Raw genomic sequence first — 50,237 nt, 5'->3', positions numbered from 1 at the left:
TCAAATCCATATATATCTTCAATTGTATCAGCTATATCTCTTTGGCTCATTCCTTTTGCATACATTGATAAAACCTTATCTTGTATACCAGATACATCTTTTGACCTTTTAGGTATCAATTTAGGTTCAAATGTAGCTTCTCTATCCCTTGGAACATTAATAGGAATAGAACCATTCGAAGTTTTAAGTACTTTTTTAGTATATCCATTTCTACGATTTGTTGTTTTCTTTTCTCTGTGATCATTATTTTCATAACCTAAGTGGTTATTCATTTCTCCTTTAAGCATAGCTTCAAACATAGGCCCAAAGATGTCCTTTAAAGCATTTTGCATATCTTCAACAGTAGTTGGATTATATTGTTCTAATATTTCATTTACAATCTTGTTTTGGGGTGTATCATTATTTTTTCTTGCCATAGTTTCTATTCTCATCCTTTTCATTCCTTTGTTTTTTTATTTTAACACACCCTGTATAATGAACAAAGTGCGTAAGCTTTTTTTTGTAACTTACACACTTTATTTTACACTCTCAGATACAACTAAAATATCTGGAACTTTTGTGATTTACTTCTATTTGTGCTCAACTGGAATTCTTAAAACTGTTTTTATTTTTTGCTTATATGTTTTTCTTGGATCCGATAAGTAAATTTCATGATGCCTTCTTATGCTTCCATTCTTACTAACTGTTGAAATCGCATTTCTTAAACTATTATTTTCAATATAATCTTCAATCTCATTAACCGTTTCAGGCTCATTATCAAAAGGTCCAATATGCATCATCTGCACGCATACACCTTCCTTTAACACTTGAAATCGTGATTTTGAAACATCTAACTGAGGTTTTTTCTTCAAAACTTCAGAGCATGCCCATTTAAAAACCTCATCTGTCACAAACTCTGGCTGTCTAATCATTGATGTCCAATGAAATTTGCTTTTATCATAAAAATCTATCTTACCCTCATCACACCACCATAAACCCTCAAGTGGTGGTACTACATATTCAAAATACCCTTCTATTTTATTTTGTCCTTTTTTACTCATTTTAATTGTATAGGATAATGCGTATAATAATTCTACAGCTTTACTATACTCTCCATTTTCCTCATTAGGATCGCCTTTTCCATCGATCATAATAAATTTCATTGCTGGCACATCAATTAAACTAGGTTTTGTCTTTGGCATATATAAATCTTTAAACTCTTTTTTATAATCTAATTTACTCTCCATGTTTTTGCCCTCCTACACTCCTACACTATAGGTACAATAATATGAGTTATATAATTATCTGGATTTCCTTTAAATATTTTTCCATGGCCCTTTTCATATATTTCTCTTGAAGGAGTACTGCATTTAAGCCCATGCTCTTTTGCATAATCAAATACAGCTTTATATGCCATATTTAAATTCTCATAAGTCCCCTTATGTGTAACACAAACTGCTCTTATCTTTGGAAGCTTTTTCACTTCAACTTCATTACTTTTAATCATCTTCGAAATAGGCACGCAAAGTTCTATATCAGCCTCTTCCTTGTACTCATCATCATAATAACAATTAAAAGGGCTTCCACTTGCATTTCCTTTAACTACACCATAAAGCCTTCCAATATACTTTGAAACATCACTGTACTTACCTTTAAATCTAACTGATGCCACCAGCACCTCTTCAATATTTTTAATTTCAACTTTATAATTCATACAATTAGCCTCTTTCCTTTCTGGGTTTATATAGAGGTTTATTTTTTTTATAAGTTCCTTTTCTTTTCTCATTTTTTCTTGTACAATTTTTTTCTTTTCCTCTAAAAAGTACGATAAATCATCCGGGCTTTCAAAATTTGATATTACATCTTTAATTTCAGCTATAGAAAATTCAAGTTCTCTAAGCACAATAATAAGCTGAGCTTTTTTAAAATCTTCCTCATCATAATATCTATAACCATTTTCTTCATTCCTATAGGATGGTTCTATTATATTTTCTTCATCATAATATCTTAAAGTTTTTACTGTTAAGCCCGTAATCTTAGAAAATTCACCTATCTTATACACCTAATCACCTCTACAAAAAATAGTATAAACTATACCCCGCACTGGAAAGTCAAGAGCCTATATAATAAAAGTACATATAAGTTTTAAATTACTAAAAGCTTTTAATCACACTTAATTATTGAATAGAGTACAGAGGACAGTGAAGGTAAATTTACCTTTCGTTCCACTTAGGTAAATCTTAGAACTTATATATTGTCAGCTTCGCTGAGCACCACACATGGTATAATTGCGCAAGCATTAAGTTTTAGATTTTTTGTAGCGATAGCGGAGAAAAATCATCCCACACTGTCCTCTGTACTCTGTCAATTGTACTCTAATTTAACAGAATAAATTTGGCATTAACAATTTCAACCATTAATGTTATCTATCTATATTAACGCTTTTATCTATAAAGTCCATTCCCTCAATTAAGTGTGAAACTACAATAAGTATTCCCTTAAATTCTCTTGTTCTTAAAATACTTAGCACTATTTCCCTGGTCTCTGCATCCACATTAGAAATAGGTTCATCTAAAATTATTACATCTTTATCACCCAGCATTGCCCTTATGAATGCTATAATCTGTGCCTGTCCTCCTGAAACTCCAGCAGTACTCTGACTTATTTCTGTATCTAAACCTTTTGGCATTTTATTTACATATTCATTTAAATTTAATTCTTGTATTACTTTCTCAGCATCATTTCGATTTTTCTCATTTTGTCCATATAATATATTTTCAAGTACAGTTCCTCTAAACAAAAATATATTTTGCGATACTATTCCAACCCTTTTTCTGAGACTTTCAGTATTAATTTCATTAATATCAAAATCGTTATAAAATATGCTTCCAGAACTTGCACTATAAAGACCCAAGAGAAGTTTAATAAGTGTTGATTTTCCAGAACCATTTTCACCTTTTATAAGAACTTTTTCGCCCTTCTTCATTTCAAAGTTTAGTGAATTGAAAACAGTTTTATTGTCATCATATTTAAAGCTTACATTTTTAAGTTCTATAGATTTTATTTCTTCATTTAAAATTTTATCTTTACCAAAGTTCTCGTCTTTCATGTCTAAAAGTTCATAAATTCTTTCTATGCTAAGGCACGCTGGCTTTATGGTTGTACCTATTGTAGCTATGCCCTGTGCACTAGCAAAAACTTTACCTATATATAATGAAAAAGAAGTATACAAACCTATTGTAAATTGTCCCTTTAAAATTAAAATTCCTGCAATGAGCAAAATAAGAAGAGATCCAAAATTACTTATGAGCTCTGTATTTTCCATAAAAAGAACCATTGATTTGCTCTGCTTTATGCTTACCTTTATAAGTTTATTTAACTTTTCCTTGAACTTAATAAGTTTACTTTTCTTACCATTAAGTACTTTAATAGTTTCAATTCCATTTATTATCTCATAAGATTCGCCATTTAAAAAAGCACTGGATTCCATCATAGCCATTGTATTTTTCATAAAATTTTCAGCTGATAACTTTGCCGAAAAGAAAAATACAGGTGCCAATAAAACTGCAGCAATAGCCAATTTATAATTTATTACAAACATAGTTACTACAGCAAGTCCCGCATCTACGATACTCAAAAATACACCAATAATTGATGGTGAAAAAATACTTCCAACAGAGCTGCACTCATTTATTCTGCTTTGAACATATCCTTTTTCCGTTTTTGCAAGATAACTCATAGGTAAATCCATAACCTTTTCCATAACAGAACATCTCATTTCATTTACCACTAAATTATTTATTTTTACAAAAATATATTTTGAAACAAAAGAAATGACATATCGAAAAACATATAAAAGTGCTATTATCCCTATATAAAAATAAAGTTCCTTAAAACTCTTTTTACCTAATAATACTTTGTCCATTAAATGTCCTATTATGTATGGAACTGGAGTTGATGCAACAGAGCTTAAAATCATTCCTATAATTCCAGCACTAAAAATCACCCAATACTTTTTGAAAAACGGCTTTAACTTAAAAATACTGCTAAGCTTACCCAAGTGAAACACCTCTTTTTTTAAGTTTCTTCAATTCATCCGTTATATTTTTAAACGCTTTTTCTTCTCTGATCAAATCAAATTCTGGTTTTTCTAAACGCTTTAATATAACTTCATATTGTAGAACTTATATTTAGTATATATTACTTCAACGTTTATTCCAACGGATATATAGTTAAATAAAAGTAATGAATTTAACTGCTGGTTAAAATTTATACTGTAAAGAGAATGTAATAAAAGTGTGAAAAACTATTCTTCACACTTTATAATAAGCTGCTATAACTTTAATTTTCTTATAAGCTCCTCACATTCATCAATATTCATTATTTTAGGCACAGGATAAGCTGGATTTCCTTCTTTAGTTGCCCTTTTAGCAATTACAGATATATCTTCCTCCTTTATTTCCTTGATGCCTAAAGGAATTTCCATATTTTTATTCATGTTCCTTATCTTCGATATAAATTTTAATGCTAAATTCTTTTCACCTTCATTTTTATTTCCTAGGTTTAAATAAATGGCTAATTCAGCTAATTTGCCATATGCTGTTTCTCCATAATACTCCAGCACCTTCGGAAGTATTATCGCATTAGCGAGACCATGAGCAACTCCATATAAACCACCAACAGCATGAGCTATTGCATGCACATATCCAACACTAGCTCTAGTAAAAGCCTGTCCTGCATAATTTGATGCAATAAGCATAGCATTACGCCCTTCAATGTTAGCGCCATCTATATATACATTTTCTAAATTATCTATGATCATCTTTGTTGCCTTTAAAGCCTTATCATTTGTAAACTCTGTCCCATCTTTACCAACGTAAGCTTCTACTGCATGAGTTAATGCATCCATTCCTGTTGCAGCTGTAAGATGAGGTGGAACACCAACAGTTAATTCTGGATCTAGTATAGAATAATCTGGCATAAGCTTCAAATCCGCAATCGCATACTTTTCATGTGTATTTGAATCCGTTACAACCGCCGCAACAGTGGCTTCTGAACCACTTCCTGCTGTAGTTGGAACTGCAAAAAGAGGTGGTATAGCCTTTTTTACCTTTAAAAATCCTCTTAAATCCTTAATCTGTAGATTATTATTAGCCGCCCTTGCTGCTACCACCTTAGCACAATCAATAGGAGAACCTCCTCCAATAGCTGCTATAGCCATGCAATTGTTGTCTTTATAAACTTTAAGACATTCCTCAATATTTTCTATGCTTGGATTAGGTTTTACATTATCATAAACTTCATAATATATATTATTTTTCTTCAATTTTTCAAAAAAGCTACTAAGCAACCCCGATTTCATTATAGTTTTACTCGCTATAATAAGAGCTCTACTTATACTCTGTTCTTTCATTATATCCGCTAATTTATTTACACTACCTGCACCAGATATTAATTTAGGTTCTTTAAATTTTATAAATTTCATTCCCACTCTAAACGCTGCTTGAAATGTCCTATAACCCGCTTTTTTTAATGTCCAAATCATATTTTCCCCTCCATTGCTTAAAATTAAATTTTTACAGAGTACAAAATATACCAATCTTTTCTATATCTTATATCTTATTTAAAATAACTGTCAAGCTTTATATAACATATCCTTTAATAAAAATAAGCTTACATCTTAAAATCAAGACATAAGCTATTTGGTTAAGATTATTATTAAGTTTCGTAAATCTATTTTATTCCTGTATTTGATAAAACTGTTCCAATTAATTTATCTATTGAAATTTCCTTATTGCCAAACATAGTTTTAACAGCATTTATTAATACACGAATATCATACTGTCCTTCATACACTGGAGTAACTTCTTTATCAAGTTTAAGCAACCCATAAACCGCCATCATTGCAGAACGAACAGAATATTCTACTGTAAATACACAGTCATTTGGCACCTCCGTAAATTGTCCAAGAAATGCCAAATTAGTAGAGCCTTTTGGAATAACATCAGGGCGATCACCTTTGCTTCTAGGCATAAATTGACTTGTAATGTATGGCATCATGCAAGAAATAACCTTTGAAGAAGCTAAAATTTTAGGTATTTCTCTTTCCAGTCCTATATGATACAGCAGTTCAGAAAATAATTCTTCTCCTGTACAATCGCACATTTTTTTCTTAACAAAATCCCCCACATTATCAGGGAACAATCCATATGCCCAAAGTACTTGAACATTATTAGGCTGATTCTTAAAATGAGGCTGTTTAAATGTAGTGAAAGACATTAACCAACTTGAATCCTTAATAGTTACAACACCTCCCATTCCTGGAGCATCACCTGTTAACTTTAATATATGATCAAATACTGTGGTATTATCTGTGATTGTCATTGTGAAAGACATCCACTTAGATTTATCAATATTACCTGCGAAAACTTCTGGATGTCCAAAATCCGGACTCTTTTTTGCAAGCTTCTCCCAAAGAGACCAGCACCCTCTTTCTTTTCCATTTCGGTTAAGAATAGCTGGTTTATGAGTACTTCCAAATGTTGAATTTTCAGTCATAGAGCCATTTGTTACAAATACAAGATCATTTGCTGTAGTTTCAATGATTTCTTCTTTTTCATTTCTTTTCACATAAATACGCTCTACAGTTTTTTCAGAATCAGTAACTTTAATATCCAAATCTGTTACCTGGGTTTCATATTCCATAATAACTCCTTGATTTTCTAACCATGTAACTAGTGGTAAGATCATAGAATCATATTGATTGTATTCTGTGTGAAGAATACCTGTAAGCTGGTTCATTCCTCCAATCAAATGCATAAATCTAACCATATACCTTTTGACCTCTAGAACACTATGCCAAGTTTCAAAAGCAAACATTGTACGCCAAAAATACCAAAAATTTGTTTCAAAAAATTCAGGTTTAAACCACTGCTCACAAGTAACCCCATTAAGTTTACCATCGTTTACAAGTAAAAGTTTATTTAGTGACATTATATCCTCAAAACTTAAACCTAAAGTTGAAAAATCAGCTTTATGTCCACATTTTTCGATTAAACGGCAATGAGATTTTATAGGCTCTTCAATATTTAACTGTCTAAATTCATCAAGAACAGTCCTAATTGGATTTTTTAAGGAAGGTATGAAACCATATAAATAATACAAACATTCCATACGTGATTCTAATTCTCTACCACCACGAACAATATATCCATCTTCTGCATTGCCTGCACCATCCATGCTTCCACCAATCACCTGTTTTTCTTCCAAAATGTGTATATTTCTGCCTGGAATATGTCCATCTCTAATTAAAAATGCTGCAGCTGCAAGAGAACCAATTCCTCCACCTACTAGATAAGCTTTTTTCTTTTCAATACCTTTTTGTGGAACAGTATTAATTCTTTCATAGTTTTTCATACAAATACTTCCTTTCTAAACTATATTAATATTTTGTTTTGCTAATATTAATATAGTTTAGAATGTATATACCTTTCAATTTACATAAAACACCTTTTGTAAAAAAACTTTACAAAAGGTGTTAATTGTACAAATTATAATTTTCTCTCTCCATATTTTTCTAAGGCTTTTTTTACATTGCCGTCCATTAAATCTGCTGTATTTTCAACAATATCAATAGGATTTTCCTTCATCCCCTCTTCCATCCATTTAATTACAATGGCAATAAACGCAGGTGTATAAAAATCTACAATAAATTTTTTATTCATTTCGCTAACCCGCATATCTACAGCTATTTCATCAACTATATTTTTCAAATAGATTGCCGTATTTGAAAAAAGAAATCTCTCAAGATGATCTCGTCCAATTGAATGCAGTGTGTTCATACAAAATTCCTTGTTTTTTTCTATATATCTAAATACCTCAAGATATGCTCTTTTCCAAGTATTATAGTTTATTTCTTTTTTTCCGTATTCAACCGCTTCATTGCTGTATATCCACCCCAATAATTCATACGCATCCTTAAAATGATAGTAAAATGCTTGCCTCGTTAATCCACATCCATCCACAATATTTTGTATTGAAATTTTGTTAAACGGTACTTTTTTCATTTGCTTTTTTAAAGATTCAGCTATTAATTGCTTGGTTATATCTGAATATATCATAGCATCTCTCCTTTATCCTTAATTGTGACATATAGATATATACAATTAATATTAATTAATTTATTTTTTATAGACATTTATTATATTCTACAAACACTCACACATTCCTTTGAGCACAGTTGCTATATATTAAAATATGCAATTATTATTTTACATTTATATACATTAAATAAAAATAATGCTATAATACACTTATTTAAGGAGATGATAAAATGAAAAAAAGTATTAAAAAATTTTTAATTGCATTACTCTTTATTACAAGCATATTTTTATATATACCAAACAATTGTTTAGCAAAAGCAGTTGATAGTAATTCTGGCAGTAACTATCCTATAGTAATGGTTCATGGCCTCTTTGGTTGGGGAAACGATGAACTTTTTGGAGAAAATTATTGGGGTGGTTTTGAAAGCTTGAAAAGCATCTTACAAAGCAAGGGATATACTGTGTATACTCCAACTATAGGTTCTGTATCTAGCAATTGGGATAGAGCCTGTGAACTGTATGCCTATTTAAAAGGTGGCACAGTAGATTATGGAGAAGCTCATTCGAACAAATACGGTCATGCGAGATACGGAAGAACTTTTCCAGGTGTATATCCTAACTGGGGCACACTTTCTAAGTCAAATCAAATTGAAAAAGTGCATTTAATCGGTCACAGTATGGGTGGACAAACTATAAGGGTATTAACTCAATTACTAGAGAATGGTGATAAGGATGAAATAGCTATAACTCCTAAAGAAAGTATAAGTCCGCTTTTTACAGGAGGAAAACACTGGGTAAGCAGTATCACAACAATTGCAACTCCACATGACGGCAGTCAAGAAGCATATAAAAATTATACTCTAGAGCCTGCATTTCATGATTTTTTTGCAGCTATGGCAGCACAAGGTGGCATAACTAATTCGGACAACCCTTGCTTGGATTTAAAACTAGATCAATGGGGACTTAAAAAGCAAGCTAATGAATCTTATGAGGCTTATTATAGTAGAGTATTTTCAAGCAATATATGGAAAAACACCAAAGATTTAAGCATATGGGATTTGAAACCCGAAGGTGCTAAAGAATTAAATACGTGGGTAAAAGCTCAAAGCGATGTTTATTACTTTTCAATAAGCTGCCAGGATACTCATAAAAATTTATTAACAGGGTATCAAATCCCAAATATAAATATGAATCCTCTTCTTTTACAAAGTTCTTACTTTATGGGATCATTTACAAATAATAAAACTGGAGAGGTTGCAATTGATTCTTCATGGTGGGCCAATGATGGAATAGTAAGCGTAACATCCGCAATAAGTCCTAAAGTTGGTTCAACAGATAAAGTAATTGATTACAATGGTACCCCTCAAAGAGGAGTTTGGAATTACCTTGGGAAAATAAATAACATAGATCACATTTCAGTAGTTGCCTTTAGAAATAATTTAGATAAAGCTTACTTAGAAAATAAATATATTAATTTAGCTAAAATGCTGTACAATCTTCCTCAATAATAAAAAAGGCGAAGTAACAATGCTTCGTCGCATTAAAAAAATTCTATAAATCTAAAGTGGTGATTCTAAGCGAGTGCTTGCTTGAGGTATAGAAGGATAATTGGCAAAGCCCAAACCTCGTGCATGTTTACTCGCTGAAAAAATGCTCAAACAGATTGAAATATCTAAGTATTTTATGATTTTTAAGTTAAGATTTATTAGGATTTTTTTAAACTGTTCCTTCAGCATTGTTACTTCGCTCCCACGGTAATACAATGGAAAAATTCCTCCGTACCTACGGAATTTTAGGTGCAAATCTATGTAATCAATTAAATTTCTATAATACGCTATCCAAACATTGTAATTTACTATATTAATTCATGTGTTTTTAAATATTCTACTGACTTTTTAAGCGCATCTATAGTTTTTGTTTCAATAACGCATCTACACCCATTATCTTTAGCAACTTTAAGTCTCTCTGGTAAATTTATTTCCCCAGTACCCAAAACTAAATGATTTTTTTCTCCTTTTGCATCATGAATATGCATATGTATTAATCTATTGCTGTTCTTAAGTATAAATTTCATATCTTTATACTTAGATGCATGTTCATGCCCAATATCCCATGTTAATGCAAACACATCACTTTCAAGTATCAATTCTATTCCATCAACCATAAAGCCTTTATATCCATCTGTATTTTCAATGCAAATTTTAATGTTACTATATCCAACTTCCTTAGTACAAATATCTCTAAATTTCTTTAAAGCAGCCAAATATCTTTCTTTATATTCATCAAACAAATATACTTTTTTATCTGGCAGTGTAAAATGAACTCCTTCTGCCATATGCATATTTAAAACTGGTATTTCTAATTCTTTTGCAAGCTTTATTGACTCAACTACCGTATTAACATAAGCCTTAGCAACTTTGCTGTTAAAATCACAAATATTAATATTCTCATCTAAATGTAGAGTAAAAAATATTTGTTCCTCTTCCTTTAATTCCTTTAGTAAATCTTTGTTTATAAAATCGATTTGATATTGTGGAAGATTCATATTGATCTCCACGAAAGACAAATTTAACTTTTTGCATAGCTTAACTGTATCCACAATATCCTTACATTCAATTAATGTTGGCATACCAAAAACTATATTATTTTTCACTATAAAAGTCTCCTTAAAACTTTAACATTAAAAGTTAATTGCTTTTATTATCAATAATATTTTTCATTAATGTTACAAATAAATATATGCACCCTAAATTTGCTATTAAAAAAATACCTATTTGTATTAAGCTTACCGCAACCCCAGAAAGCATCATATTGATCATCATAACTGTAATTGTTGTAAGCATTGAAAATCCTTTAACAATCATTATAGATGATATTAAATAACCATAATTGTTTTTCTTAATAAGAAGAATACCAGATAAAATAGCAAATGGAACAACAAATCCTAAATCCATTCCCTGAATAACTAACGTAGTATAATGGTCTAGACCTGATGGTGCTGCCCCCATCTTCAACGCTTGGGCTATCTTGCCAAGCCACATCATTCCTATTGCTGCACCTATAAATATTTCAAAACCTCCTATTAGTTTTGTTGGCAACTTATCATTAAAATTATTCTTAATATTCCCTATATCAATCTCCATAATTGACATTATAAAAGCAAACAAGCTACAAGACATTATTATGACATAAACTAAAAAAAGATAATTAAAGTTCCAAAGGAAAGTATATGACATATACGTATAAAGAAAATATCCTAAGGTTCCTGTAAGCAGTAGTTTTCCCCTTAAACCTTTTCTTCTAAGAACAAACATAGAAATTACAAGCATTGGAATTCCCACTAGGACGGTTACTAAATCCTGTGCTTTTCCTTGGGCTACAGCTGAAATAGAATCATTTTTATATATACCTCTTCCATAGATTGTGACCTTTTCTCCATAAATAGAAATTATACTATGCTGCCCAATCCCTCCCTGAGAAAATATGCCTATAAATGATGAAATAGCTGATAAAATAATTATTATTGCTAGTAAAACCTTTAAGTATTTTTTCAATTTCACAAATGCCATCTCCTATACTTAGCTTTTATCTCATTAAACAACGTTTAATATATTTACACTGTTAATTTTATCATCATAACTAAATACAGGCAACAATTTTAATACAAAACAATGCAGAGAATCTTAAATCCTCTGCTACCGTACTCTCAACATCATTTAAATTCCTAATAGGTTTATTTATTCTCCAAATGCTGCCCTCACCGTATCATCTTTCATTATATCATTTTCTCCACGTTTTTTTATGATTGATATCGCTTCTCCCATTTCTTCAATCATCCAAAGTAAAGAGCTTTAACCATTTTTTACAGAAAGAGCAGTCCACTTTCCTTTGTATTTTTCTTACAATTCCTCTTGCATAGACATAATTTCTGATAATTTTAAATCTGACATATTTACACCTTACTTTAATAAATTTTACCTCTATACTCAGCTGTTCTCAATTCCCTTACATATGCTTGTAAATCTGGCATATTACTTTGAGCTGCTATATTAACTGCTTTTTCAATATCATATGGAACTCTCACTAAAGTTATAGAAAGTGCTGAATTTTCTTTATTCCCATACTTACCTTCAATAATCGCATAGGAGGATTGAGTTATTTCTAATGGATTGCCTACGCTCCCTGTATTAAACAGTGTTTTTCCATTAAAGTTATCTATGTATGCCCCATGAATATCGCCATAACCAACCACATTAGCTTCCATGTTTCCTCCTCTAGGATCTTTAAAAAGTGTTTCTTTTTCATCATAGTTTGCTGAAGATTGAACACGGTGAAACACATCATCTGGCGCTGCATGACATAATCTAACAAGCCTGCCGCTCATAAAAAATTCTACATACATTGGAAGATCTTTTAAATAATCCAATCTTTCTTGTCCTAATTTTTTTCGATGCCACAGTATAGCCTTGTTATCATCGCATTCTGTCATAAAATAATCCCAGTTTCCCTTAACAACAATTTCACAGTTTTCCTTTATCATATCTACTGCTATATCTGAATCTGGTCCTTTTCCTGCTATATCACCTAAACATATTATTCTTGTTATACCTCTATCTTTAATGTCTGATAAAACAGCTTTTAAAGCTGGTATGTTTCCGTGGATATCGGATATTACTGCTAACTTATCCATTATTGATACCTCTTTTCTTAAATCATTATGTTCTACATTATATAATTTATAACATTTATTATACTACTGTATTAGTATAAATATCTTATTTTTACCAATAATAAAAAAGTACAGAATAAAATTCTATACTGTCTTTTTAAAAATATATGTTACAAAAAATCCCCTCTCATCTTCATTTTCAATGTATCTTACTAGTTCAAATGAACTATGCAAACTTTCAAAATCCTCTGGCTTTATTAAATCTTCCTCTTTAATTTTAGAATCAACCTTGTGCTTATGTCCAAAACCACATACAAATAAAATTCCACCTTCAGATATATGATTTTCTAGCTCTTTAATGTTATCCAAGCTTAATCTGTAATGATTGATTACAATATTGTCAAATACTTGTAAAGCTTTAAAAGCATCCTCGGCAGTCAAATCAACTTGTTTTGTATAAATCTTTAAGTTCCTTCTTGCTGCAAAATGTTCAAGCTTTTCAAGTGCTTTAATGCTAAAATCAATTCCTGTTACTTCAAAACCCTTTTCAAGAAGAAATATTGAATTTCTTCCATCACCACAAGCCACATCAAGAACTGATCCATTTTTTAAATATTTAATATTTTCTACTAATGATCCTTCAGGACTCAAAATTTTATCACCTCGACTTAAAAATTTATCATCCCAGTACTGCTTATCTCCAATATAATTCATCTTACAAAATTCCTCTCCTAACAACTAAAAAAGCTCTGAACCTTAACGGTTATCAGAGCTGCATATGTCATATTATAGTAAACTTACATATTTATCTACAAATTCATCTGCTTCTTTATAATTTTTTTCTCCTGGGACAAATTTAAATCTTAATCCCTCATCAGTTGTTTTGAACTTTAATGATTTAAGTCTATCCATCATCATAGGAACACCTTCACCACTCCAGCCATATGAGCCAAATGCTGCTGCTGCTTTACCCCTATTTGTTATAGGGCAAATAAGTGAAAGAACATCCCAAACAGGTTTTACTGCATCTTGATTTATTGTAGGAGAACCTATTAAAACACCATCAGCATTTGAAATTGCATTTACAACTTCATCCAGTTTCATCTTTGTTATTTCATGTGCCTCAGCCTTTACGCCCTTTTTATTTATCTCTTCAGCTAAGTAATTTGCCATTTTACCTGTGTTACCATAAGCTGTTATATAAAGCACTTGAACATTCTTTTCTTTAGAGGCTTCTGGTTGTGCCCATTCTCTATAGAGCTGTACACTTTTTTCTACATCGTCTACATGTATAGGACCATGACTAGGAGCTGCAACATCTATATCAAGATTTTTGATTTTATCTAGTCCCATAATGACGAACTTCTTAAAAGGTCCCATTATTACATCAAAATAATATTTCATTTCTGGAAGATAGCCTTCCCTATCCTTATCCATTACAGAACCTTTAGGACAATAATGGCATCCCATTACATCGCATGTAAAAAGTATCTTTTTATTTTCCAAGTAAGTAAACATAGTATCTGGCCAATGCAAGTTAGGTGCAGAAATAAATTTAAGCGTATTCCTACCTAAATTAAGTTCTTTAAGTCCTACTGCATCAATGCTCTCAAAATCTCCATTAACTATTTCTTTTAAATATGTTATTGCTGCCTTTGAAGCCACAATTTTAGCTTCTGGATAATCTTTGATAAGTCTAAAAATAGAACCGCTGTGGTCAAGTTCTGTATGTTGAACTATAATATAATCAACTTTCCTATCTCCAATTACGCTTTTTATATTCCTTGAAAATTCATCATAAAATCCATCTTTTACACTATCAATTACTGCAACTTTTTCATCATCAATAAGGTAAGAATTATATGTTGAGCCTTTTTTCGTTTCCATTATTATATCAAAAACCCTTAGCTTTTCATCTTTTACACCAACAAAGTAAACATCATCTTTAATTTTTTCTACTCCCATATTATTACCTCCAAACCAATTTCTATCTTATGTTAATATTATAACATACTAAAGCAAAAAATCAATAGTTATAGATAATCATTATCCATTAATAATTATTATTTTATCAATTTAGACTTTTTTCCATTGTAAAATACATACTCAAAATGAAGTGCCCTAGTGAGAACCACATATAATATTTTTTTATCTAGTTCACTATCAGTATAATCACTATCACTACAATTATAAACTATAATACAGTCAAATTCCAACCCTTTCGTCATATATGATGGTATTACTACTCTAGTCAAATCATAATTTTTTTCATTGTCACGAATAAGTTTCCAATCATATTTTCCGTATCTTCTTAAATAGTCCTTTATTTTTTTACACTCTGCATGATTTTTTCCAACAACTGCTATTGTCTTTTTACCAGCCTTTTCAATGTAATCTACTATATCGTCAACTTTTTCACAAAATTCCTTATTACATTTAAATTCAACAACTTCGGGAGCTTTTCCGTGTCTTAAAACTGGCTTTGCAGGTTTTAACCCATTACTCTGTTTCTTTAAAACTTCATTTGCAAAATTTATGATTTCAACGGTAGAACGATAGCTTTGGGTTAGCGCTGTATATTTAAAGTTTTCCTTAAATATGTGACTATTTAAATCCTTCCAGTTATCTATTCCCTTATAAAAATATATTCCCTGTCCTAAATCACCTACTATTGTAAATGAATCATTTAAGCTTAATTTTCTAAGTGCTGAAAATTGAAAAATACTGTAGTCCTGAGCTTCATCAATAACTATGTGCTTATATATATTTTTATCATTTATCTGCTCTATACTAAATTTTATATAAAGCATAATGGCGAGATCATCTGCATCAATTATGCCATTTTCAGTATTTGAATTAAATTCATCAATCATATATTGTAAAAGCTTTGAAGGTATTTTATCTCCTACACCTTCCTTTATTACTTCTTGACTATTAAAAAACTCTCCGAAAAGTTTTTCCGTATCTGTGTGCTTCCAGTTTTCAAAGTACTGATCCATGCTTTTTCTCGAAAGATGAGTTATGTTTTTCTTTCTAAGGTCTCTTTCATCATAAAGCTGTATTAGCTTTTTTCTTCTCTCGATTCCATCCTCCATAGTTTTTTTAATTCTAGCAATATTATACTCATAATTAAAAGATATTTTTTCACATATATTAATTATCTTATCGTTTATCTTAAGCTCAAAGTACCTTTTTATTTCATCCTTTCTCTTGTCTATAGGAAGGTGTGCCATATCACCTACAAAGAGCCTTTTAATTTCTTTTTTATTAAATAGTACATAATTTTCAACCTTTATATCTTCTATTTCAGAATCTTTCTTCTCAATATACTTCAAATATTCATCTATTATTTCCTTAAACAATACAGAACCCTTTAAATTACTTGAAGTTATTATATATTTTCTTCTCTTATCATCACTTTCTTCAAGAACATCTGCGAGCTTTTTATCTTTTGTATACACTTTTCCTTTTAAGTTAAGAAGCTTTAATGCCATGTCTTCAAAGGTAACCTGTTTTACCTTATTAGCCCCAAGTCCCGGAAGCACATCTGAAATATAATCAAGAAAAAGTCTGTTTGGCGCAACTACAAGAACATCTTTTCCAGAAATACTCTTGCTGTACTTATAAAGAAGATATGCAAGCCTATGAAGTGCTATTGTAGTCTTTCCTGATCCCGCAGATCCTTGAACCACAAGAGCAATATTTCTATCACTTCTTATAATATCATTTTGTTCTTTTTGAATAGTAGCAACTATATCCTTTAGCTTTCCACTTATATTTTCCTCAAGATTTATTCTTAAGAACTCATCGGTTAAAGCATTTTCTTCATTTTCTGCTGACTTTAAAATTATCTCATTTATACCTTCATCAAAAGCATCTTTAAGTTTTGAATCTTTTATAATAAACTTTCTTTTAAGATACAATTCGCCGTCAACATATCCATTTGGAATTTTATAAGTAACTTCTCCCTGAGTTCCACTGTAATAAATATCAGCTATAGGTGCTCTCCAATCTATAACCTTTTCCTCACCATTTGTGTTATCACCAAGTCCAAATTTTCCTATATAATAACTTTCTATATTAACGCTTCTTTTTTCTCTAAAATCTATTCTTGCAAAATACGGAATTGGCTTTGCGTCTAAATATTTTCCTAAATTTTTATGAGTTATATCATAAAGTTTTTCAGATATTTCAAGTTCTTCATTGTATCTACCTTTTGATTGTTTTTTTAAATCCGCAATTTTATCCTCAAGCTCTTTATCATTTTCTTTTGCTATTTCAATTTGGTTATCAATCCAATTTTCAGCTTCATCCAATTTTTTGCTTTCTGATTCAAATTCACTTTTTTCTATTGCCACACAATACACTCCTTTTAATAGGGCATCGTATCTAAGCTTAACTTATACATGTTTAAGTCATTATGAGACATATATAAGTTAATAGTTGAGCCGATAACCCTAATCCAAACTGAATAAGTTGATACACTATTCTTAAATATAAATATTATAAGTTAATAAGTCAACACCTATATAAATAAAAATACTTTTTACTATTTACACTTAGTTATTACTAATGTATACTAGTGTATATACATTAGTAAATGGAGGGGTAATAAATGAAAACTAATATTAAAAAATTGACTTTTTCAGCTCTTTTAACAGCACTTGCAATAGTAATTCCTGTAGTATTTGGTGGATTCTTAAGGATTACAATTCCACCATTTTCAGCAACTTTAGCTTCACATGTTCCTATGTTTATAGCGATGTTAATTTCTCCAGAGGTTGCCATAATAGTTGGAATAGGCTCTGCTTTCGGATTTTTAATTACGGCAACACCAGTTATAGCAGCGAGAGCTTTAACACATGCAGCCGTAGGCTTTGTTGGAGCAATTCTCATAAGACGCGGTGTTTCCTTTAGAAAAACAATTGCATTAACTGCTCCTGTACATGCTATATTAGAAGCACTTATAGTAATTCCATTCGGCTTTACAGCTTATAATGCCATAATTGTTGTTGGTATTGGCACTATTCTACATCACTTTGCAGATGGTGTAATATCCTCAATATTCGCAAGTTCAATAGAAAAGGCTTTAAAAATGGATTTCAAAAAAATAGCAGCTTAAAACTATATATTTTAGAAAGTAGATGTATCTATGATTGAAAATTTGGAAGATAAAATACTTGAACTTAAGTCTAAAAGAAATGCTATAATATTATCTCACTACTATCAAAGTCAAGAGATTCAGGAAATGGCTGATTTTATAGGAGATTCATATGAATTAAGCAAAATTGCCAAAAAAAATTCAGCAGATGTAATAGTTCTTTGCGGAGTAAAATTTATGGCAGAAAGTGCAAAAATTCTTTCACCAGATAAAAAAGTAATTCTCCCAGCTATAAATGCTGGGTGTCCTATGGCCGATATGGCAAATGCTAATGGCTTAAAAAAATTAAAAAGCGAACATAAAAATGCAAAGGTCGTCTGTTATATAAATTCATCGGTAGAGGTAAAAGCATTGTCTGATGCTTGCTGTACCTCTTCTAATGCTGTAAAAATTGTAAAAAACATTGATTCAAAGGATATCATATTCCTTCCAGATAAAAATCTTGGCTCTTATGTCAAAGAACAAGTGCCTGATAAAAATATCATACTCTGGAATGGATTTTGTAGAGTTCACGATATGGTTAAACCAGAGGATATAATTGAAGTACAAAAACTAAAGAAAAATTTAAAAGTTCTGGTTCATCCAGAATGCTCCTATGACGTAAGATGTCTTGCAGATTTTATTGGAAGTACTGCTGCTATGATAAAATACGTAAACAAGGACAAAGATACCTTTGAGTATTTAATTGTAACAGAAACAGGAATAATGTATAAAATGAGAGAAACAAATCCAGACAAAAAATTTTACACGTTAAATAAAATGATTTGTGTAAATATGAAGGCCACGAAACTAGAAGATATATATTTTAGTTTAAAGAATATGACCAATGAAATAAATATTGAAGAAAACGTAAGAAAAAAAGCTTTTGACGCTTTAAACAATATGCTTATACTTGGGAGATGATTTTTGTGGACATGTATTCTGATGTCCTCATTATTGGGACAGGCATTGCTGGACTTTACTCCGCTCTTAATATTTCAAGTAATCTTAATATAATAATTTTATCAAAATCAGAAGCCTACGAATGTGATACCTATTTAGCTCAGGGTGGAATTTCCACGGCATTAAATGAAGAAGATAAAAAATCATTTGTACTTGATACCTTAAAAGCAGGTCACTTTAAAAACAATAAAAAATCTGTTCAAATACTTGCAGATGAATCCATAGAAAGCATATCAAACTTATCAAAATTAGGAGTTGAATTTGATATTAAAAACAACGATTTTGATTATACAAGAGAGGGTGCACACAGTGTAAATAGAATAGTTCACAGCACTGACAAAACTGGTAAAGCTGTTTTTGATACACTTTACTCTAATGTAATAAAGAAAAAAAATATAAATTTGATTGAAAACACCTGTATATTCAATTTAATAACCGAAAACAATCAATGTTTCGGTGCTATAGGAATACACAATAATAAAATATACAATTTTCATTCAAAAATTACTATTTTGGCTAGCGGAGGCATCGGAGGAATATTTAAAAATTCTACTAATCAAAAAACACTTACGGCAGATGGGATTTCAATTGCTGTAAGAAATCATATAGAGCTTAAAGATATAAATTACATTCAATTTCACCCAACTGCATTGTATGAAAAAAAGCCACTAAACAGAAACTTTTTAATATCAGAATCGGTTAGAGGAGAAGGGGCAAAGCTTTTAAATATAAATAATAAAAGGTTTGTAAACGAACTTCTTCCAAGAGATGTTGTAGCTAATGCAATATATAATGAGGAACTTAAAAGCAAAAGCAATTATGTTTACCTTGATTTGTCTTCAATGGATGGTAATTTCATAAGAAAAAGATTTCCTCTAATATATAAAGGCTGCATGGAAAGAGGACTAGATATAACAAAAGAAAAAATACCTGTAACACCAGTTCAGCATTACTTTATGGGTGGAATTAAAGTTAACCTTAATGGAAGAACCTCAATGAAGAATCTTTATGCTGCAGGAGAAATTAGCAATACAGGAGTTCATGGTGCAAATAGACTTGCAAGCAATTCTCTTCTTGAAGGGCTTGTATTTTCAAAGAGAGCTGCTATAAATATAAATAATACAATTTTAAATATAACACTAAAATGTATTAAAACAAACCTCACCTTTGAAACTGCTTTAAACGAAATACAAAAAAATAAACAAATTGCAATAGAAACTTTTCAAACTGCTTTAGGAGGTAAAAAAGATGAATTGGTCACTATATGATAATTTTATAAAAAATGCACTAGACGAAGATGGAGCCTATAATGATATTACAGTAAATTCAATTATTCCTCCTAACTCTAAAAGCGTAGTAGATATAATTTCAAAAGATAATGGAATTATAGCAGGTATAGAGTTATTTAAAAGGGTATTTTTTATACTAGGAAATGCTGAAGCCACTTTTAGGATAAAAGATGGAGACAGAGTAAAAAATGGCGAAATTATAGGATACATTAAAGGCAGCACTTGTACAATACTTTCAGGCGAAAGAACAGCACTTAATCTTCTTCAAAAACTTAGTGGTATAGCAACAACTACCAACGAGCTTTGCACTGTTATAAAGGACACTGGAGTCAAAATTGTTGATACTAGAAAAACCACTCCTGGAATGAGGCTCATGGAAAAATATGCAGTTAAAGTTGGAGGAGGATTTAATCATAGGTTTGGACTATCTGATGGTATATTAATAAAAGATAATCATATATCTGCTGCTGGAAGCATAACAAAAGCTATAGAACTAACAAGAAAAAATGCTCCCTTTGTAAGAAAAATAGAAGTTGAAACGGAATCAATTTCTCAGGTTAAAGAAGCTTTAAAAGCTGGTGCTGATATAATAATGCTGGATAACATGAATACAGAGGAGATAAAAAAATCAGTTGAAATTATAAATAAGAAAGCAATAATTGAAGTGTCCGGCAACATAAACTTTGAAACCATAAAGACTAAAGCACTAAAAGGAGTGAATTACATATCTTCCGGTATGATAACTCACTCCTCTAAAAATCTAGATTTAAGTATGAAAAATTTAAGAAATTTAAATTAAAATAATATATAATTACTTCCAAAAATTTTTAAATCTTCACTTATGTATTTTGTCATATCAACACAAAACTTTTCAAAATGCATATTTTTATCGTATTCATTTTTCTCTTTAAGTATATCTTTTATTTGGCTTTCTTCATCTTTTTTATTGTATCTATTTAAAAAAGGAGGAAGCCAACTTTTTTTATTAAATTTCAAATAATCATATTTAATTATTTCTTTAAGAATATTATTGTCTTCTCTTAAAACTTCATCGCTAAACTCAATAAAAGCTTTATAATATCCGCTTGAAGAAACATTTCTATTCAAATATCCTTTTCTATAAAAGAATTCTCCAAGTTCGTGATAAAATTCAAATGGCGTTTCAAACTTAGGCACCATATAATTCAATATATTGGAAAACTTTGCACTATTGTAATATTTGTCAACTACAGCTTCTACCCTCTTTAAAAGCATTATTTCATCAAATGAAACATCTTTTGTTCTTAGAATTTCATATGGAGGGTAAGGGGAATATGCCATTCCCCAACTTTCTGCCTCAGCCCTCATAGGTGAACCCTTTAAAAGTTTTAAAAATCCAAGTTGAAGTTCTTCTGGTTTAACTGAATAAACATCGTTAAAAGATTTTTTAAAAGATACTAAATTCTCACCAGGAAGACCAGCAATTAAATCTAAATGCTGCTTTATATTTTTAGACCCTTGAATACAAAGTACTTTTTTCTTTATGTCTTCAAATTCAACATACCTGTTTACATTCTTTAAAACCTCATCATTTGTACTTTGAACTCCAACCTCTAACTGAAATCTGCCTTTTGGTGCTTTATTAAGCACTTCCAAGCATTCATCCGTTAATATATCTGCTGAAATTTCAAAATGAAACAAGGTGTCAGTATCCATGCTGGCTAAATATTTCCACAACTCTACTGTAAGCTTTGGATTAGCATTAAAAGTTCTGTCCACAAACTTGACAAGTTTTACTTTTTTATCAGATAAGAATTTAAGCTCTTTTTTTGCTCTTTCTAATTCTAAAAACCTTACCCCCCTGATAGTTGAGGATAGACAGTACTTACAATTAAATGGGCAACCTCGCGAAAATTCATAATATACTATTTTATTTGAAAGGTCATCATCTGCACTATATGGAAATACTACTGAATCCATATCCATAAGCTCTCTTGCCCCTCCATATAGTATTTGACCATCTATATCTTTACTATAAAGCCCTTTTATAGTGCAATCCTTTCTTTTGAAGCCATTTTTTAGTTTCCATAGAAAAAATTCATGAAGAGTTTCTTCTCCTTCTCCTTCTATAACAAAATCGCCTGCACTCTCCAAAAGAAAATTGTGACTATCATAAGAAACCTCAGGACCACCATATAATATCTGTATGTTTGTATTTACACTTTTAATCAAATTACTGAGCTTCTCTACATATTCTATGTTCCATATATAACATGAAAATGCAACCAAATCAGGCTTTTCATCCATAATAGAAACAAAAACTCTTTCAAGTCTGTCATTAATTGAAAATTCCTTTATACTTATATCAAGGTCAATGTCTTTTGTATATGCCTTTAAATATCTTACTGCCAAATTACTGTGTATATATTGTGAGTTAACCGCAGTAAGCAGCACTTTCTCCATTCATATTACTTCCCTTCTTTTGTGCTTTAATATAATATATATTATTAGAGCGTTTTAATTCTTGTATTTCAAAGTATGGTTTCATCATACCACATATTTTATCACATGAATTATCTGAAAGTATATTAAAATCATTTATCTCTATTTCCTTAACTTTTACATCAGGAAGTGCAACTTTAAATTTACCTCGAAATGTTCTAAAAACAGTCTTATCAATATCCCATAAGTACATAATACCATCATCTTTCATAAAATCATACATGTCTTTAAAAAATTTCTTTTTTGCACTGTCTAAAGTTATGTCCTTAAGTGCAAAAAATGCTACACAGCTGTCATATGCATTTTTCCCAATGTATTTTTTCTCATCTTTTCCTTCTACATAATCAATATCAATTGCTTCATCATTTTTTTTGCATAAATCATATATTATGCCATAGTTTTTCAGTCCAACATCTAGGACATTCCCCTTAAAAATTTCCCTCTCAAAATTAATAAATACCTTTTCCATAATACACCTTCCCCTAAATGTATTTTATACATAGTTGTAGTTCAACTATAATTGAACTACAGCTTTGTTATAAACAAGTTAATATTAAAATTTTTATATAAAGTCACAAAGTTTTTATACAAATCTACAAATTGTATATTATAGTTATTCTATATTTTTACTTTAATTCCTCCTATTATATTATTGAATTTTTTTAATTTTCTTTAAATTCCGTTATTTCTAAAAATTTTTTATAATAGTTTAGCATGAGCCCAGCTGTAGTCATTTCTGCCCTTGGTATTATACTATTAGCTATTCCTGTATATTTCATTTCCCTATTTAAAACAGCATTATATTTATTATACACCCTACTGGAAAATTTTGCATTATTTTTGACATATTTTTCTATACTGCTTTCTTCTATTACTTCAGATGCTTTTTCAAATTTATACCCTGAAAGTAATTTTCCAATAATCCATAGTTCAAATTTCCTATGCTTATCTAAGAGCCTATTATGAACATGCTGCGGTACCGTAGAATCTTGAAGCACGTGACATGCTACTCCAAAGTAAAATAGAGATTTATTTTTGTCTCCACATCTTAGAAATTTTATAGACATGCTATAATATTTCTTGCATTCCTCGAGGGCATTAGAAAATCCAAAAAGCCCCTTATTCTTCTCATAATGAAAAAAGTGATTTGATGATCTAAAATCTTGGTCTGCCCAAACTGTACCCTCATTTATAACACATAAATTCTTACTAAAAAATTTATATTCTTCTTGAAAGCAATTTTTCTTTAATATCTCCACAGCAACTGAATTTATGTGTTTGTGAACTATACATGTAGTTTTAATAAATATTTTTTTAACTGGATTAGCCAAAAAATATATTCCTCTTACAGTCTTTCCAAACGCTTTTTCTGTTGTAATCATAATTTTTACCTCCTAATTTTTTTTCATTCCATATATAAGTATCACTAATGCTGAGATTCCAATAGCTGCAACTATGCAATATAAAATTTTTTTATCTACAATAAGAAGTGCATTTTCATGATACTTATAAAATTGTAAAAGACATCCTTCTTTAGAATCAAGCACATAAATTCCATCTTTATAAATTCTAAAATTTTCCACATAAGATTTATTAGTGAACATAATATATTTATTCATCTTATTTCCATTTATGCATATAATGTTACTATCCTTTTTATCATATGCATATATCAAATCTTTTAATCCTAAGACTCCACTTGAATCCACATTAACAGCACCCAAACTCCCAAGTTTGTCATATTCATATAAAGGTGCTGGAGGATTTATATTTGGTACTTTATCTAATATTCGCTTTGTTCTATTTTTAAATTTAGGTGAATCTACAGGATCACCTCCACTATAATCTGGCCATCCATACCATTTTCCTTTTTCTATTGAATAGATATAGTCTACATCTCCCTTAATTGGTCTTAATCCTCTATTCTCCATTCCTCCAACTGATGCTATTATTTTGCCCCCGCTTGTAAAATCCATTCCACATATATTTCTTATTCCCCATGCATAAGTTTCTGCGGCTTTTGTATTTATATTTATAATAATCACAGAACTATTTCCCGGAAAATGATTAGGTATTATTTGTCCTCTTATATTCGAAGTTTTATATGGAACAAAGGCACCAGTTTTATCCTTTCCAAAATTAATTCCTCTTAATGTTATGCTATTTGGTGTTATATCAAAACCATATGGGTTTATGCTAGTCCATTTATTATCATTTCCCACAATTCCACTATTTGTTGCTGAACCAATGGAAGCATATATATAATCCTTATAAACTTTTATTATAACTTTTTTATAGTCTCCAAAGTTCGGTATATTTGTCACTAGTTCTTTAAGAGTTTTACTTTGAAAATCATAACAGTATATTCCATGTCCTTTTGCCACATATAGCTTACCCTTATAGCATAGAATTGACATTATTCCTTTGGTATCATCTCTTATAATATCAACACTTTTTCCGCTGCTATAAATGGCTTGTATTTTATTATCATATGCAATATAAAAAGTACCATCTTCTCCTCTATCAAAATCAACCGCTTTATTAAGCCCTTTATATTTAATAGAATAATTCATATTTTTATCAGTACACTTAACATTGTATGTAGCATATAGCTTATTTACAATAAAGTAAGATAGTAAAATTAGTATGCAAACAACACCTAAAGTTTTAATTACCTTTTTCACTTTCTCCTCCTAAAAAAAATCCTCTCACCTTTAATTATATTATGAAGGTAAGAGGATATTCATTATATTTCATCTAAAGTCAATTGTATATGAATTTTTTCAACATCTCGCAGTATTTTAAATACTTTTGAAAGCACTTCATTATTAATTTCCTTAGAATACTTGTTGTAATACTTAACTGCATGCTCTTCTCTCATTGATGCAGCTTTAAGCAACTTTTCATCTGTATCATAATTGCTATAATCCATGTTTCTAAGTACAGGCTTATTATTAAATCCACCGAGGCGCATATGTATCTTTGCGTGTTCATATTCAATGTTACTAAGAGATTTGAACATAGCTTCTACTTTATCACTTTTACACATTTTAGCTGCTTCTAAATAAAAATCTCCATTAAAGACTTCTAGTTTAACTGCATGGTCAACAATTTTAAGAGTGCTTTCATCAAATTCTTTTGGATTTACATTATAAACTTCCCTTGATTCAGAAAAGTAAATACTGCTTGCACCACAAAAAGGACAATAAATAATACTGTTTTTCTTATTTTTATCAATGAAAGCTTCATTATTAAAATTATAATTATTTTCATTTACATACTTACCACAAACTAAACATTTTATATTAGTCATGTAAACTCCCCCCAAAGATGTTTTATAAATATTATATATTTACCAATATAATAAATCAAATACATATTTATATATTGAATTTCATAACTATTTATAGTGAAACCAGTTCAACTAAAAACTATACATATACAATTTTACATAATGATGGAGGATGATGTATGAAACTTGATAAATTTTATGAAGATACTATTGTGCTTACAATATCAAATTTTGCTACTGGAATTTTAAGATTCATTTTTTCAATAATACTTTCTAAAAAACTTGGCGCAGAAGGTGTTGGCCTTTATGGACTTATAATGCCTGTCTACGATTTATTTTGCTGCCTTGTATGCGGAGGCTTAATTGTGGCAATATCAAGAAAGGCTTCAATATTGTATGGTAATAAAGATTACAAAAATATAGTTCTTTTAATAAAAACTTGCTTGATTTTTACTTTTATATGGTCTACGTTTGTATGTATAATTTTGTTTTTTAATATGAATTTTTTAGCTAACGTTATAATTAAAGATTCAAGAACAATATATTCACTTGAAGTAATATGCCCTGCTGTTCTATTTATTGCTTTATCATCTGTATTTAAAGGATACTTTTATGGCATATCGAAGGCAAAAATACCTGCATACATAGATATTTTTGAAAAAGCAGTAAGGGTTTTAGTTGTTATAGCTATAATAGATTTGCTTATGCTTAGGACAATAACCAAAACAGTAACAGCAGTTTATGCTGCCTTAAGTCTTGGTGAATTCATGAGCCTTATTTTCCTTTACTTTGCTTTTATTATATCCAGCAGAAAACTAAAGTCATCTTATACCACACATGAAGGAAGAGGACAACTCCTTTTTGATGTACTCATTGTTTCTATTCCTCTTTGCGTAAATGGTTTTGTATCTTCAATACTTTCTGCTGCTTCAACGCTTATCCTTCCAAGAAGACTTGTTTTTGCTGGATTTCCATACAAAGCAGCTCTTGAAATGATAGGAAAGTTTTCTGGAATGGCTCTATCAATAACTTTTTTCCCAATGATAATAATTGGTTCCATGGCAACAGTTCTTGTGCCAGAAATCTCACAAAATATAAATCAAAAAAATACATTTGCCGTAGAAAAAAGAATATCTGAGGTTCTAAAAATATCCTTTTTTCTAGGACTTGCAACTTTAATAATATGCCTCAGTATACCTGAACTTCTTGGTAGGTTATTTTACAATAGAAATGACCTTGGAAAATACATAATGTTTTCAGCTATTTCGCTGCCATTTTCATATGTATCTGGCTCTACATTTGCAATATTAAGTGGAATAGGAAAGCAGACCAAGATTCTCATAAATTCTGTAATTATATCTATTGAAGAGTTAATTCTTTTATATGTGCTTACAGGAATAAGCTTCATAAATATATATGGATACGGTATAACCCTTATAATTACAGGCATTACAAGCTATATTCTTAACATGCATGACATAAGAAAATTCTGTGAAATACACTTTAATTTAAGTGATATATTTATAGATATACTTTTAAGTATATTTTTATATTTAGTTCTTGGAATAATGAACAATTTAATACCAGATTCTTATTTCATAGCTAAAACCATTTCAATAATATGTGCTGGATTTATATTATTTTTCCTATCGCTTAAAACAATTAGAAGGAAATTAAGATGATTACAGTTTTACATCTTGATAAATGTTCATAAGCTTAGTTAAGGTTAATTCATCATAATTGTGTATTTCCGTGAAATAATCGCCATTCCTACATGAAACTAAAGAATACTGTAATGGTTCTTCTAGTTCTTCAAAGCAAGCTATAAACGAAAAGTCATCCCACTCTTCCATCTTAAAATAAATCTTAAAGGGTGACTCTATAGAATTACTCTTAACCTTTTGAACTCTTAAAAATAAGCGCTTATTTTCTCTTTCAAAAAGCATATTAGAATCATAATAAGGAATCTCATAAAACAATCCTTCTTTTTTATGAGGATTGCTCATATCTATTCTTGGGATATCAAAAAAATCTTTATTCATAAGAGCACTAAACAGCCTAAGACCCATTTCATAAATTTTTTTCTCATCTTCGTCTAAATAATATATTCTAGTTTTTTCGTTTTCTAGCATTTTAATTATAACTTCATTAGCCATTTAGCAATTAATCTCCTTTTGACCTCTATATTTTTACTATTTATTATAACTTATTTTTGTAATTATTTATATATATATAATAATATATCTTTAAAAACACATTATTTAAATTTACTTTTTTACATTTTTAACAAATACAAAACTAATATTTAAATCAAGATTTTTTTAGTCTTGCCGATTGAATCCTCATCCTTTAAGGATTATAATGTATGTACTGGTAATACGTACATTATAATTGAAATAAATGTAAAAGGGTGTGTTTAATATGGGTAAAGTATTATTTTTAAATATACCAGCCTATGGTCATGTAAACCCAACTTTGGGTATTGTAAATGAACTAGTTAAATCAGATCAAGAAATAATTTATTTTTGTACTGAAGAATTTAAAGAAAGGATAGAAAAAGCGGGTGCTGTATTTAAAAGCTATGGAAACACAATGAATGATCCAAATACAAATAAAAGTCACTTTAATGTTCAAAATATAAATATAGAAACTGCAGCGAAATTCTTTAATAAAAAACTATCTTCTTGTGAAAAAGATATTGAAAGTATTTTAAATCAAACAAAGGGTATAAAATTTGACTGCATTGGTTACGCATCTGTTTGTCCTTTAGGTAAAATCATGGCACAAATATTAAATTTACCATCATTTTCTTCTTTTGCAGTATTTGCTACTCCAAAAGAAATTGCGCCTAAACTTGTTGATGAAATTAATGAAGAAACACTCAAAAAATTTCCTGTTATGAGTACTTATAAAAAACTTTCACATAATTTAAAAGAAAAATATAACATAACAATACCCAAAATTATGGATTTATTCTTTAGTAAAGGCGATATAAACTTTGTATATACATCTAAATTTTTTGTTCGTCATATTGAATATTATGATGATACTTTTAAATTTATAGGACCTCCAATATATGATAGAAAAGAAAGCATAGATAATTTCCCATACTCGGAAATTCAAGGTAAAAAAGTTATATATATTTCTCTAGGTACAGTTTTCAGCGGTGTTAATATTGATCTTTATGATATATTCTTTAAAGCTTTTAAAGATGAAGATATAGTAGTTGTTATGACCGCCTATAATGTTGATTTGTCTAAATTTAATATACCTCAAAATTTTATAGTTAGAAATTACATTTCTCAAAGCGAAATTTTAAAATATGCAAGTGCTGCCATAACACATTGTGGAATGAACAGTACAAATGATTTGTTATTTAATAATGTTCCATTTGTTGCAATACCATTAGGTGCAGATCAAACTTATATGGCTTCAAGAAGCGCTGAACTCGGAGCATGCATTGTTCTTTATAAGGACAAGCTTACTCCCGAACTTTTAAAAAATTCTTTGCATAAGATATTAGCAGATCCAAATTATCATAAAAATATTAATAAAATAAATGAATCCTTTAGAGAGAGTGGTGGATACAAAAGAGCTGCCCAAGAAATATTAAATTTAAGCTATGTTTTAAATAGAGATATAGATAGACAACTTGAAAGGTTAAAATGACTAGTTCCAAATTAATTCTGTTAAACTGGAATTTGTCGAGCTGAGTGAAGGGTTTTAATTCGCCCTGCTCATTAAAAAACTAACTTTTTCACTTATGTGAAAATTGAAGGGTTTGACATAGCTTTGCTTGTCAAAGGTGAAAGTTTTTGCCACAGCAAAAGGTTAAGGAATATTTTTCTCCGTTTCTCTACGAAAAATAAATAATTTAAATACGTTAAAGATTTTCCGTAGGGAAACGGAGGAAAATCAACCTTAGCTTTTTATTGAAGATAAAAAAGTTCACCTTTTACGTGCACAGCACCGTAAAACCCTTCACTATAGTGCTCGACAAATTCTAATTTGTCAGGATAAAGCTGGAACTTATAATTTTCAAGTTTCAAGGTGTTTTATCTTTATAGGAGAATATGATAAACTATCGTACTATAGACATAATCGCTTTAGGTATGAGTCTTTTAATCTTGTTAGGGAAGGAATTCAAATCACTTTTTCTAATTCCCCTAATAAGTGCAAGGAAAATAAAATACACAAAAACTCCTGCTACTATAGCAAAGATTACTGCTACAAGATTGTCTAAATAAGGCTTTTTTATTATAAGACCCATTAAAAAATTAATCACAGAATAAACTACACATACAGCCCCCCCCATTATAATCGATGCCACAAGTGGTTTTACTGCATGTCTTAACATTCTAACTCTTATTTTCATAGATTTTTTTATAAGTCTATAATTCAAAAATATAGTTGTACTAAAACCTAAAACGCTTCCTACAACAGTTCCATATACATTTATTTGAGGCATTGCAACTAAAATGTAATCAGCAAATATCTTTACTATTATACCTATTATAGAATAAATAGTTACATTATATATTTTCCCAATCCCTTGAAGTATGCTTGTTTGTATTTGAACTAAAGACATAAATATAAGAACAACTGAACCATAAAACATAAGTCTAAATCCTTCAATAGGATATATAAGTTTATAAACTGGAAGACTCAAAATTGAGAGTCCAACAGCAGATGGAACTGAAATTAAAAAACATATTCTAAAGGCATAATTTATTTTTTGTATAAGAACTTTTTTATCTCTTATAGCTGCAGAAGCTGAAATTGATGGTAAAATAGTAACAGCAAGACTGCTTATTATTGCAATTGGAACATTTATAAGCGTTTGATAATTTCCAATGGTGCCCAAAAGAGCTTTAGCCATATCATCTTTTATGCCTCCAGCTAGAAGTCTAGACATAGTAATTGATGTATCAACTAAGTTTCCTGCATTTTGCATTCCAACGCATACAGTTATCGGTACACCATAATTAGCTATTTTAGTAAGTATTTGCTTGTTGGTATGCTTTATGGTTTGCTTTTCATAATATTCCTTTGGAATTCTGAAATGTTTGTTTCTTTCATAAGCTACTATAAGATAAATTGCTGAAACAAAAGCTCCAACTGTAGTACCAACCGTAGCTCCAGCACAAGCAGCAGCTTCTCCATATTTGAGAAGCATTGCAGCAAATATTAAGGATAATATTGTATTTAAAAGCTGTTCCATAAGCTGAGAAATAGCTGTCGGCGTCATATTGCCTCTTCCCTGAAAATACCCCCTGTAGGCTGATGATACAGACGTACACAATATAGCTGGACTTAATGCTATTACCGCAAGATATGCTTGTGGAACTTTCATTAAATTAGAAAATAATCTAGCTGCAAAAAATAATATAAACGACATAGAAAAGCCTATTATTACAAGTACAAATCTAGACATTCTAAAACTTTTCACAGCATCTCTATAGTTTTTTACTACTATAAATTCTGATACTAATTTAGATATTGCAACTGGAATTCCAGCATTTGTAAGTACGTAAATAAATACATAAATTTGATATGCCGCATAGTATATTCCATAAGTTCCATTACCACCGAGTATTTTTACTAGAAATGGTAAATATAAAAGTGATAATATTTTTCCAAGAATTGTTGCCATGGATAATATCGCAAAACCTTTTGCTGTAGACTGTTCTTTCATAAAACTTACTCCTTAAAATTTAAACACATCTTTTTTTACTTTTTTAAATATAGGTGGAAGAGATTCTGCTATTGTTTTATTTTCCATGTAGCTTAATTTCTCAGGGCAATCCCTAAAAACTAATTTATACGCATACAAAAATTGAAAGTCAAACCCAAACTTATTATTAAAATAAGCATTTATCTGTTTTTCACCGTACTTAGCATCACCAAGAATTGGATTACCTAAATGACTAAGATGTGCCCTAAGCTGGTGACTTCTTCCTGTTAAAAGCTCAATTTCAATAAAAGAAAATGATCCACAGCTTTCTATGTTTTTTACCTTCATGGAAATTTTTTTAGTGCCTTCTCTTTCTTCATCAAATACTACAGATATGTTTGAATCCTCATTTTTATGTATATATCCTTCATAAATTCCATCTTTTATTTTACCCTTTACGAGAGACAAATAATATTTTTCTATTTTTTTGTCCCTTATCATCTCATTTAAAATTTTAAGTGACTCAAAATTTTTACCATAAACCACTATACCAGAAGTATTCATGTCAAGCCTATTGCAAGGTGCTGGAATAAAAGTAACTTCTTCTTCAGGTCTATAGTCCCCCTTATCATATAAATATGAAAGCGCATAATCCGTTAAAGTAGGTGCTCCATTTGGCTTATTTGAATGCACAAGCACTCCAGGCCATTTTTCAACTAAGAGCATATTTTCGTCTTCATAAACTACTTTAAAATTGTTATCTATTCTCTTAAATTTTTTCTTTTCAGGTGATGAGCTTACATATTTTACTAGCAGCACATCACCTTCTACAAGTATATATTTGTCCTTACACTTGCTTCCATTTACCCTTATATCGCCTTTTCTAAAAGCTTTATATATAGCACTTAGTGGAACATCATTAAGCCACTTTCTTATAAATTTATCTGCCCTCTGCCCTGCTTCGTTTGGTCCTATTGTTATTTCCATCTTTCCTCCTGTGAATATTATATTATTTTTGTGAAAGTTTTTTTAATGCTTCAAAAGCTGCTTTACATTGAAGTGCTGCCCCTATATGAAGACAATTTTCATCAATATCAAATAAATTTCCATGAGCCGGGTTTATTATACCTTTTTTTTCATTTTTAATTCCAAGATAATAAAATACTGATGGTCTCTCCATAGAAAAATATGCAAAACTTTCTACGCCAAGGCTAGGCTCTTCAAGCTCTATTACGTTTTCCTTGCCAAGGAGTTCTTCTGCTTCTTCCTTCATAAAACTATACATACTGTCATCATTATAAAGACATGGGTAACTCTCTTCTATATTTACTTCTGCTTCAGCTCTCATAGAATTTGCAACTCCTTTAACAACTTCTACAAGCCTCTTTTTAACAAATTCCCTGTCTTCACTTTTCATTGTCCTTATTATACCACCTATTTTAACCTCATCTGGCACTATGTTTCCAGCAGTTCCTCCATGAATATATCCAATTGTTATTACAGAAGGATTTGTAGGTGAAATTTCTCTACTAACTATAGTCTGAATTACGTTCACCACATTACAAGCAATGGTAATTGGATCAACGCCTAAATTGGGATGTGCTCCATGAGTTCCCTTTCCTTTTATTAATATTTGAAATGGATTAGACGCTGCATTTACTACACCTTTTTTTATGCCTATTTTTCCGCAATCTATAGTTTCTGAAACATGAAGCCCTAAAACCGCATCTACCCTTGGATTTTCAAGTGCTCCCTCTGAAATCATAATTTGTGCTCCACCCGTAGTTTCTTCTGCTGGCTCGAAGAATAACTTTACATTTCCACAAAGTTCATCTTTCATGCTATTTAAAAGTTTAGCTGCTCCCATAAGTATAGTAGTATGTGCATCATGTCCACAAGCATGCATTTTACCATCAACTTTTGAAGAGTACTCACATAATTTTTTATCCTTTAGTGGAAGTGCATCCATATCACCTCTAAGAGCTACTGTCTTACCTGTATTCTTTCCTTTTATAATTGCGCATATTCCTGTTTTCGCTGTTTCTTTATATTCTATGCCTTCCTTTTGTAAAAACTCTTTCACCTTACTACTGGTTCTTTGAAGTTCAAATCCAAGTTCAGGATTTTGGTGAAAGTCCCTTCTAATACCAATAAGCTCTTTTTCAATTTTTTTTGCTTCATTTAAATAATCCATTTTGTTCCTTCTTTCTTTTAGGCTTTGTTTTAATAGTCATTTCCATCTAACTTCAATAATATCTTTATCATGCAGTTCATCAAAGAATCCAACATTATTTCCATTAAGTTTTAAAACAAGACTTCCTTTAGGTATTGTTAAATCAAAATTAAAGAAATCAAATATATCTACAAATTTAAATTTATCTTTTCCTGTTAATTTTACAGGAGTGTCATTTATAACGACTACTATTTCATTATTTGAAATTTCTACTTTCTTTTCTTCGTCAACTTTAACTTCTTCTTTTTCCTCTAATTTTATATCTTCCTTGGGCACTCCAAATTTTGGTACTTCAACATAAATTTCATCATTAGGGGTATTTTCTTTATATGTATATATTCTGTCATCCTCGCTTATAACATAATCATCATTTAATCTTTTGTTATTTAAATAGTACTCTTTATTTAAATCCTTATCAAAATATTTTATGTAGTGAAGTAACGTTGATGGATATATAGTTTCTACTTCATCACCTTCATGTATTTCACTATCCAAAAAAGCTTTTTCTCCATTTATTAAAAAAATAGGATCAAAATTTACAATGTTATCATCAACATAAAATCCAACACTGCAAAGCTTATTTATGTAATTTCTTATTAAAGGATGTGCATCAGTACCATCCTTTGCATATTTAATTTCTATTTTATCATTTTCTTTTATCTCTGAATCTATATTTGAAATAATACCATTTACCTTTATTTCAGCATTTTTAGCCACTGTGCCAAATGCCACTCTTTTATCACCATTTAATGTAAACCTTATATTTTTCCCGTTTTTGCCTATTAAAAGTCTAGGATTTATTCCAGATTGCACAACAACATCCATAACACTATGAACTCTTGAATTAAATAAGCTTACTATGCTGTCATTAAGCATAACATCTATAAAATCATTACCTAACCTTCTTATAGCTACAAGTGCTATACCAAGTACTGTAACCCCAGTACTTTCAAGTGAGTTATCTGTACATATGCAATCTGTTACTGCATCTCTTCCCTTTATAGCAACTCTTTGAACTTGAAGCCCTAATTTTTCTGCTATTAATTCTTTTACAAGAGGCGTATGAGCTCCTCCACCAACAAGAAACAGTGCATTAGGAGCTTTCCCCCCATTAAGCTCTATTATTCTCTTTGCCACTTCTTCTGCAAGCTTTTCAACTGTAGGCTTTATTGCTTTTATAACTTCTTCAGTTTTTACTGATGCCTCAATTCCAAGTACATCTGTATACTTTATTTCACCATCTACAGTGCATTTTCTTTTTATTGCTTCAGCAGTATTAAAGTCCACAAGATAATTTTGTGCTATAACCTCTGTAACTTCATCTCCTGCTATAGGCACCATTCCATAGGCACTTATGGTGTCCTTTGAACTTATAGCTATATCTGAAGTTCCAGCGCCTATATCAACAAGTGCTATATTTAAAAGCCTCAAATTTTTAGGAACTGCCGCTTCCATTGCTGCAATAGGCTCAAGTGTTAAATTGCTTACATTTAAACCCACTTTTCTAATTACGGTATATAGACTATCAACTACAGATCTGGGTAAAAATGTAGCTATAACCTCAGCTGAAGCACTATGCCCTTTATGTGATAGTAAATTAGACATAGCATATCCATTTAAATAATAGCTCTTTACACTATATCCGACACAATAAAGCTTTCCTTCCGTATCTTTATTTACTTCTTCTTCTGCTTTTTTTACAGCTGTTAACTCAATACTTCTTATTAAATCATTATCTATTTCTTTATCTTGATCTATTTCAATTTCAGATTTAACTTCAGCAGTTCTAAGAAACCTTCCTGCAGCTGCAATAGCCACATTTTTAAGTGTAAGACCAATTTCATCCTCTATTTCAGTCTTAATTTTATTTACAGCTTTAGCTACAAGACCTATATCATGAATTTGACCATCTACCATGGCTCTTTCTTCATGTTCTGTATACTTTTCAGCTATTACGTGAAACTTTTTGTCTTTTACAATTCCAACAGTTCCAATAACTGTTCTTGTTCCAATATCAAGTGAAAAGACTAAATCTTCTAAATTAATATTCATAAGTTCCATATCCCATCCTTCATAAGTATATTAAAATTATATAATACTAAATTGAAATATTCAATAAATGAAAATTTGAACTTGATTTTGGAAACTGCTGCATCAATAATTAATTCAACTTTTGTAGTTCAAAATACTGTTGCTTAGCCCTATTTTTTTATAACTTCCTTTATTAATCCTTTTTTATAAGCTAAAAGTAAAAGCTTAAGCTCATGCAGTTGTCTTTTAAGTTCAGTTCCTATGTCAGTGTCTCCAACTCTTTTTCTTTTTACTGCCTTTTCAAATATAACTGTAGACGATAATATATCCTTTTCTTCTGCAATCGCCTTTTCTGTGGACTCAAAAAGCTCATGGGACACAAGTTGAAGTCCAAAAGAGTTATATATTAGAGTATATCCTGCAATTCCTGTTTTACTATGATAAGCTTTAGAAAACCCGCCATCTATTACTATGAGCTTGCCTCCTGCTTTTATAGGATTTTCTCCATCCTTTTTCTTTACAGGGACATGTCCATTAATTATATGCGATTCATTAGGATCAAGATCAAATTCATATAAAATTTTATTGCATATTTCAGCATTATCTCTATAAAAATAATATGGGTCCTTTTTCTCATAATGTGTTTTGGTATCATCAATAAAATACCTTTCAAAGGTAGTCATTTTTTCTTTACCAAAAAGTGGTGAAAAAGGTCCTGTCCATAGATACCAAATCATATCAACAGCAACTTGTTTTTCTTTTGAGCTTGTTTCGTAAAAAAAGCCTTCTCTAGCCAGCATATCGAGCTTATCTAATAGAGCTTTTCCACTATATTTTTTATCCCCTATAATAACTTTTCTAAAACTTCCATCCTCATTTAAAGGTATACATCCATGATAAAGTAAATTTGAATTAAATTTTAAATATAAACTCCCATGAGAAAACAAAAAACGAACATGTCTATTTAATTTTTCACTATTTACGAAAGATGACCTTAATTTTTCAATTAATTCAACTTCTTCATCTAAAAGTTTATAAGGATTTTCTGTATCTATAGTTGGAAATTTATTATCATTAAGTTTATATTCCTTTCCATAAAGCTTTATAGTCCCATTTTTAAAATCTATATTATTCAAAAGCAGTCTATAGTCCATTTTAAATTCTTGGTGTCTTTTAATAACTTCTCCTTCAAGCTTAAATTGTATTATTGCAATAGCTTTATGCATCTTTGCAATTAATTGCATTTCCTTTACAGTATAATTTTTTTCTGTCTCAATTTTGGGCAAAAAATTCTCGCATGAATCATCGCCATAAAATTCAACTGCAAAAGTAGCAAGAGGTAAAAGATTAATTCCATAACCATCTTCTATTGTAGATAAATTAGCATATCTTGCAGAGTTTCTAATTACATTTGCTATGCATACAAGTGAACCTGCTGCCGCACCCATCCATACAATATCGTGATTTCCCCACTGAATATCCACTGAATGATATTCTTCAAGTTTGTCCATAATTATATCCGCACCTGGACCTCTGTCAAATATGTCTCCTATAATATGAAGCCTATCTATTACTAATCTCTGAATAAGTTTTGATATGGCGATTATAAAGTCTCTTGCCCTATCTATGTCTATGATTGTATTTATTATTTCATCATAATACTCCTGCTTATCTACTCCCTGCTGCTGTTCATGTAAAAGTTCTTCTATTATATATGAAAATTCTTTTGGAAGAGCTTTTCTTACCTTTGAACGAGTATATTTAGAAGAAACATTTCTACAAACCTCAATAAGTCTATAGAGTGTAATTCTATACCAATCATCTATATTTTTTTGCTGTCTTAATACTATATCTAACTTTTGTTCTGGATAATAAATTAAAGTAGCTAAACTTTTTTTATCTTTCTGCATTAGTCTATTTCCAAAAATATCATCAATTTTTCTTCTAATTACTCCTGAAGCATTTTTAAGTACATGTACAAATTGTTCATATTCCCCATGAACATCAGAAAGAAAATGTTCCGTTCCTTTTGGCAAATTTAATATGGCCTTAAGATTTATTATCTCAGTTGCCGCCTCGTTAATTGTTGGATATTGCTTTGAAAGAAGCTTTAAGTATTTTATACATTTATCAATACCTTCATTTTGCACATCATTTTTAAGCTGCATACATTCATCCTCCATATATGAAACTAGTCACTAAATACTTATATTCATTATAATACAAGCTGATTAATATATACTACACAAAATACTAAATTATCTTTAGTTACCTTTACAGATAGTTTATCTTATGGTAAAATATGGATATTATATTGAAGGTTTATAGGGGGTAGAAAATGATTTATAAAGAAGATATAGAAGATTCAAGCGATGTAAAGAAACATTCAGAAGAAGGTAATAAATTAAATTCATCAGATCTTTATTCTAAAATAATAGAAACGAACGAAAAGTTAATAAAGTCTAACATTGAAATTAACAATAAAGTTGACAAGCTACAAGTGCTTTTAGATAGCCAAGAAAAAAAATTAAAAGCAAAAGATGAAAAACTTATAAACTTAATTATATCTGAAATATATTCAAATAATTCTCAAAATACAGGTAAAAATAACATATTTAACAATATATTTAAGAAGTTTAAAGGTATTGTTGAATAATATTAAATAAACATAATTGTCGTTAAACTCCAATATTAAATAGAGAATGAAAGCTTTTAAACTTTCATTCTCTATTTAATAATCCTAAAACTCTTTTAATCCTTTACAACATTTATGTCATTAAGATTTTTATCATAATTTCTAAAGTATAGTTCCATTTCTTCTAATGACCTTCCTCTAGTTTCAGGTACAAATTTAGCTACACATGCTATACATACAAGTCCAAGTGCTATAAATATTATAAATGTTTTAGAAAGTCCAAAAGCTGCTATTAGTACAGGAAAAGTCAAACCTACTGAAAAATTACCTATCCAGTTAAAGAAAGTTGCAACACCAAAACCAATTCCTCTTACTCTGAGTGGAAAAATCTCAGATAACAAAAGCCATGTTAATGGTCCTATAGTAGCTTGATCAACAGCAAGGAACATCATAGTCAAAGTAATTATCATATAAGGTAGTACAGCTGCACCTGCAAACACATGCGAAACTATAGATATAATAAGCCAAATTACAGTGGTTCCACAATATCCAAATATTAGTACAGTTCTTCTATTGCACCTGTTTGCCATTACGTGCATATAAAACCATGATGAAATAACAGACATAACTCCATTACCTATATTAGCAATCAAAGCTGTTTTAGTTCCAAAACCTGACTTTTCTAAAAGAGTTGTACCATAATACATCATTACATTTACTCCTGCAAACTGCTGGATAATTGCAATTACGCATCCAATCACTACAATACGACGTATCCATGGAGTTCCTAAATCCTTAAAAGTAGCACGTTCCAAATGCTTTTCTGATTCAATGTTTTTCTGAATTTCTTTAATTTCCACTTCTGCTGCTGCTTCGCTGCGTACTTCCTTCAAAACCTCTAGAGCCTCAGCAATTCTTCCATTTGCTGCTAACCATCTTGGAGTCTCAGGAACTACTAACATACCAAACCACAAAACTACTGCAGGAATTGATGACAACGCTATCATATAACGCCAAATACCAGGATTTTGAGAAACGTTACCCAAAACACCATTAAACACATATGCTAAGAGCTGTCCTGTAACAATCATAAGTTGATCTTGTGAGACAAGACTTCCTCTTATTTCAGTAGGTGCCATTTCTGCAAGCAATGTTGGTACAACTACTGATACTCCACCTACTCCTAATCCAACTATAAATCTACATACAATAATAACTGCTGCAGTAGGAGATAAAGCACATCCTAAAGTTGAAAGAAAGAAAATCGCTGCAAGTAATTTTAGAATTTTCTTTCTTCCATATTTATCAGAAAAACGTCCCATAATTACAGCTCCCAAAGCTGCTCCAAGCAATAAAGAACTCGTAACAAATCCTTCAGTTAAAGGTGTAAGATTAAGTTGATCCTTTCTAGATATAAAACTAAGTGCACCATTAATTACCCCACTATCATAGCCAAATAAAAGTGATCCAAAAGTTGCTAATATTGATATCTTTCTTAAGAATTTTTTCTTACCTCTATCCTGTTCCATTTCGGTTCCTCCCATTTATTTACATACACTTTGACTTAAAACCCTATTTTCTAAAATATTTCATCACTTTAACTATTGATTTTTTAATCCATATAGTATATCTTTTTAGTGTATGAGGATTGTTTTAAATAGCTTTTTCTCATTCATTCTAAGCATCCTTTTTATTTTATACGCGAAACCGTTATAAAAAGGATGCTTTATTGCACAGATCTTTTCTTTACAATTTAGCTGTTTTACGAATATACTCTCTACCTTTAATTGCATATTCAAGCGGATTTGCTATGGATGGATCCTGCTCTGCTTCAACTAACATCCATCCTTCGTAGTCACTATCAGCAAGAACCTTAAATATTGGTTCAAAATCTATGCATCCATCTCCAGGCACTGTAAATGCCCCCAATCTAACCCCTCTAAGAAAACTTAAACTTTCCTTTTTCACTTTTTCCTTCATTTCTGGTCTTACATCTTTTAAATGTACATGCTTTATTCTTTTTGCATATTTCTTTACTATAGCTACAGGATCTTCTCCTGAATATACTAAATGTCCTGTATCAAATAATAAATAAACAAGGTTATCATCTGTCATATCCATAAGTTTGTCTATTTCTTCAGTAGTTTGAACTACTGTTCCCATGTGATGATGGTAAACTATCTTCATATTTTTTTCTTTTGCAAGTTTTCCAAGTTCATTAAGTCCATTTGCAAGCATTTTCCATTCTTTTTTATTCATATGGTATTTTCCTTCAAATATAGGAACATCCATTTGTCCTTGTATACTGTGTCCTTGCTCCGATACAACTATTACCTTCGCCCCCATGGCATGTAAGAAATCCCTATGTTCAATAAAAGCTTTTTTGGTTTCTTCAAAAGGTTTAGTTGTTAAAAATGAACTGAACCAAGCACTTGCTATTTGTAATCCTCTTAAGTCAAGAGCTCTTTTTAAAACCTTTACATCTTTAGGATATTTATTTCCTATTTCTGTACCTTTAAATCCTGCAAGAGCCATTTCACTTACGGCCTGTTCAAAAGTATTTTCTTTTCCTAAATCAGGCATGTCATCATTTGTCCAACCTATTGGGCAAATTCCTATTTTTACTTTATCTTGATTAAACATCTTATAATTCCTCCTACCTTTAGGTTTAATATTCTATCTCTGATATTTTAACAGGTCTATTCTCTTCTAGAGATTTCCTAGCTGCAAGGCCTATAAGTACAGGCTTCAAGCCATCATCTGCATTTACTGGAGTGTCTTTGTCATTTACTATAGCATCAATAAACTCTCTTATTTCTTCTGCATAAGCTTGCATATATCTTTGAAGGAAGAAAAACATTGGTTTTTCACCTTTAACTCCATCTTCTGTTGATATGACTGCTGAGGAATCCGAATCATTTGATATAGCAACTTGACCTTTTGATCCGAATACTTCTGCCCTTTGATCATATCCATAAGCTGACTTTCTTGAGTTATCAATAACTGCCATTGCTCCACTTGCAAGTTTTAAAGTTATTATAGCTGTATCTATATCTCCAGCTTCTCCTATGGCGTTATCAACCAAAACATTTCCTGCGGCATAAACTTCAACAACTTCACTGTCCATAAGGTATCTAACCATATCAAAATCGTGTATTGTCATATCAAGAAATATTCCACCAGATACTTTTATATAACTAATTGATGGTGGTTCTGGATCTCTTGAAGTTATTTTAAGTATTTGAGGCTGGCCTATTTTTCCCTCAGCAACAGCTTGTTTAACAGCTTTAAAATTATGATCATATCTTCTGTTAAATCCAACCTGATATTTAACTCCAGGATTCTTCTTAAGTTCATCTATAACCTCTTTTATTTTAGACACATCGTGATCTATTGGTTTTTCACAGAAAACATGCTTATGAGCTCTTATAGCTTCTATTGAAATTTTTGAGTGAGTATCTGTTGAAGAACAAATTAAAACAGCATCAATTTCAGGATCTTCTAATATTTTTTTGTAATCAGTGTATGCATATGGTATTCCTTTTTCCTTAGCCCACTCTTTTTGAGCTTCATTTAAAAATGGATCAGCTATTGCTTTGATTTGTGCTTCCTTTACATACTTTGTTATACTTTCTCCATGTACCTTTCCTATTCTTCCTGCACCAATAATTCCAACCTTTAACATATAATACATCTCCTTAAAATTTATAGTTATTTTAAATTTATTTAGTGTTTTAAAATGTTAACCAAATTCATTTAGTATTTTCTTGCATTGCTTAAAAATTTTTGTCTTTTTATATAAGCATTTTGTATAGACTCTTTATTCGAAACTTCAGCAACACCAACATGCCACCAAGCATTATAACCATCTGTCATAGTCTTAGGTAAAATCTTTATATCAATTAAGGTAGATACACTCTGATTTTTAGCATCTTTCAACGCATTTTTTAATTCATCAATAGTCTTTACTGTATATGTCTTAGCTCCATATCCCTCTGCACATTTTGCAAAATCTATAGGAACATAGTCAGCATTTAGTCTATTCTGTTCTTCATTTCTAAATCTAAATTCTGTTCCAAAACTATCCATTCCATTTGCCATTTGCAGATTATTTATGCATCCAAAGCCACAATTATCAAACAAAAGAACATTTATTTTCTTTCTTTCTTGAATTGAAGTTATAAGTTCTGAGTGCAGCATTAAATAACTGCCATCACCAACCATGGCATATACTTCTTTATTAGGTTCTGCAAGTTTTACACCCAAAGCACCTGATATCTCATACCCCATGCATGAATAACCATATTCCATATGATAGCTATATTTCTTGCTTGATCTCCACAATCTTTGTAAATCTCCAGGAAGGCTTCCAGCTGCGCCAATAACTATATAGTCACCATTAAGCTCTTCTTCTAGAAATTTATTAATTTGTCCTACAACAGTAGTTTGTGGAAGTGCTGATCCATATATTTTATAAAATTCTTTCAAAAATCCTTCATTTTGCCCAGCTATTTCAGGTTTAAAATCTGCTTTGGGATATTCAATGCTATATAACCTCTTTACTTCATTTGCCCATTTTTCTTTTGCTCCTGCTATTTCATTTGTATATGAGCTCTTATATCCTAATTTTTTAAGAGCTGCTCCTAATTGTTCAAGACATGCCTTAGCATCTCCTACTACCTTTGTCCCATCCATTTTATAAGCATGGAATACAGAAGCATTTACTGTAACAAAGTCAACATCTTTATTTCTAAATAATTCCTTCGAGCCTGATGTAAAATCGGTGAATCTAGTTCCAACGCCTATTATAAGATCTGCACTTTCAGCTATAAGATTGGCTGCTAAATTTCCTGTAACGCCAACACCTCCAAGATTTAATTCAAAATCACTTTCTATTGAACTCTTTCCAGCTTGAGTTTCTCCAATAGGTATATTAAATTCTAAAGCAAATTTTTTAAGTTCTTCACCAGCTTCTGAATACTTTACACCACCACCACAAATAATTAGCGGCTTTTTCTTTAAAACTATCAATTTAATGGCATCTTCTATTTCCTCATCATCTGCTTTTCTTCTAGGAATTACATGTATCCTCTTTTTAAAGAAATAATCTGGGAAATCATAAGCTTCCCCCTGAACGTCTTGAGGTAGAGCAATACATACTGCTCCTGTATTATCTACACTTGTAAGAACTCTCATAGCATTTATCATAGCATTCATTAATTGTTCAGGTCTGGTTACTCTATCCCAATATTTACATACGGCTTTATAGGCATCATTTGTGGTAACAGACGCATTATTTATATGTTCAACCTGCTGAAGTACAGGATCTGGCTGTCTTGTCGCAAAAGTATCTCCTGGAAGTAATAAAACCGGTATATTATTAGCAGTTGCAGTTCCAGCAGCTGTTACCATATTTGCTGCCCCAGGTCCTACAGATGATGTACAGGCATATATCTTTTTCCTCTTGTTCTGCTTTGCAAATGCCACAGCCGCTTGAGCCATGCCTTGTTCATTTTTTCCCTGACGAACCTTAAGTTCTCCAGAATCCTGCTGTAATGCTTGACCAAGTCCTAACACATTTCCATGTCCAAATATTGCAAATACTCCCTCTATAAATTTATCTTCTTTTCCATCAAATCTTATATATTGATTGTTTAAAAATCTAACTAGCGCTTGAGCTGTAGTAAGCCTAATTGTGCCCATTTCAAATCCCCTCCTATTCTTCTTTACCAGTTATTTTTCAGGCCATATTTTCACATCTTTATCCCATAGCCATTTATGTTCATCCACATCTATCCTATCAGTCCATGGATTATCTTTAAGGTGCCTTATCATCCAGCAATAATACATAGCATATCCTGGTGCTGATGTTTGAGGATGCACATCTCCTCCATGTATGGCAACAAAACTATTATCTGATATCTTATGTGCATCATCTCCTGTAAGGCATAACCCTAGTCCTTGAGGTTTATTAAATTTATAGTAATAAACTTCTGGTTGTGGATGATAATGTGGAGGATAACTTGACCATTTACCAGGATAAGTTATAACTTCTCCCATTACCATATTAGAATAAGGGGCGTTGTGATAGTCAAATACTGTTCTTACCACCCTTCTTGCAGTATCATTCCATACTCCCTTTCCAAAAACATCACTTTGGCAGTCATTTGGAGAATAAAACTTTGCTTCAAAATCTCTTTCATTTTTTGCAGCCTGATATACTATTTCACTTTCTTCCTCAGCTTTTACTGTTACTTTTGTGCCATGTGGTACATGAAGACACCATGGATCCTCATCAAATACAGAATGCCTTTCCATAACTTTCTTGTTATGTGACCATTCTATTTCTATTTTCCCTGTTAAAAGAAGCACAGCTATTTCCTTTTCACTTTCTTCATAAACTTCACTTGAACCTTTTTTTAATTTGTTTACGGAAATATCCATAAGCATTTCTTTATATGAACCATCTATGCTACATATCTTATTAGCTCCATATTTTAAAGAACCTAACTCACCAAATTTACTCATACTCATATATAAATTCCTCCTAACTCTAAGCTCTTGCTACCATTTCTCCATATTCAGCCTTTTCCGTCATTATAAATTCCTTTATCTCATCAGCTGTAGGCATTGCATCTGAACAGCTGTGGCTTGCAACAAGCATTGCAGCAGAAGCACTACCAAACTCAAGTGCATCCATTATGTCCCATCCTTCTAAAAGTGCATATATAAATGCAGAACCATAGGCATCTCCACCACCAAAGGATTTTAAAAGCTTTACAGGGAAAGGTTTTATATTGTAACTCTTTCCGTCGCTTGTATATGCCGTTGAACCATCTTTACCATGTTTTATAACCACAATTTTATTTCCATATCCAATCCATCTTTTAGCAGTTTCTTCATCACTGCTGTCATTTGCAATTAGTCCTTCCATAAGATCAAATTCTTCTCTTGAGCCTATTACCAAATCACTACTTTTTCCAACTATAGAATAATAAATTGCAATTTCATCTTTATTATGCCAATTATATTCTCTATAATCTATATCGAAAATAACTACTGTATTATGCTTTTTAGCATATTCTAATGCTTTTAGGGCAGCCTCTCTAGATGGACTTTGTGCTAATGCTGTTCCTGATATTGAAATAGCCTTTGCATTTTTTATATATTCTTCATCAATTTCATCTACATTAAGACTTAAATCTGCAATGCTATTTCTATACATTAAAATACTGCTCTCTATAGGACTTAATATTTCTGTAAATGTAAGTCCTAAGGATTCACCATTTTTTGCTCTACAAATTTGCGATGTATCTATTCCTTCTTTTTTAAAGTAATCAATTATAAAATCACCAAATCTATCATTTGATACCTTTCCTATAAAGCCTACTTTTTTCCCTAATCTTGCAAGTCCAACTGCTACGTTTGCAGGCGAACCTCCTAGATACTTTTTGAAAGTTGTGCTTTCAGCCAAAGTTTTATTTATATCTACTGGATTAAAGTCTATTGCTGCTCTTCCAAGTGGTATTACATCAAATTTTCTATTATTATCAAATTCAATATACTTCATTTTTATCCCCCCTACGCTTTATTTTCAGTTCCAAATATTTCAATATGCTTCTTTGCATTTAGGTAAGCGCCATTAATCTCAGCTTCATGCAATTTAAAATAATCAACGCTGTCACATTTTTCACAAAGCGCCTTTACATTTCTAGCGACAGACATAAATGTAGCAGTTGCTATATTTATCTTTCTGATTCCCAAAGATACACATTTTCTAAAATCATCAGCACTTATACCTGATCCTCCATGGAGTACTAGTGGTACGTTTACATTCTCATCTACATCTTTAAGCACTTCAAAATTTAAATTAGGTGAACCCTTGTATACTCCATGGGCATTTCCAATTCCTACAGCCAGTGCATTTACGCCCGTTTCTTCAAAGAATTTTTTCGCTTCACGGGGATTAGTATACATGGCCGATATTTTTTCAGAGCCGTCTTCACTTCCACCAACCCTTCCTATTTCAGCTTCTACAGAAGCCCCATATTTATTTGCTTCCTTTATAACTTGTTTTGTCAAATTTATGTTTTTCTCTAATGGATATTTTGATCCATCCATCATAACAGAAGTAAATCCTAACTTAAGAGCCTCCATTATGCATTCCATACTAATACCATGATCCAAATGCACTGCCACAGGAACTTTAGCATTGATTGCTGCTTTCATCATAACAGGTCCTATTAATTGAAGCGGAGAATAAGGTAATCTTACTTCTGCAATTTGAAGTATAATAGGTGCATTTAATTCTTCTGCCGCCTTTATAACTCCCATTACCATTTCCATATTTGCAATGCTAAAAGCTCCTACTCCATAACCTTTTTTATCTGCTTTAGTTAGTAAATTTTCTAATTTTTCTAATGACATAAGCTTCGCCTCAATTCCACAATCCTTTATATATGCATATTATATCTTCTTTCTTTACTTCTCTTCTTGTATTTTGTGGGCTTCCACTAGCTAGTGCATCTTCTGCCATTTTGTCTAAGCTATTGAAAAATCTATTTTTATCTACTCCAAACTCTTCTAAACTTTGTACATGTAAATCAAAGCACAGCTTTCCCACTTTATCTATAAATGCCTGACCAGCCTCTATATCACTCATTCCGTCTTTATATATTTGAACGGCTTTTGCAAGATCACAAAACTTATCAGGAGCACCAGGTAACGCAAACTTTAAGCAGTCTGTAAGAAGCATTGCATTAGAAAGGCCATGTGGCACATGAAAAAGAGCTCCTATTGGTCTACTCATGCCATGTACTATAGTAACTGAAGCGTTATTAAATGCTATTCCAGCTTGAAGTGCTGCTATGGACATTTCTGTTCTTGCTTTAACATTAGTTCCATTGTTATAAGCTTCAAGCAAATTATTAAATATCTTTTTTACGGCAGAAATTGAAAACATTTCAGACATAGGTTGTGCAAGTTTTGATGTATATGACTCAATTGCATGAGTTAATGCATCAAGTCCTGTTGCAGAAGTAACACTTTTTGGAGATGTCATTGTAAAAATAGGATCTATGACTGCAACAGTTGGAATCAAATAAGGTCCTTTCAAAAGCATTTTTATATTTCTATTGGTATCAGTTATTATAGTAAATTGAGTTGCCTCTGAACCTGTTCCTGCTGTTGTTGGTATAGCAACCAGTGGAGGTGTTTCTTTTTGTATTACTTTTCCTAGATAATCATTTATATTGCCAGAATTAGTTATCATTGCTCCCACAGCTTTTGCTGTATCAATAGGACTACCTCCCCCTAATGCTATTAAGAAATCGCAATCTTCCTCTTTATATTTCTTAATTCCATTGTTAACCATAATATCAGTAGGTTCACCATTTACTTCATGATAAATAAAAAACTCTACATTTTCTTTTTCCAATAAGCTTGTAACATTGTTCACACTTCCTAATTTCATCATAACATCATCTGTTATAATTAAAGCTTTACTACCAAGTGATTTTATTTTTTCACCTGCTGTATTTAAAGCTCCTTCTCCTGTGAAAGCATACCTTGGCATCAAAAATAAATTACTCATTTATTCACCCTCTCCTCATTATATTTATCACTGCATCGTTATATTATAATTATATTATGGTTATATTATAATTATGTATTGATTATTTCATAATTATGTTTTGGTTATATTGTAATTACGTTTGGTTATATATTATCACTGTGGCATTACGTTGTCAATAATTCCCACGATTTTTTTGATATTTTTTTATTTTTATTGTATTCTTAGCAACTTTATGAGTATGTTTTGGCTATATTGTAACTAAATCCACCAATTAATTGTTTACTTTTATGAATTTTAATGTATAATATATAGTATAAAGACTTGAACTTACTCAATAGTAATAAAATTTCAAATTACATCATAAAAACATTTATTCTACACAATAAATATATTTATGAGACTTTGTCAAAAGGAGAAAGCCTATGAAATCAACGAGAATGAACCAAATAGAAGAGTATGTTTTAGAAAATGATACTGTGACCCTTGATAAACTAACTGATATTTTTAAAGTCTCTAAAAATACTATAAGAAGAGATATTCAAGAGTTAATCAAAAGAGGAAATATAAAAAAGGTATATGGAGGAGTATCTGTTAACTTCAATTCGCTAGTACCTTTTAATGAAAGACAAATAAAGAATAGTTTTTCTAAAACCTTAATAGCTAAAGCAGCTTCAAATTTTGTTAATGATGGAGACATAATATTTATAGACTCTGGCACAACCACAGTAAATATGGTGGATTTTCTAAAGGATAAAAACAATCTAACTATAATAACTAACAATTTAATTTTCATCACAAACTCCACTAAATATGAAAATTTAAATATAATCTCTACTGGAGGTACCTTGGTTAGAGAAACCAATTCTTTTGCAGGAATAGATTCACTAAATTTGCTCAAAAATTATAATATAAACAAAGCATTTATGGCCACTACAGGTATATCAACAACTAATGGAATTACAAATTCTTCTCCTCTTGAGGGAGAGATAAAAAAAATGGCTGTAAAAAAAAGCAATAAGGTATTTGTACTAGCTGATTATTCAAAATTCGATGTTTGCTCTTTAATAACCTATTGTAATTTGAGCGATATAGACTATTTAATAACAGATAAAACTCCACCTAGTGAATATGTAGACTTTATTAAAAAAAATATGATAAACCTAATCATATCTGAATAAACTATTTTTATCAAATTAATGAAGTTAAATAAATAGCCATCAACTTATTGAAGTTGTCCATCTTAGTTTAACAACCTCAACTAAGCCGATGGCTTTCTTTTAGGTAGGAAAATTTAAAAAAGCTCAATCTCCTACTTTAAAAAGGAATGTATTTATACACTGATGATCAGTATACTTTTTTAACCAAATCACAATTAACCAGCACCGTAGTATCAAACTTCCTCACCGCATTTTCAAACTGAATTTCCGTAACCTCAGCAGTCATATTTACTATCTTTCCTCTACCAAAAGCCATATGCTCCACGATATCTCCCTTTTTAAAGGCAAGTTCTACTCCGTTTTCTTGAAGTTTACATTCTGCTATAAATCTCGAGGGCTTTCTCACACTACCCTTTACCTCATTTGTTATGCAAAGCCACAAGTTATCTATTGCCCTTGTAATTCCAACATAAAAAAGTCTTCTTTCCTCTTCAATATTATCTGGAATACTATTTTTATGTGGAATGTTATCCTCCACGCAGTTTACTATAAATACATTTTTAAATTCCATACCCTTTACGCCATGTATAGTACTTAAAATTACTCTATCTTCATCCCTACAAAATCTACCCTTCTTCATCGTCTCTGCTACTTTATCAACATGGACTAAAAAAGTGATTATAGTACTGTAACCTTCACAAGAACTTTTAAATTCCTCCATTATATCATTAAGCTCATTTACATCAATTCCATACTTTGTTGAATACTCTTTTACATAATCGGCATATCCCAAGTCCGAAATAATATACTGCACCGCACTTAAAAGCGACATCTTATTTAATGAAACTATGTCCTTTTTAAGCTTATCTATAGCGTTCAGTTGAAAAACAGGAATATCATCTATGTCCTTTAATGCATCGAAACAATTTTCCTTATAAGTCCCTCTTCTAATTTTTTCAAGTGCAAGTTTACTAATATATCTAAAAGGTTTATTTATTATCCTAAGAAAACTTTCTCT

42 protein-coding genes (1 of these 42 only partly in view) are annotated in these 50,237 nt (G+C 30.7%); 9 read left to right on the top strand and 33 right to left on the bottom strand.

Annotation, left to right across the window (positions count from 1 at the left end):
* The 7 genes from LQK79_RS07555 to LQK79_RS07525 form a co-directional block, all read right to left on the bottom strand.
* Positions 1 to 416, bottom strand: a 416-nt coding sequence (locus tag LQK79_RS07555) for a transposase (protein WP_231016120.1), incomplete at its 3' end; no start/stop codon positions are given.
* A 153-nt stretch (positions 417 to 569) separates the two neighbouring features.
* The gene (locus LQK79_RS07550) at positions 570 to 1,226 is read right to left on the bottom strand and encodes a GyrI-like domain-containing protein (protein WP_231016116.1); all 657 of its coding nucleotides are present in this window, start codon (positions 1,224 to 1,226) and stop codon (positions 570 to 572) included.
* A gap of 20 nt (positions 1,227 to 1,246) precedes the next feature.
* Positions 1,247 to 2,041, bottom strand: coding sequence for a MerR family transcriptional regulator (locus LQK79_RS21040; protein ID WP_231016115.1), 795 nt, complete (start codon positions 2,039 to 2,041; stop codon positions 1,247 to 1,249).
* A gap of 360 nt (positions 2,042 to 2,401) precedes the next feature.
* A complete protein-coding gene (locus tag LQK79_RS07540; protein ID WP_231016114.1) occupies positions 2,402 to 4,039 on the bottom strand; it encodes an ABC transporter ATP-binding protein in 1,638 nt (545 codons plus the stop codon).
* Positions 4,040 to 4,312: 273 nt separating this feature from the next.
* Positions 4,313 to 5,524, bottom strand: a complete 1,212-nt coding sequence (locus LQK79_RS07535; RefSeq protein ID WP_231016113.1) for an iron-containing alcohol dehydrogenase — start codon at positions 5,522 to 5,524, stop codon at positions 4,313 to 4,315.
* A gap of 188 nt (positions 5,525 to 5,712) precedes the next feature.
* The gene (locus tag LQK79_RS07530; RefSeq protein ID WP_231016112.1) at positions 5,713 to 7,395 is read right to left on the bottom strand and encodes an oleate hydratase; all 1,683 of its coding nucleotides are present in this window, start codon (positions 7,393 to 7,395) and stop codon (positions 5,713 to 5,715) included.
* A gap of 134 nt (positions 7,396 to 7,529) precedes the next feature.
* Positions 7,530 to 8,099, bottom strand: a complete 570-nt coding sequence (locus tag LQK79_RS07525) for a TetR/AcrR family transcriptional regulator C-terminal domain-containing protein (protein ID WP_231016111.1) — start codon at positions 8,097 to 8,099, stop codon at positions 7,530 to 7,532.
* 212 nt (positions 8,100 to 8,311) lie between these two features.
* Here LQK79_RS07525 and LQK79_RS07520 point away from each other — a divergent pair, with 212 nt between their 5' ends.
* Positions 8,312 to 9,589: an esterase/lipase family protein gene (locus tag LQK79_RS07520; protein ID WP_231016110.1), complete on the top strand. Its 1,278-nt coding sequence runs from the start codon at positions 8,312 to 8,314 to the stop codon at positions 9,587 to 9,589.
* A gap of 347 nt (positions 9,590 to 9,936) precedes the next feature.
* On the opposite strand, the gene LQK79_RS07515 is transcribed toward LQK79_RS07520, so the two are convergent.
* The 6 genes from LQK79_RS07515 to helD form a co-directional block, all read right to left on the bottom strand.
* Positions 9,937 to 10,734 carry a sugar phosphate isomerase/epimerase family protein gene (locus tag LQK79_RS07515; RefSeq protein WP_231016109.1) on the bottom strand — a complete coding sequence of 266 codons (798 nt, stop codon included), beginning with the start codon at positions 10,732 to 10,734 and terminating at the stop codon, positions 9,937 to 9,939.
* 34 nt (positions 10,735 to 10,768) lie between these two features.
* A complete protein-coding gene (locus LQK79_RS07510) occupies positions 10,769 to 11,641 on the bottom strand; it encodes a hypothetical protein (RefSeq protein WP_231016108.1) in 873 nt (290 codons plus the stop codon).
* A gap of 404 nt (positions 11,642 to 12,045) precedes the next feature.
* The gene (locus tag LQK79_RS07505) at positions 12,046 to 12,771 is read right to left on the bottom strand and encodes a metallophosphoesterase family protein (protein ID WP_231016107.1); all 726 of its coding nucleotides are present in this window, start codon (positions 12,769 to 12,771) and stop codon (positions 12,046 to 12,048) included.
* Positions 12,772 to 12,894: 123 nt separating this feature from the next.
* Positions 12,895 to 13,464: a class I SAM-dependent methyltransferase gene (locus LQK79_RS07500; protein WP_231016106.1), complete on the bottom strand. Its 570-nt coding sequence runs from the start codon at positions 13,462 to 13,464 to the stop codon at positions 12,895 to 12,897.
* 72 nt (positions 13,465 to 13,536) lie between these two features.
* On the bottom strand, positions 13,537 to 14,715 hold the full coding sequence (locus LQK79_RS07495; protein ID WP_231016105.1) for an FprA family A-type flavoprotein: 1,179 nt from the start codon (positions 14,713 to 14,715) through the stop codon (positions 13,537 to 13,539).
* A 98-nt stretch (positions 14,716 to 14,813) separates the two neighbouring features.
* Positions 14,814 to 17,108, bottom strand: coding sequence for an RNA polymerase recycling motor HelD (gene helD / locus LQK79_RS07490; protein WP_231016104.1), 2,295 nt, complete (start codon positions 17,106 to 17,108; stop codon positions 14,814 to 14,816).
* 257 nt (positions 17,109 to 17,365) lie between these two features.
* Between helD and LQK79_RS07485 the strand changes: the two genes are divergently transcribed.
* The 4 genes from LQK79_RS07485 to nadC are packed head-to-tail and all read left to right on the top strand — an operon-like array spanning position 17,366 to position 20,941.
* Positions 17,366 to 17,872, top strand: coding sequence for an ECF transporter S component (locus LQK79_RS07485; RefSeq protein ID WP_231016103.1), 507 nt, complete (start codon positions 17,366 to 17,368; stop codon positions 17,870 to 17,872).
* A 30-nt stretch (positions 17,873 to 17,902) separates the two neighbouring features.
* Entirely contained in the window at positions 17,903 to 18,814 is a 912-nt protein-coding gene (gene nadA, locus LQK79_RS07480; RefSeq protein WP_231016102.1) for a quinolinate synthase NadA, read from the top strand.
* Positions 18,815 to 18,819: 5 nt separating this feature from the next.
* Positions 18,820 to 20,121 carry an L-aspartate oxidase gene (locus tag LQK79_RS07475; protein ID WP_231016101.1) on the top strand — a complete coding sequence of 434 codons (1,302 nt, stop codon included), beginning with the start codon at positions 18,820 to 18,822 and terminating at the stop codon, positions 20,119 to 20,121.
* On the top strand, positions 20,102 to 20,941 hold the full coding sequence (nadC, locus tag LQK79_RS07470) for a carboxylating nicotinate-nucleotide diphosphorylase (RefSeq protein ID WP_231016100.1): 840 nt from the start codon (positions 20,102 to 20,104) through the stop codon (positions 20,939 to 20,941). Before LQK79_RS07475 ends, nadC begins: the two co-directional genes overlap by 20 nt.
* On the opposite strand, the gene LQK79_RS07465 is transcribed toward nadC, so the two are convergent.
* From LQK79_RS07465 to LQK79_RS07445, 5 genes are all read right to left on the bottom strand, one after another.
* Positions 20,938 to 22,584, bottom strand: a complete 1,647-nt coding sequence (locus LQK79_RS07465) for a B12-binding domain-containing radical SAM protein (protein ID WP_231016099.1) — start codon at positions 22,582 to 22,584, stop codon at positions 20,938 to 20,940. The genes nadC and LQK79_RS07465 overlap by 4 nt on opposite strands.
* Positions 22,556 to 23,092, bottom strand: a complete 537-nt coding sequence (locus LQK79_RS07460) for a hypothetical protein (RefSeq protein ID WP_231016098.1) — start codon at positions 23,090 to 23,092, stop codon at positions 22,556 to 22,558. Before LQK79_RS07460 ends, LQK79_RS07465 begins: the two co-directional genes overlap by 29 nt.
* 193 nt (positions 23,093 to 23,285) lie before the next feature.
* Positions 23,286 to 24,005, bottom strand: coding sequence for a zinc dependent phospholipase C family protein (locus tag LQK79_RS07455; protein ID WP_231016097.1), 720 nt, complete (start codon positions 24,003 to 24,005; stop codon positions 23,286 to 23,288).
* Positions 24,006 to 24,017: 12 nt separating this feature from the next.
* The gene (locus LQK79_RS07450; RefSeq protein WP_231016096.1) at positions 24,018 to 25,307 is read right to left on the bottom strand and encodes a PQQ-dependent sugar dehydrogenase; all 1,290 of its coding nucleotides are present in this window, start codon (positions 25,305 to 25,307) and stop codon (positions 24,018 to 24,020) included.
* A 62-nt stretch (positions 25,308 to 25,369) separates the two neighbouring features.
* Positions 25,370 to 25,936: a ferritin-like domain-containing protein gene (locus tag LQK79_RS07445; protein ID WP_231016095.1), complete on the bottom strand. Its 567-nt coding sequence runs from the start codon at positions 25,934 to 25,936 to the stop codon at positions 25,370 to 25,372.
* Between the two features lie 158 nt (positions 25,937 to 26,094).
* On the opposite strand from LQK79_RS07445, the gene spoVB reads away from it, so the two are divergent.
* On the top strand, positions 26,095 to 27,597 hold the full coding sequence (gene spoVB / locus LQK79_RS07440) for a stage V sporulation protein B (RefSeq protein ID WP_231016094.1): 1,503 nt from the start codon (positions 26,095 to 26,097) through the stop codon (positions 27,595 to 27,597).
* On the opposite strand, the gene LQK79_RS07435 is transcribed toward spoVB, so the two are convergent.
* Positions 27,598 to 28,071 (bottom strand): hypothetical protein, encoded by a 474-nt coding sequence (locus LQK79_RS07435; protein ID WP_231016093.1) that lies wholly within the window; start codon positions 28,069 to 28,071, stop codon positions 27,598 to 27,600.
* Between the two features lie 265 nt (positions 28,072 to 28,336).
* Here LQK79_RS07435 and LQK79_RS07430 point away from each other — a divergent pair, with 265 nt between their 5' ends.
* A complete protein-coding gene (locus LQK79_RS07430) occupies positions 28,337 to 29,584 on the top strand; it encodes a macrolide family glycosyltransferase (protein ID WP_231016092.1) in 1,248 nt (415 codons plus the stop codon).
* 412 nt (positions 29,585 to 29,996) lie between these two features.
* Here LQK79_RS07430 and LQK79_RS07425 read toward each other — a convergent pair whose 3' ends face one another.
* The 5 genes from LQK79_RS07425 to LQK79_RS07405 form a co-directional block, all read right to left on the bottom strand.
* Positions 29,997 to 31,610: a putative polysaccharide biosynthesis protein gene (locus LQK79_RS07425; RefSeq protein WP_231016091.1), complete on the bottom strand. Its 1,614-nt coding sequence runs from the start codon at positions 31,608 to 31,610 to the stop codon at positions 29,997 to 29,999.
* A 12-nt stretch (positions 31,611 to 31,622) separates the two neighbouring features.
* Positions 31,623 to 32,576, bottom strand: a complete 954-nt coding sequence (locus tag LQK79_RS07420; protein ID WP_231016090.1) for a pseudouridine synthase — start codon at positions 32,574 to 32,576, stop codon at positions 31,623 to 31,625.
* 22 nt (positions 32,577 to 32,598) lie between these two features.
* Positions 32,599 to 33,783, bottom strand: coding sequence for a M20 metallopeptidase family protein (locus LQK79_RS07415; protein WP_231016089.1), 1,185 nt, complete (start codon positions 33,781 to 33,783; stop codon positions 32,599 to 32,601).
* Positions 33,784 to 33,819: 36 nt separating this feature from the next.
* Complete coding sequence (locus LQK79_RS07410; protein ID WP_231016088.1) at positions 33,820 to 35,883, bottom strand: cell division protein FtsA; 2,064 nt, start codon at positions 35,881 to 35,883, stop codon at positions 33,820 to 33,822.
* A 140-nt stretch (positions 35,884 to 36,023) separates the two neighbouring features.
* On the bottom strand, positions 36,024 to 38,021 hold the full coding sequence (locus tag LQK79_RS07405) for a fructose-1,6-bisphosphatase (protein ID WP_231016087.1): 1,998 nt from the start codon (positions 38,019 to 38,021) through the stop codon (positions 36,024 to 36,026).
* 170 nt (positions 38,022 to 38,191) lie between these two features.
* Between LQK79_RS07405 and LQK79_RS07400 the strand changes: the two genes are divergently transcribed.
* Complete coding sequence (locus LQK79_RS07400) at positions 38,192 to 38,509, top strand: hypothetical protein (protein WP_231016086.1); 318 nt, start codon at positions 38,192 to 38,194, stop codon at positions 38,507 to 38,509.
* A gap of 95 nt (positions 38,510 to 38,604) precedes the next feature.
* Here LQK79_RS07400 and LQK79_RS07395 read toward each other — a convergent pair whose 3' ends face one another.
* The 8 genes from LQK79_RS07395 to LQK79_RS07360 form a co-directional block, all read right to left on the bottom strand.
* Positions 38,605 to 40,017, bottom strand: coding sequence for a sugar porter family MFS transporter (locus LQK79_RS07395; RefSeq protein WP_231016085.1), 1,413 nt, complete (start codon positions 40,015 to 40,017; stop codon positions 38,605 to 38,607).
* Positions 40,018 to 40,234: 217 nt separating this feature from the next.
* Positions 40,235 to 41,131: a myo-inosose-2 dehydratase gene (gene iolE, locus LQK79_RS07390; RefSeq protein ID WP_231016084.1), complete on the bottom strand. Its 897-nt coding sequence runs from the start codon at positions 41,129 to 41,131 to the stop codon at positions 40,235 to 40,237.
* 25 nt (positions 41,132 to 41,156) lie between these two features.
* Positions 41,157 to 42,173 (bottom strand): inositol 2-dehydrogenase, encoded by a 1,017-nt coding sequence (gene iolG / locus LQK79_RS07385; protein WP_053241394.1) that lies wholly within the window; start codon positions 42,171 to 42,173, stop codon positions 41,157 to 41,159.
* Between the two features lie 71 nt (positions 42,174 to 42,244).
* On the bottom strand, positions 42,245 to 44,191 hold the full coding sequence (gene iolD / locus LQK79_RS07380; protein WP_231016083.1) for a 3D-(3,5/4)-trihydroxycyclohexane-1,2-dione acylhydrolase (decyclizing): 1,947 nt from the start codon (positions 44,189 to 44,191) through the stop codon (positions 42,245 to 42,247).
* Positions 44,192 to 44,221: 30 nt separating this feature from the next.
* Positions 44,222 to 45,022 (bottom strand): 5-deoxy-glucuronate isomerase, encoded by an 801-nt coding sequence (locus LQK79_RS07375; protein ID WP_053241393.1) that lies wholly within the window; start codon positions 45,020 to 45,022, stop codon positions 44,222 to 44,224.
* Between the two features lie 19 nt (positions 45,023 to 45,041).
* Positions 45,042 to 46,058: a 5-dehydro-2-deoxygluconokinase gene (iolC, locus tag LQK79_RS07370; RefSeq protein WP_053241392.1), complete on the bottom strand. Its 1,017-nt coding sequence runs from the start codon at positions 46,056 to 46,058 to the stop codon at positions 45,042 to 45,044.
* Positions 46,059 to 46,069: 11 nt separating this feature from the next.
* Entirely contained in the window at positions 46,070 to 46,915 is an 846-nt protein-coding gene (locus LQK79_RS07365; RefSeq protein WP_231016082.1) for a class II fructose-bisphosphate aldolase, read from the bottom strand.
* Between the two features lie 10 nt (positions 46,916 to 46,925).
* Positions 46,926 to 48,080 (bottom strand): iron-containing alcohol dehydrogenase, encoded by a 1,155-nt coding sequence (locus LQK79_RS07360; RefSeq protein ID WP_231016081.1) that lies wholly within the window; start codon positions 48,078 to 48,080, stop codon positions 46,926 to 46,928.
* Between the two features lie 404 nt (positions 48,081 to 48,484).
* Here LQK79_RS07360 and LQK79_RS07355 point away from each other — a divergent pair, with 404 nt between their 5' ends.
* On the top strand, positions 48,485 to 49,240 hold the full coding sequence (locus LQK79_RS07355) for a DeoR/GlpR family DNA-binding transcription regulator (RefSeq protein ID WP_053241389.1): 756 nt from the start codon (positions 48,485 to 48,487) through the stop codon (positions 49,238 to 49,240).
* 166 nt (positions 49,241 to 49,406) lie between these two features.
* On the opposite strand, the gene LQK79_RS07350 is transcribed toward LQK79_RS07355, so the two are convergent.
* Positions 49,407 to 50,237, bottom strand: partial view of an ATP-dependent helicase gene (locus LQK79_RS07350; protein ID WP_231016080.1) — the final stretch only. 1,170 nt of this gene lie beyond the right edge of the window; 831 of the gene's 2,001 nt are visible here — the last part of the coding sequence; the start codon falls outside the window, past its right edge; its stop codon occupies positions 49,407 to 49,409.

The organism is Clostridium guangxiense (assembly GCF_021043395.1).
Taxonomy (GTDB): domain Bacteria; phylum Bacillota; class Clostridia; order Clostridiales; family Clostridiaceae; genus Clostridium_S; species Clostridium_S guangxiense.
The sequence above is the reverse complement of the archived record's forward strand: the minus strand, read 5'-3'. Positions and strand labels throughout refer to the sequence as shown.

Coding starts and splice junctions, on each gene's coding strand:
- iolE (WP_231016084.1), bottom strand. CDS start 41,131: ATGTTTAATCAAGATAAAGTAAAAATAGGAATTTGCCCAATAGGTTGG.
- LQK79_RS07485 (WP_231016103.1), top strand. CDS start 17,366: ATGAAAACTAATATTAAAAAATTGACTTTTTCAGCTCTTTTAACAGCA.
- LQK79_RS07420 (WP_231016090.1), bottom strand. CDS start 32,576: ATGGAAATAACAATAGGACCAAACGAAGCAGGGCAGAGGGCAGATAAA.
- LQK79_RS07430 (WP_231016092.1), top strand. CDS start 28,337: ATGGGTAAAGTATTATTTTTAAATATACCAGCCTATGGTCATGTAAAC.
- LQK79_RS07455 (WP_231016097.1), bottom strand. CDS start 24,005: ATGATTACAACAGAAAAAGCGTTTGGAAAGACTGTAAGAGGAATATAT.
- LQK79_RS07500 (WP_231016106.1), bottom strand. CDS start 13,464: ATGAATTATATTGGAGATAAGCAGTACTGGGATGATAAATTTTTAAGT.
- LQK79_RS07355 (WP_053241389.1), top strand. CDS start 48,485: ATGAAATCAACGAGAATGAACCAAATAGAAGAGTATGTTTTAGAAAAT.
- LQK79_RS07415 (WP_231016089.1), bottom strand. CDS start 33,783: ATGGATTATTTAAATGAAGCAAAAAAAATTGAAAAAGAGCTTATTGGT.
- LQK79_RS07400 (WP_231016086.1), top strand. CDS start 38,192: ATGATTTATAAAGAAGATATAGAAGATTCAAGCGATGTAAAGAAACAT.
- LQK79_RS07525 (WP_231016111.1), bottom strand. CDS start 8,099: ATGATATATTCAGATATAACCAAGCAATTAATAGCTGAATCTTTAAAA.
- LQK79_RS07495 (WP_231016105.1), bottom strand. CDS start 14,715: ATGGGAGTAGAAAAAATTAAAGATGATGTTTACTTTGTTGGTGTAAAA.
- LQK79_RS07465 (WP_231016099.1), bottom strand. CDS start 22,584: ATGGAGAAAGTGCTGCTTACTGCGGTTAACTCACAATATATACACAGT.
- spoVB (WP_231016094.1), top strand. CDS start 26,095: ATGAAACTTGATAAATTTTATGAAGATACTATTGTGCTTACAATATCA.
- LQK79_RS07395 (WP_231016085.1), bottom strand. CDS start 40,017: ATGGAACAGGATAGAGGTAAGAAAAAATTCTTAAGAAAGATATCAATA.
- iolD (WP_231016083.1), bottom strand. CDS start 44,191: ATGGGCACAATTAGGCTTACTACAGCTCAAGCGCTAGTTAGATTTTTA.
- LQK79_RS07460 (WP_231016098.1), bottom strand. CDS start 23,092: ATGGAAAAGGTATTTATTAATTTTGAGAGGGAAATTTTTAAGGGGAAT.
- LQK79_RS07405 (WP_231016087.1), bottom strand. CDS start 38,021: ATGCAGCTTAAAAATGATGTGCAAAATGAAGGTATTGATAAATGTATA.
- LQK79_RS07550 (WP_231016116.1), bottom strand. CDS start 1,226: ATGGAGAGTAAATTAGATTATAAAAAAGAGTTTAAAGATTTATATATG.
- LQK79_RS07445 (WP_231016095.1), bottom strand. CDS start 25,936: ATGACTAATATAAAATGTTTAGTTTGTGGTAAGTATGTAAATGAAAAT.
- LQK79_RS07375 (WP_053241393.1), bottom strand. CDS start 45,022: ATGAGTATGAGTAAATTTGGTGAGTTAGGTTCTTTAAAATATGGAGCT.
- iolC (WP_053241392.1), bottom strand. CDS start 46,058: ATGAAGTATATTGAATTTGATAATAATAGAAAATTTGATGTAATACCA.
- LQK79_RS07520 (WP_231016110.1), top strand. CDS start 8,312: ATGAAAAAAAGTATTAAAAAATTTTTAATTGCATTACTCTTTATTACA.
- LQK79_RS07360 (WP_231016081.1), bottom strand. CDS start 48,080: ATGAGTAATTTATTTTTGATGCCAAGGTATGCTTTCACAGGAGAAGGA.
- nadA (WP_231016102.1), top strand. CDS start 17,903: ATGATTGAAAATTTGGAAGATAAAATACTTGAACTTAAGTCTAAAAGA.
- iolG (WP_053241394.1), bottom strand. CDS start 42,173: ATGTTAAAGGTTGGAATTATTGGTGCAGGAAGAATAGGAAAGGTACAT.
- nadC (WP_231016100.1), top strand. CDS start 20,102: ATGAATTGGTCACTATATGATAATTTTATAAAAAATGCACTAGACGAA.
- LQK79_RS07505 (WP_231016107.1), bottom strand. CDS start 12,771: ATGGATAAGTTAGCAGTAATATCCGATATCCACGGAAACATACCAGCT.
- LQK79_RS07425 (WP_231016091.1), bottom strand. CDS start 31,610: ATGAAAGAACAGTCTACAGCAAAAGGTTTTGCGATATTATCCATGGCA.
- LQK79_RS07410 (WP_231016088.1), bottom strand. CDS start 35,883: ATGGAACTTATGAATATTAATTTAGAAGATTTAGTCTTTTCACTTGAT.
- LQK79_RS07530 (WP_231016112.1), bottom strand. CDS start 7,395: ATGAAAAACTATGAAAGAATTAATACTGTTCCACAAAAAGGTATTGAA.
- LQK79_RS07435 (WP_231016093.1), bottom strand. CDS start 28,071: ATGGCTAATGAAGTTATAATTAAAATGCTAGAAAACGAAAAAACTAGA.
- LQK79_RS07365 (WP_231016082.1), bottom strand. CDS start 46,915: ATGTCATTAGAAAAATTAGAAAATTTACTAACTAAAGCAGATAAAAAA.
- LQK79_RS07535 (WP_231016113.1), bottom strand. CDS start 5,524: ATGATTTGGACATTAAAAAAAGCGGGTTATAGGACATTTCAAGCAGCG.